We start from the raw sequence: 48189 nt of genomic DNA on the forward strand, positions 1-48189 counted from the left end.
GTGACCGCCTGGGCGGGGTTCGGCTTCCTGATGGGGGCCGGGCTCGCCATGGCGGTGGTCTCGCCATGGCCGCGGGGCCGCGCCGCCGCGCTGGGCCGCGTCCACGCCGGGGCGCGGCGGCTGGCCGAAACCGAGCGGCGGCGGTTGATGCGGTTCTTCGGCGCCGACCTGGCCGGTGACTACTCCGGCGCGCGGGCGCTGCGCTACCTGGGGGCCCGCGGCGCGGTGGGGATCTTGGGGCACGGCGTGCTGCTGTTGCTGGCGCTGGGGCTGACCTCGGTCATCACCATGCTGCTCGCCTGGGCGACGGGGTTTCCGTGGGCCCTGATCGAAGACGGTGGGAGGGTGACCTCGGCGACCATCTTGTTCGCAGCCGTACCGGGGGTGCTGTTGTTCTACCTCAACCTGGCCGGCATCGCCGGCATCGCCGCCCTGGAGCGCCGGGTGGCCGCCCGCTACCTGGGGCCCTCCACCACCGAGCTGCTGCGCCAGCGCATCACCGAGCTGGCCACCAGCAGGGCGGGCATCGTGCAGGCGGTCGACCAGGAGCGCCGCCGCATCGAGCGCGACCTGCACGACGGCGTGCAGCAGCGGCTGGTCGCGCTCGGCATGCTGCTGGGCCGGGCGCGCCGCCAGGGCGACAGCGAGCTGCTGACCCAGGCGCACGAGGAGTCCCAGGAGGCGCTGCGCGACCTGCGGGAGGTCGCCTGGCGGGTCTACCCGGCCGGGCTGGACGCGGTGGGGCTGCGCGACGCGCTGGCCGCCGTCGCCGAGCGCTCGGCCGTACCGGTGTCCATCGACTACGCCCCGCCGGCCGCGCTGCCCGCGGCGGTGGAGACCGCGGTCTACTTCGTGGTGTGCGAGGCGGTGACCAACGCGGCCAAGCACGCGCGGGCCCGGCGCATCGCCGTGCGGGTCGCCCCCCGCGGTCCGGCCGTCGAGGTCACCGTCCACGACGACGGCGTGGGCGGGGCCGACCCCTACGGCGGCGGGCTTTCCGGCCTGTCGCGCCGGGTGGCCGCGCTGGACGGCACGTTCGCCGTGCGCAGCCCGCTCGGCGGCCCCACCGTGATCACCGCGGGGCTGCCATGCGAGTGATCCTGGCCGAAGATTCCACGCTGCTGCGCGAGGGGCTGGTGCGGCTGCTGGCCGAGGAGGGCCACGACGTCACGGCCGCGGTCGGCGACGCGGTGGCGCTGCTGGCCGCCGTCGAGCGCGACCCCGCCGACATCGTGGTCGTCGATGTGCGGATGCCGCCCACCCACACCGACGAGGGTCTGCGCGCGGCCCTGGAGATCCGCCGCCGGTGGCCCAAGACGTCGGTGCTGGTGCTGTCGCAGTACGTCGAAAAGCGTTACGCCTCGGAGCTGCTGTCGGCCGAGGGCGGCGGCGTGGGCTACCTGCTGAAGGATCGGGTCATGCAGGTGGGGGAGTTCTTGTCGGCGCTGGAACGCGTCGCCGCCGGCGGGGCGGCCTTCGACCCTGAGGTGGTCCGCCAGCTGCTGGCCCGCACCACCCGTACCGACCCGCTGGCCAGGCTGACCGCCCGCGAACGCGAGGTGCTGTCCCTGATGGCCGAAGGCTACGCCAACCCCGCCGTCGCCGAGCGGCTGCACGTCTCACAGAGCGCGGTGGAGAAACACGTCAACGCCATCTTCGACAAACTGGACATCCACCCCTCTAGCGGCTTCAACCGCCGCGTCCTCGCCGTCCTGCGCTTCCTCGAGTCCTGACCTTGACCTCAGTGGGTCAGCGCCAGCGCGCACACCACCACGTCGAAGCCCGCCGGCTCGGCCGGCAGGGCATGCAGGTCGGCCTGGTGGAAGACGACGTCCGGCAGCTTGGCCCGGGCCAGGGCGAGCATTTCCGCCGAGGAGTCCACGCCGACCACCTCATGCCCCAGCCCGGCCGGGAACGCGGTGTGCCTGCCGGTGCCGCACGCCACGTCCAAGGCGCGCCCCGCCGCCGGCAGCGCGGTGAGGATGCGCCGCACCAGCGGTTCCTCCACCGCGATGAGCGGGTTGTCCTCGGCGTCGTACCGCTCGGCCCACTGGGCGTACCCCTCCGTGGTCGTGGCGTGGCCGACGACGGTCCCCGCATCTGGCGCCAGATCACGGTCGGCGAGCAGATCGCGGATCTCGGCGATCCGCCGCGCCACGAACTCCCCGTCCCCGAGGTCACCGGCCTGTGCCCGCAGCAGTGCCACGCCTTCGAGCGCCAGCAGCCAGGCCAGCGGATGCGCATAGGTGGGCATGCCGGGCATGCTAGCCCGCGACGGGCGCTGACGGCGGGCTCATCGGCCGGGGCGCTCCCGAGGGGTCAGCGGCCCTCCAGGGCGTCCTGCATGACGCGCAGTTTGCTCTGGGCCTCGGCGAGTTCGGCCGCGGGGTCGGAGTCGGCCATGATGCCGCACCCGGCGAACAGCCGCACGTGGGAGCCCTCGATCGAGCCGCAGCGCAGCGCGATGCCCCATTCGCCGTCGCCGCGGGCGTCGATCCAGCCCACCGGGCCGGAGTAGCGGCCGCGGTCCATGCCCTCAAGGCGGCCGATCAGCTCCACGGCGCGGCCGGTGGGGGTGCCGCCCACCGCGGCCGTGGGGTGCATGGCGGCCACCACGTCGAGCACCGAGGCGCTTTCGGACAGCCGGCCGCTGACCGGGCTGGCCAGGTGCTGGACGTTGGAGAGCTTGAGCAGCTCCGGCGCGGCGGGCACGGTCAGGTCCTTGCACAGGGGCGCCAGTGCGTCGCGTACCGAATCGACCGCGCAGGCGTGTTCGTGGCGGTCCTTGCCGGAGGACAGCAGGGCCGTGCCCCGGGCGGCGTCCTCCGCGGGGGTGGCGGCGCGGGCCGTGGTACCGGCCAGTACCAGCGACTCGACGGCCTCCCCCGTGCGGCGGACCAGCAGCTCGGGCGTGGCACCGACCAGCCCGGCGCAGGAGAAGGTGTAGCAGGCCGGGTAGCGGCGGGTCAGCCGGGACAGCAGCGCGCGAAGGTCGATCGGGCGTTCGGCGACGGCGTCGAGGTCGCGGGCGAGCACGACCTTCTTCAGGTCGCCCCGCCGGATGCGTTCCACCGCCAGGGAGACGGCGTGCTGCCATTGGGGCGCGCTCAGGCTGCCGTCGCCGTAACGGACCGGGCCCGTTGGGGCGGTGGCCGGCTGCGGCGCGGCGGGCGCGAGCGTCGCGGGCACCCGGCCGATGGTGGTGAGCCAGGCCCGCCCGCCGCGGCGGGCCAGTACCGCCGCCGGTACGGCCAGCACCGAGCCGGGCGATGCCGGATCGAAGGTGAAGGACCCGAAGGCGACGGGCCCCGAGCCGGGCACCCGCACCTGGTCATCGATGTCGGCCTCGCCCAGGGTCTGGGCCAGCCAGTCGCGGGCCCAGGCGAACCGGCCTGGACCGGGCGGAACGGTGACGCGGGCGGCCTCGCCCCACGCGACCATGCCCTCGCCGTGCCGGACCCAGGCGTAGGAGGCCGGGCCTCGCAGATGAGCCAGCAGGTCGCCGGGATCGGCGACGGCGACGGTGCGAACCATTAAAGGACGGGTCAACCCGAGCGCGACACTCACTCCACCCACTTTAGGCGGGAACTTGAACGTGTTCGACGGCACCCCTGTTTTCCGTGGATGGCGGGCGTGTCCACGCAGCGTCGCGCCGAGACGCCGGCGAGTGCCGGAAACTCGCCTGTGACGCTACGTGACTGATCCGCTTCGCAGTGGTACACCCGAGTGGGGAAAATGCGATCGTAGTGCGGAGGTGTCATGGTGCGCATGCCGGTGGCCGTGCTGGCCGGCGCGGTCCTGCTCTGCCCGGCCATCGGGTTCGGCGGCCCGGCGCGGGCCGAGGCCGGGCGGGCCGGTGTGTGGCGGCCGGGTTCGGTCGTCGCGCTCGGCGATTCCATCAGCGCCGGCTTCAACGCCTGCGGGTGGTTCACCTCGTGCGTGTCACGGTCCTGGTCGGCCGGCGACCACGCCGCGGTGGACAGCCACTATCTGCGGCTGCGCCGCGACCATGCGGGCATCGCCGGGCACAACGTCAATCTGGCGGTGCCGGGCACGGTCAGCGCCGAACTGGCCGCGCAGGCCCGCCAGGCCGTCCGGCGCGGCGCCGACTATGTGACGATCCTGGTCGGCGCGCAGGACGCGTGCGTGCGGACCGAGCGGCAGATGACCCCGGTGGCCGACTTCGCCGCCAACATCGAGACCGCCCTCGGCGTGCTGCGCGACGGGCTGCCGCAGGCGCGGGTGTTCATCGCCAGTATCCCCGACGTGCAGCGGCTGTGGCGGGTCGGCAAGGACAACGCGTTCGCCCGCACGTTCTGGTCGGTGGGCAGGCTGTGCCAGTCGATGCTGGCCCGGCCCACATCCATGGCCAAGTCCGACCGCGAACGCCGAGACCGCGTCCGCGCCCGCGTGATGGCCTTCAACGAGACCCTGGCCCGCGCCTGCGACGCCTACGGCCCGGCCTGCCGCCACGACGGGGGAGCGGTCTTCTCTTATCCCTTCACGCTTTCCCATGTCAGCAAATGGGACTATTTCCATCCCAATACCGAGGGCCAGCGAATAATCGCCGAGCGCACCGCCTCTGTACTGCGCGGATGGGACCTGCCGGCCCCGCTGCCCGCTGAGCGAGCACGTTGATCACAGGCCCGTTGGAAACAAAAGGGAAACATCTCGTCACTCCGCCAGTCGTATGGCCGGTAGCCCGGCCTCGCGCGCCATCACCTTGAACCCTCTGCTCAGCGAGTCCGGGGACAGCGGCTTCCCCTCCTCGTCGGCGAAGACGAACCCACGATCCTCGAACGGTGAGGCCGAGGCGAGACGACGGCGTCGCTGTTCCGCCCGCCATGTGATCAGCATCCGCTCGGTCTCGGGGTCACGGCTCAGCCACCGCGCGCCGGCCGGGCGGTCTGGTCGGTGGCCGCGATGTCGATATCAAGGGCGAGTTTCTGCGGACGTCATCGACGCTGGGGAGGGGGCGCCGCGTTTTAGTGTGAATATCAAGTCGGCGATCTTACGGCGCATCGTCGAGTCGTCGCGGGCGAGCTTGATGAGGTCTTTGACGTGGTCGAAGGCTTCTTCGGCCTTCTTCTGGGTGTCGAAGGCTGCTCGGCGCAACCGGCGGTTGCCCTTGTTGGTCGTGTCGATGCGGGTGACGAATCCGTGGCTGCCGTGGCGTCGTTTGCTGAGCTGGGGGCAGGAATAGTCGAGCGGCTTTCCGGTGGTGGCGTCTTTGCAGCCGCAGCGATTGAAGAGGGAGGCTTTCATATGGGTCCTTGGGGGTGTGGCTTCCGGCCGGTACGGCGGCGGGTGCTTTGGGCGTTGTGGTGTGGTGTGGTGTGAACGTTCGGCTGCTTCCGGTTTGGTGTATTTGCGCGATCAGGGGCGGCGGGTCTCGCACACGGATTCGATCCACGACGGCACCCTAACGCAGCGGTTGTTCGCGGGCGTTGGGTGCGCTTAATATTGCTGTGCTGCGAAGCATAAAGATCATTGTGGCCGAGCAACGACGCCGGGCACCCTCCCGCCGCAAAGGGCATCCGGTCATGGCCAAAATCACGCCGATATCAGGCAAATCATCCAGATTGGAAGAGGGAGCGCGGCCCCGGCCGTCCGCCGACGATCGGCTCCTCGTCATGGACGAGATCGCCGCCCGCACCCGCCTCTCCCACGGCTCCCTCCGCTACCGCCGCTGGAAGAGGGACGCCACATCCCCACCCCTCTGGCGGAACGGCCGGGGCCTGGTCGCCTGGGCCAGCGAACGCGACGAATGGCTCGCCGCCGAACGCGCCCGCGACGAAGCCCACCACAATCCGCCTGACCCCATCCCCGCATGAACACTGACGGCGCCCCGCCGGTCCCTCGCCACCCAGGACCGGCGGGGCGCCGCCGTATCTACAGGCACACCTCCACATCCACCGGATGCAGATCCACATCCACCTCCAGCAGATGGCACTCCCGCCTGGGCCGCGGACCGGCGCTCGGCTCCGCATCAGGCGGCGCGCCCGTTGGCCGGGCGGTCGGCGGACGCTCACGCGGGGCCGGCCGCGACGCCGACGGCCTCGGGGGCCGCTGGGAGGCCGACGGCGCCGCAGAAGGCGGCGCGTTCGGCTTGGGGTGGGACGGCCGCGGCCCCTCGCCGCTCGGCGCATCGTCCGGCTCTGCCTTCGGGTCGGCTTGCCTGCTCGTCGGCGATGGCCGCGGTCGGGGCGTGGGCCCACGGGAGGCGCCCGGCTTCGACGGCGACGCTAGCGCGGCCATGGCGGACGGCACTGTGTGGGTCGCACGCCGCGCCGGTGTCCTGGACTCCTGTGACGGCTGAGCGGTCAACGGCGGCCCGGTGCGCATGGCCGCCGGTGGTGGCCCGGGCGGCTGAGCGGTGTCGGGTCGCGTCCAGCTCGCCAGCGCGAGGGCGAAAGGGCGTGGCACAGCCTCAGGGGGACGGAGCGGAGTGCGATCGAGGCGTCAAGGGCCTGCTCCAGGGCGCTGATCTCGGATCGTGATCGCCGTGTCTCGGCCGGGTCGCTCAGGGAGATCGGGCGAGTTGAAGCTCGTCGAGGCGTCGGCGTGTGGACGTGACAAGGTCGTGGATGTTGGGGGCATCGCGGGGCAAATGGGCACCCCCGTTGCGGTGCTGATCGGTGGCCTGTTTACGACCTGTTCACCTTTGTCCCATCGGTGCCGGGAAACACCCGATATTGCAAGCTGTGATGTAACGGTGACTCTAGGTGCTTTGCGGGCGCTGGGTGGCCTTTTGAGAGGTCTGCGCCTGAGCGGGTCAGCGGTAGCCGTCGGCGCTCTGCCGCAGAGCGCGATACATCTGCACCAGCGCCAGGCGCTGCTCTTCGGTGAGCCCCGGGTCGGGGGTGTCCCACAGGTATTGCAGGACCGGGTCGGTGTAGCGGGGCGGGTCGGTTTCGGCGGGCGGGAGGGGGCCATGGTGCGCGCGGACGGGCAGTTCGTCGGGGGCGGCCACGCCGGCGGCGACGAGCATCTCCCCGAGCGGCAGGCCGAGGGCCTGGCCGAGGCGGCGTAGCGGCTCGATCTCCAGGCCGCGCTCCTCGTTGAGGACCCGGCTGATCACTGAGGGGTGGATGCCGGCTTCCCGGGCGATGCGGGATTGGCCGCCGCGGGCGAGGTCATAGCCGCGGCGGGTCAGTTCGTCGCGCAGCCAGACCCCGAGGGGTCCGGGGCCGGACGGTGCGTTGCCCACGGGCAACAAGGATACGCGGATGGCGTTGCCCGCTGGCAACCGCCGATGGCGGCCACTTTGTGACGATTCGAGATTTTGCACGTCACTGCCCGTGCTCTTCAGCAAAGTTTCTCGCTGGACGGTGTTGCCGCGCGGCACAGACTAAGAGCTTGATCGACTTTCTGTTCAAGGTCGAAGTCGAGGACGAAAGCGACGACGAGGAAACCGACGACGCGGTACCGGCCGCATGAGCCGGGCCACCCGAAGCGCCCGCGCCCGCCCCCTACACCGCCGCCCTGCGCGAGGTCCTGCAGTGGGACCAGATCCGCCAGGGCCAACACGACGGCGTCGCGGTGCTACGCCGCGCCCGGGCCGAGGCGCGCCGGCTCATCACCTGGGCCCGCGACAAGGCCGACGCCCTGCCGTACGGACGCGGCCTCACGCCGGTATGGGCCACTACGGCCCATACCCCCAGCCCCCTGGCGCGCGCCGAGGATCCCAAGCGCCGCCGCGACGCGCTCTGCGAGTACCACGCCATCACCGATGGCCACGCGGAGCTGACCTCCGCGCCCTGGTACCCCGCCATCGCCGGGGACGTACTGCACATCCACTACGAGGCCAGCGGGCAGATGTCGGCCTTCGGTGAGACGTACGTCATCGAACACTCCGACAAGGAAGACGGCCTGGTCCTGCGCCTGCTCGCCCACACCTCCCAGGATCCGGATGCCGTGGGGTTCTACGCCCCCGGCATGGTCGGCGACCCGCTGATGGAGCCCTGGATGGAGTCCGGCCCCGCGTCGCTGACGCTCGTCCGCGACGGACGCGTCATTCACCCAGGGCGGTGAGAGCCATGCCTGAGTGGATGGGGCGCGCCGCCTGCCGCGACACCGACCCCGAGCTGTTCTTCCCGATCGGCACCACCGGCCCCGCAGCAGCACAGATCGACGACGCCAAGACCATCTGCCGCTCCTGCCCCGTCGCCGAGCCGTGCCGCGACCACGCCCACGCCATCGGCACCCGCGACGGCATCTGGGGCGGCCTCACCGAAACCGAACGCGCCAACCTGCGCCGCAGACTCCAGAGAGCGAGACACCGCGCATGACCCGCATCGACCTGCCCACCAGCGACCTGCACCAGCTCCTCTCCCCGGTCCTCCCGCACGCCTCCACCGACGAGCTCAGCCCCGAGCTGGGCGTCGCCCGCCTGGAAGCCCGCAACGGAACCATCCACGCCGTCGCCACCGACCGCCGCACGCTGGCCGCCACCCGCCTGCTCGGCGGTGACGCCGTGCAGGACTTCGCCCTCACCGTCACCCGCGAGGACGCCGCCGGGCTGCTCAAGCTGTTCCCGCACTCCAAGGACTACGACCCCGAGCTGCGCCTGGTCGTCGACGAGGTGCCCGTCACCACCGACGACGGCACCACCTACGCCCTCGGCATCCGCATCGACAGCGAAGACGGCAAACGCAACCTCCGCCGTGGCCCGATCCGCGACCTGGCCAAGTACGTCACCATGCCGGTCCCCCCGGACATGCAGCGCCGTACCTACTGGCGTCTGCTCGCCAGAGGCGACCGCTGGTCGTTGATCCTGCTCACCCAGGGGCGCGAGGGGGAGCCGCCCGAGCCTCACCCGTATCTACCGCAGCCGCGCCTGAATCCGGAGTGGCTGATCAAGATGGGGGACGGCCTGCGCCCGGATGACCTGCTCCACGACCGCATCCGCCGTCACCTCTGGGCGCACGCCCAGCACGAACCCAGCATCGAGGTCCGCGACGCCGCCTCGCGCGCCACCACCGCCGCCATCGGTCCTGGACGAACTCGGCATCGACATCACCAGCCTCACCACCGCCAAGAGGCCCGAAGAACAGGACGACGACGCCCTGTGGCACGACATGGTCGAGATCCTCAACAAAGCCGGGCTCGACCTTGACGACGCCGACATCACAGCCCGCCGCCTCCTCGCTTCACGCTGGTGCCGCAACTGCGGACCGAGCTGGAGGTGCGCACTCCCGCCGAGCGCGAGCCCGGACGCGTCTGGCAGGCGGGCCCGGCTCTGAACGCTGTGGCGCCCGCGGCCGCGGCCAGGCCGACCAGGGTCGGCTATGCCCGGTGCAGCACGGCGCAGCAGGAACTGGACAGCCAGCTCGGCGTCCTGAAGGAGGCGGGCTGCGAACCGGTCTTCGCCGAGAAGATCAGCACCCGCGTCGAGCTTCGGCCGGAGTTCATCCGCGCGATGGACTACGCCCGCACCATCAAGCAGGCCGTCCTGCACCAGCGCGTGATCTTCATGGTGCACGAGATGAAGCGCCTGGGCCGGGGCGCCGCCGAACTGCTCGCCATCGCCGAGGAACTGCGCCGCCACGACATCGAGCTGGAACTGCCGAGTGGGCCGCTGCAGGGCATCTACAGCCCCTCAGGGCCCGGGGCGGCGTTGTTCGCCTTCTTCGCCGGGATGGCCGAGTCCGAACGGGAGTACATCCGGGAGAAGTCCCTCGAAGGCCAAGCATCGGCCCGCGAACGGGGCCGGCACGGCGGCCGTCCGAAGGTGTTCGACGACGACATGATCGCCTACGCCCGGTCGCTGCGCGCCCGGGGCGTGGCGGTGCCGGACATCGCCCGCAAGCTGGTCATCCCCGCGGGTAAGAACAAGGGCCGGCACCCCTCGGTGGCCAGCGTCTACCGCATCCTGGCCGGGAGCGAGACGGTCCTGGCGGCCTCGGGTTGAGGCGGGCTCGCGGGTAAGGCGATGGCTTACCCGGTCAGCAGACCCGTACGGGGCTGGTCTACCTGCTGTAGGCGTCCTTGCGGGGCAGTGGCCCGACGTCGGTGTGGCGACCGGGACGGAGGGCGGCGTGGCGTTGTCCGGGGCCGGGGCCGATGCTTCGCTGGGCGAGGGCGTCGGCGATCGCACCGGTGGTGAAGGCGTAGACGGCCTTGTGCAGGACATCGATGACGAGTTCCTTGCGGGACCAGGTGGAAGGCGGGGCGCCGACGCCGGTGGCGTTTTCGAGGATCTGGTCGTTGGTCAGGCGCACGACGGTGAACTTCGCCGAGGCGACCGGTCCGCGCAGTCCGGCATGGGCCATGACCGAGCGCAGCACGCCGAGGAGGGCGGCTTGGCCGAAGTGCATGGCCCAGTTCACCGGCACAGGCTGCTCGCCGGGACGTTCAGGCAGGCCGGTCAGCCGCTGCAGGACGCGTGCGGGTACATGGGAGTCGGGCCGTTTGGTGATGGCCTGTTCGAGTTTCTCGCCCAGGGTCATCATGATGCCTCCGGCAGTGCCAGCGATCAGTCCCTGCCACAGCGCTTGCTTCATCATGCCGTGGCGGGTACCCGGCGGTGGCATCTTTATCCCTGGTCCGCCGGCCTGTCGCCCCTTCCACGACGCGGCCCACATGTCCTCTCCGACCTACCGCGCATCTACCGAGTTCTACCGCGGGTCTACGGCGCCGTCCGGTGGTCCGTTACCGGTTGTCGAGAGCCTGAACCATGCAGGCCTCCTGAGCTTTGTGCTGCGGGTGTCGGCAGGTGCCCGTGGGTGTCACGCCGGACCGAGCGTGGGCGCCAGGGCCACCCCCCGATGGCCTGTCCAGCGGTGGCTGGTCTGGCGGCATGGCGACGGTGGAGTCGAGCATGGGCGCGGCCGGTCGCGGTGTACCACTGGTACGCCAGCACGGCGGCCAGGGCGAGTTCGACCAGATCGCCGCCGTAGTACATGAGTTGCGCCCCGGCCTGCAGGTCGGCGACGGCGAAGCCGGTGCCCGGCGGCGGAGCGGTGTACAGCGTCTTGGCCAAGATGGCGTGGGCGGCGCCGGCAACCAGCAGCGTCGATCCGCGCAGCCACAGGCTCCAGCGGCGTCGGACAGGGTCGAGCTGGCAGATCGCGGCGGTGAACAGCACTCCGGCGGCCACCACGTGCAGGTGCACGAGCGCGTGCAGCAGGGGCTGGTGGTGGGTGGCGGCCAGCAGCGGCGTGCGGTACAGCGCCCAGAGTCCGCCCATGTCCAGCACCGCCGCGACCGGCGCGAACATCAGCACGGTGGCCGCGCGTGAGTGCGCCACCGTCAGGAGGACGCGCCGCGGCCGCGACGGGCGCAGCACCCGCAGCGCCAGGGTGAGGGGACGGGCGCACACCAGCAGCAGCGGCGCGATCATCCCGGCCAGCAGGTGCTGAGCCATATGCGCGGTGAACGCCCCACCCGGCGGCGGCGCGATCACCGCAGCCGCCAGCGCGGCGCCGCCGATGGCGAAGTAGGCGTCACGCCGGTGGGGCCAGGCGTCCCCGCGACGGCGCAGCCGACCGGCGGCGGCCAGGTAGACCAGCGCTGCCGCCACCGCGGCCCCCACGGCCAGGACCGGCAGCAGTACCGGTAGCAGGGCCGGCAGTTGGTCGGCGCCGCCGCCGGCAGGCCCGGGGCCATGCTCGTGCGGCGGGTGCGTCATCGGCCACCGCCGCCCGGACGCGGTGCCGCCGGACCGGCCGGACCCTCACCTGCGCCACCGGATGCGTCATCGGGTGTGTCATCGGTTGCGCCGCGCGCACCGGCGGAGCCGCCGGTGGCACGGGCCGCCCGCACGGCCAGCACGACGCCGCCGGCCAGCAGCACCAGTCCGGCGCCGTTCCACACCAGGTCGTAGGGCAGCAGATCCGGGACACCGTTACGGATCTGGTGCAAGCGCAGCAGCTTATGATCGACCACGCCGTCGAACAGCTGGAAGCCGCCCAATCCCAGTAGCAACCCCGCCCAGGCGTGCGGCGCCGACAACGCTCGGCGGCGGCGCAGATCCGCCCACATCACGAACCCCGTCACCAGCGCCAGCAATTCGGCGGTATGCAACAGCCCGTCGCTCAGCAGCCCGACCGCCAGGGTGGAGCGATCGAAGAAGTGATGCCAGCCCAGCAGCTGATGGAAAACGATCTCATCGACGGCCGCCATCACCGCCACCCCGATCAACGCCGCAGCGGCAAGCGATCGGCCACGCTCCGCCACGTGCAGCCCGGTCGACCGCTGCGCCGCCTGACTCATGATCGGAATTTCCCTTCGTCAAAACAGCTTCCGGAGCAGAATCCGAATTTCTACCCGCCGCACACGCGATCACACGCTCCGCCGCCCCCGGCCATGACACCCGGTCACGGCAGCGCCGCTCTGGCCTGACCGCCTGATGCCGCCTCACCGGCCACCGCTGCCTCGGCGACGAGCCCGGCAACCACCATCTCCTCTACGTCCTGAGCATCGCGCCGGCGCCCACCGTACCGAGCCCCACGCACCGCGGGGTCCACCACTGCCTGACCCTCACCCAGCTCACCTCCGCGCGGCAGCCTGATCAGGCGCTGGGAAGCGATACTCAGGCGCTGTCGTGGGCGCCGTCGTGGAAGGGACGCAAACCCCCGGCCACATCAGCGCGGGAGAAGGCGTAGCGGCTCAGAAAGTTGATGTGGTCGTACTGCATCGGCGACAGCCGCGCGCACATCTCGTCCGTGACCGGGAAGCCCTGCTCACGCGGGCGCTTGACCGCAGCATCCAGATACAGGCTGTTCCACCAGATGACCGCGTTCAACGCCAGGCCCAGACTGCCCAGCTGATCCTCCAGACCTTCGCGGTAGCGCTGGCGCAGCTGGCCCCGGTTGCCGAAGGCGATCTTCCGGGCCAGGCGGTGGCATACGCGCCCTCCAGCGCGCCGGCGAGCTCGGCCAGATGCCCGGCCGGTTCGACCTCCAGCTCCAGCGAGGTGAGGACATGCGGTCGCGCCTGCCGCCACGCATCCCCGTCAGCGGTCTCGCCCGTGCTGGCCAACCTGTTCCTGCACTACGCCTTCGACATGTGGATGGCGCGGAGGTTTCCGTCCGTGTCGTTCGAGCGCTATGTCGACGATGTGGTGGTGCATTGCCGCAGCGAAGACCAGGCCCGCATGCTGGCCATGGCGATCGGCGAGCGGATGGAGCAGGTCGGGCTGCGGTTACACCCGGACAAGACCCGGATCGTCTACTGCAAGGACGGCCGACGCAAGAGCTCTTTCGAGCACACCGCGTTCGACTTCCCGGGGTTGACCTTCCGGGCACGAGGGGTGCGCGGCAGGAACGGGGCGGTGTTCACCGGTTTCGGCCCGGCGGTCAGCAAGACCGCCATGAAGAAGATGAGCGAACAGGTGCGGTCCTGGCGGCTGCACCGCCGCACCACCGCCTCCGAGCGGGACCTGGCACGGTGGATCAACCCCATCGTGTCAGGCTGGATGAACTACTACGGCCGGTTCTACCGGTCGGAGCTTCATCCACTGCTGCGGCGCATCAACGCCTACCTGGTGCGCTGGATGAGGAAGAAGTACAAGCGGCTAAGGACCTTCAAGAAGGCCCTCGCGGCCTGGGACCGGACCATCCGCCAATACCCGCGCTTCTTCGCGCACTGGCGGTGGGTATCCGGGTTCTGACGGTGAGGTTGAGAAGAGCCCGGTGACGGGAGACCGTCACGTCGGGATCTGTGGGAGCCCGGAGGTGAGACTCCTCCGGGCGACCCGACCTCTATGTCATCAGGTCAACGCGAGACTTGCGATCGTGCTGTGACCAGCAGGCCTCACTCCGGGGATGAAAAAGGCTCAAGGATGCCCGGAGGCCCACTGCCGTCCGGTGAATGAGCACATTCCGGACCATCTTCTGAATCCGAGGTTTCTTCACTCACCCTCCCGCCTGCCCCCGATCCGGCTAGAGTGCCCCGTCGCTACATCCGTAGTCGGACAACTACCAACCGTCGGAATATGGGCTGAATGTGGATATAGCTCAACCAAGACCGCAGCCGCGAGCCGTCCTACGCCCTGTCGTTCGCCTGAGGCAGCACAGCGAAGCGGCCCTACCCCGGGAGGGATGGGGCCGCTCGCCGCCGCAGGGGGAAATCGACTGCGGAGCCGACGTCAGCAGAGCCAGATCCCCGACACGATGAAGGGATAGCTGTTGTGGGTGTACTCGGAGACCTGTCCGGCGGACACGCAGGGGCCTGCTTCGTACCAGGAGCCCATGCCGGAATTGGGGTTGGGATGGGTGACGTAGATGAGAACGCCGTACCGGGCGTAGCCGCTGCAGACCGCCCAGGCGGTGTTGGTGCCCTGGTACCTGCCGACCGAGCAGCCCGGGTCGGAGGCACTTGCCGGAGAGGCCGCGCCGAAGATCGCGGTGACGGCGAGGAGAGCTGTGGCGGACAGGGCCGCGGCGTGCTTTCTGAGGTGCATTGCTGACCTCCAGCATGTTGGCTGGTGCGTGGACGGTGCCCCGAGGGTGGCACACTTTTAAGAAAGCTTCCTTTTAGAAGATAGATGAAGGCCGCACGCCGTCAAGGTCGACAACCGCCCCGCACCCCAGCCCTGAGAGGGTGCGAGCCTCCATCGGCCGGTCCCGTGCCGCAGCCCAGCAGATGGTGGAGCGCGGGCCGGGCACGCCTGCAGACCGGGCATGACGAGAGCCGTCGCTCCTGCGCGCGGAGCGGGGACTTCTGTGTGCCCGGCCGGGGCTACCCTCTATGCGGGGGCCAGTAGGGGTGGGCCCGGCGCCCAGCCGTGGTGCGGCGCCAGGCCCTCTCGGTGGGGGGACAGGGTCCGCTTACGGTCTGCGGTACCGGCCGGCACTGCCGCCACGGGGCGGGGGCTGATCAACCCATCCCTTCGCGTCCCCCGATCGGGAGTTCTGGGGGAAGGCTACCGATGCCGCTTGCCGCCGCACGGCGACACGCCCACGATGGTGCGATATGGGCATCCCCCACTGGCTCACCGCCGTCCCCCGCGCCCTGCTGCGCCACCTGCGCCTGGTGCGCACTCACCCGCTCGCCCTGCACCTGGCGCTGGTCGAGCAGCAGGGGATCTTGGAGAGCCTGCGGGCGGGGTAGGAGATGACGTACCTAGGTGACAGGATTGTGCAGCCGCACCTTAAAACCTGTGTGCGGCAGGGGGGCAGTACAGGTGCCGCCGGGCCTACGCTGGCGTAGGCGGGCCTCCTACCCGGCCAGCCGCGAGCAGTCCCGGTAGGAGGCCCGTCACCCGTTACCGGGTGAGATCGTGATCGTCGACCGAGATTTAGATCAGCCAGCCGATCCAGATCACGATGCGGGCGGCCACCCGGAGGATCCGGGTCTTCCGCCGAGGTCGATCACGGTTGGGTTCCATGACGGCTTCCTCTTCTTGTGCCTGCCGGGCCATCCGGCAGATCTGACCGGACGGCCGGTGAGGTGTCGGCGGTGCTGGAGCGGGTCGCCGACGCCTCGTATGCGTACTGGGAGGTCGCTGAGCAAGGCGGGGACGCCGGTGCGGCCGTCGGGCATGACCTGGCGGTGATGGCCGAGCTGGCGGAGGTGGAGGCCGCGGCGCTGCTCGCTTCGGCCGGCCGCCGTGAGGCGGGCACCCGGGCGGCGGTCACGCGGGCGGTTGACGGCGCGATCACAGGGGAGATGGCCCGGTGCCCGGAGCAGGCGGCATGGTGGGCCCAGGTGCGGGTCCGGCATCTGCACGTCGTGTACGGGCGCGAGGGCGGGGCGGCGGCGCGGGTCACGGCGGACCTTGGCGTGCCGGTCGAGGAGGTGCGGCAGATCCTGGCGGGACCTGGGAGGCGGGCGGCGGAGCTGCGGCGGGTGGCCGCCGAGGCGGGCACCCGCACTGGCGCGGAGGATGCCCGGGAGGCCGCCCGCTAACGATCTTGAGATGTTAACGGAATGCAAACCTCACCTGGCCTGCTCACCCGCCGACGCCGGCCCCCGCACCAACCGAAAGACCCGCCCGACGGCCTCATCCAGCACCTCCGGCCGCGCCTTCGGGCTCCCTATCTGGCCGCCCGAAAGTCGGGGTCGGCCAGCATCGTTGCCGAGCTACATCCACGACGGTGAAATCACCGGCGATATCTTCCAGGCAGACGAATACGCCGCCCACTGGGCGGATCTGCCGGACGACAACAGGATGTTGCCGGAAGAAGAGCTGGAGCAGTATCTCACCATCATGGGAAGGGTCACCGGGCGGTTTCTCGACCGTGGATGGTTTTCGTCGGAAGGGCTGCTCTGCACGATTTCCTGACGCGCGTGGGGATGTCACCATGCTGCAAACGGCGGACCCTAATGCGGCCAACGCCCCCAGCATAGCCAAATCGCCCCATGGGCGTTGAATCATTTTCCCCCGATACCGAGGGCCGGCGAATGATCGCCGACTGCTCCGCGCCGGTCCTGCGGAACTCGGACCTGCTCTTTCCCGCTTCGCAGGAAACCGCCCGCTGACGATCGCGGATAAAGCCGGGCCGGGTTCCTGTTGCGGACAGGCCGCTGGCATTAAGGGCCTGACGGTGGGAATACCGGCGATGGACCGGGGTGGGCGGGCGATATAGAACGAGGGTGCTCCGGTTCGACACCGGACGGCCTCGGCCCGGTGTACGCCCGGACGGCGCACCCGGCACCCCCAGGGAGGACCAGTGAAACGCAGTCGATTAGCGGCCTGTCTGCTCGCCCTGCTCATGTCGCTGTTTTCTGCACAGGCAGTGCACAGCACCTCGGCCTCGGCCGGCGCATCCGGGAACTGCTACCCGATCTTCTGGGGAAACAAGATGGTGGACTGCGTCCCGATCCCGGTCGTGGTGGACGGCTGGTGCCGCGGTCCATGCCCGCCGCCGCCGCCGTGTCTGAGCTGCCCGTGGGAGTTGGCGATCGACTTCCGCACCTACCCGGTACTGCCGCAGAGCCAGGAGTTCCAGTACGTCGCTGATCTGACCCTGGGGTTCCACGCGTTGCACGCGGCGTCGCAGGCCGGCGACAGCACGAGCCGGAGCCGGCTTCGCGCAGAGGCGCTGGGCCACTTCCAGCGCGGCGCGCGGACGCTGGGCAGGAGCCAGGTGACGGTGGAGCAGGTCGGGCTGTTGGATCGGGCGGCCGGCGCCCTCGGACCACAGCCCGTTCCCTGGCTGGTGGCCGCCGCCAACGACATCATCGCCGGCATGAACCACCTCCGGGACGGCGGCTCAGGCCCGGGGTTGCCGTCGGGATCGACCCAGTTGGCGGTGCAGAAGTTCGACGATGCGCACTGGAAGTTCGAGATCCTGCCCGCCGCCGGTGACTGAGACGTGCGATGGACCGCGGTGAGGTCGATCCCGGTACGGGAGGCCGGGCGTCGCGATGCCGCGGTCCATCGTCGCACGGGCGGCACCCCGCTGAGCAAGGTCAGCCGATGAGGGCGTCGGCCAGGGCGTGCCATTGCGCGTGCGGGACGGTCTTCGGGTCCGTCGGCTGCACGGCGAGGACGACCTGGTCGGCGCCCGCCTCCAGGTGGCGGCGCAGGCGCGCGGCGACGGCCTCGATGTCGCCCCAGGCGACCAGCTCGTCGAGCAGGCGGTCGCTGGGCCCGGCGATGTCGGCGTCGGTGAAGCCCATCCGGCGCAGATTCTGCGGATAGCCGCCGACCTTGGCCAGGAAGCGGATGGACTCGCGGACGGTGTCCCTGGCCCGTCGCGGATCGCTTTCGAGGACGACGTACTCCATCACGGCCAAGATCGCCTCATCGCCCAGGATCCGCCGGGCCTGCGCGGTGTACTCAGGCGTGACCAGCAGGGGCAGCGCGCCGGCCGCGCGGTCGCGGGACAGCTCCAGCATCCGCGGGCCCAGCGCCGACAGCACGCGGGCGCCGGCCGGGACCGGCGGGTCGGCGGCGTCCAGGCGGTCGAGGTAGGCGTTCATGTCGCGCAGCGGGCGGGGACCGTGCATCCCGCCCAGCCCGGTGATCAGCCGCCCCGGATCGGTGGACTCCAGGTCGCGGCGCAACGCCACCACCTCCTCGGCGGCGTACACCTGGGCGGGGATGATCGCGCTGCCGACGCGGACGGTCTCGGTGGCCCGGATGACGTCCCGCAGCGGGTCCAGGGTGGCGAGCTGGCCGCCGGCGATCCAGATCGTGGCGTAGCCGAGCCGCTCCAGCAGGGCGGCGTCGTCGAGGTGGCCGCCATCAGTGCGCACGTCCAGGGTCACGCCGATGGGCCCCAGGTCGCCCCGGCCGAGCTGTGTCATCTGTCTGCCCCTTTCGTGGCGGAAGTCTTCCCCCGATGACTGCGATGTTAATTTCTCGACCTCACTTGAGGTCAACCGGCCGCCACCCCGCCACCTTCCGCGCCTCGCGGGAGGTGTCAAACTGACGTAGATATGACATCATCATGACGTCAAGATGGTGTCGAGCGCACCGTCGAGCACACCTCTGCTCCCGAAAAAGGTGATCGAAATGCTGGAGTACATCCCCGTGGCCCGGCTCGCCCTCGCCCGGGACCCGGACCGCCCCTTCGACCCGTCCGGGGAACTGGCCCGGCTGCACAAGGAGCGTCCGCTGGAGCGGTCGGCCTTCAGCGACGGCCATCCCCTGTGGGTGGTGACCGACCGCGCGTGGGTACGCGCGATCTTGGCCGACCCCCGCTTCAGCGTCCGCTACGACCTGCTGCACCAGCCTGGCGGCGGCACCATGCCGCCGGCCCGGCCCGGCGACATGACCGGCCTGGACGCGCCCGAGCACACCCGCTACCGGCGGCTTTTGACCGGCGAGTTCACCGTAAGGCGGATGCGCAGGCTCACCGCCCGCATCGAGGCCGTCACCGAGGAGCGGCTGGCCGAAATGGAACGCCTCGGACCGCCGGCCGACCTGGTGGAGGTCTTCGCCCGGCCCATCCCCGCGCTGATGATCTGCGAGCTGCTCGGCGTCCCCTACGCCGAGCGGGAGCGGTTCGAGGGCGACGCGATCCTGCTGACCGGCGGCGACGCCGACATCGAGACGGCCAACACGGCGGGCGCCGCCCTGTACGCGTACCTGAGCGAGCTGGTGGCCGCCAAGCGGGCGAACCCCACCGACGACCTGCTCAGCGGCCTGACCACGAGCGACCTCAGCGATGACGAGCTCACCATGATGGGGCTGGTACTGCTCGGCGCCGGCCTCGACACCACCGCCAACATGCTCTCGCTCGGCACGTTCGCGCTGCTGCAGAACCCCGCCCAGCTCGCCGCGCTGCGCGAGAACCCCGCCATCGCCGACAGCGCCGTGGAAGAACTGCTGCGCTACCTCAGCGTGGTCCCCTTCCTGACCCGTACCGCGCTGGAGGACGTGGAGATCGACGGCCAGGTGATCAAGGCGGGGGAGAGCGCCCTGCTCATCATCTCCACGGCCAACCGCGACCCTGGGCACTTCCCCGACCCCGACGTCCTGGACCTTCGCCGCCCGGCCGGCGGGCACAACGCCTTCGGCCACGGCATCCACCAGTGCCTGGGCCAGCAGCTGGCCCGCGTGGTGATGCAGGTCGCCTACCCCGCGCTGGTCGCCCGCTTCCCGCGGCTGCGGCTGGCGGTGCCCCCGCAGGAGGTGCCGCTGCGCGAGAACGCGGTGATCCTCGGCGTGCAGAAGCTCCCGGTCGAGTGGTGATCACGGCACGGCCGGCGAGCCCGCGCGGGTCGCCGGCACCGTTCAGCCGCCGCCCCGCGGCGCGTACATGATCACCGCCATCCCGGCCAGGCAGATCAGCGCGCCGACGACGTCCCACCGGTCGGGGCGGTACCCGTCGAAGACCATGCCCCAGGCGATCGACCCGCCCACGAAGACCCCGCCGTAGGCGGCGAGGATGCGCCCGAAGTGAATATCGTGCTGGAAGGTGGCCACCACACCGTACAGCCCGAGGGCGATGACGCCCGCGCCGATCCAGATCCACCCGCGGTGTTCGCGCACCCCCTGCCAGACCAGCCAGGCGCCGCCGATCTCCAGCAGGGCGGCGAGCACGAACAGCGCGACGGAACGAGCGATCAGCACGGTGCAGACATGCCTTTCTGATGAGGTGCGGGACTCAGGCGGGCGGGCCGAACAGCTCGGCGAGCAGGCCCGCGCCGTCCGCGGGGGCGCGCACCTCCAGGCGCAGGAGCGGGCCGTCCAGGTGGAGCCGGAAGTCGAAGAACGGGCAGCACAGCTGCTCGGCGACCGCGAGCCCGGCCACCGCCGCGGCCCGCTCGGCCGCGAGCGTCACCCGCAGCCCGCCGGGGATCGCCTCCCGCCCGGCGCCGTCGAGGAGTGCCCGCCACCGCGTGAGGCGTTCGCCGGGCTCGTCGCCGGTCAGTGAGCAGGCCACCGGCGGCGGCGCGTCCCCCATCGGCAAGGCCGTGCCCATGGCGGGCGGGGTGAGGAAGGCGCACCGCGAACCGCATCGGGCCTCGCGGTCGGGCAACGCGTCCAGATGCGCGAGCGCGGTACGCAAGAAGCCGGTGAAGGCGGCCAGCTCCCCGGCGCGGGCCTCGGCGGCCGCCAGCCGCTCCCGGATGCGCGGCCGCAGGTCGGCCTTGACCTGGGCGCATGATCCGGCCTCCCACACCGTGAGCAGCTCGGCGATCTCCTCCAGCGGTAGTCCCAGGTGCTTGGCCTCGCCGATGAACGCCAGCCGGTCCACCGCCTCCGGGCCGTAGGCGCGGTACCCGGCCGGAGTGCGCCCGGCGGGCAGCAGCCCGGCCTGCTCGTAGAAGCGCAGGGTCGTGGCCGGGACACCGGTACGCGCCGCGAGCTGGGATATCCGCATGGATGTCATACCACCGACGGTAGACCTTCCACCCGGCTCGAAGGTCAAGCCCTGAAGGTTCCCGGCCGGGGATGTCGTATCGGCGGTCCCGCCGATCGTCTTCCGAGATAGGAGCACAACCGGGACAAGGAGCCGGAAATGAACCCACGACTGAACACGATCGCCATGATCGTGTCCGATATGGATGCCTCGATGGCCTTCTATGCCCGGCTCGGGCTGGAGTTCGCGATCGACCCACGTTCGCCGGAGCACGCCGGATGCGACCTGCCGGGCGGGCTGCATGTGATGCTGGACACCGAGAAGTTTCGCACGCCCTTCCTGCCGGGCTGGAGTGCGCCGGGCGGCGGGCCGCGTACGCTGCTGTGCTTTGAGTTCGACACCCCGGCCGGGGTGGACGCCAAGTACGCCGAGCTGGTCGCCGCGGGCCATCGCGGGATCGCCGAGCCGTTCGACGCGTTCTGGGGGATGCGCTACGCGACGGTGGCCGACCCCGACGGGAGCGGCGTGGACCTGTACGCCGCGCTCCCGGCACGCTGACCCGCGAGAGGAGAACGACGTGAAGTACGTGCTGATGTTCGTCGAGACCGAACGGTTCGCCCGGGAACTACAGGCGATGGGCGAGCTGGAGCGGCAGGCCGCCTACGCGGCGGTGGGCCGCTGGTTCGCCGACAACGCCGACAAGATCACCCGTCACACGCATCTGGCCCCCGTGCACACCGCCACCACCATGCGGCTGGACCAGCCGGAGCCGATGGTCACCGACGGGCCCTACCTGGAGGGCAAGGAGGTGGTCAGCGGGTTCGCCGAGGTCGAGGTGGCGGACCTGGACGAGGCGTTGCGGCTGGCCCGCACCTGGCCGGCCTGCCCGATCGTGGAGATCCGCCCCGCCTCATGAGCGGACCCGTGCCCCGGGAGGTGCTGGCCGGTGTGGTCCGCGAGCACGCGGGCCGGCTGGCGGCGTCCCTGGTGTCGCTGCTGGGCGACTTCTCCGCCGCCGAGGACCTGGTGCAGGACGCGGTGGAGACCGCGCTGCGGCGCTGGCCGGTGGAGGGCGTACCGGACCGGCCCGACGCGTGGCTGTTCACCGTGGCCCGCCGGCGCGGCCTGGACGTACTGCGCCGCGAGTCCAACCACCGGGCCAAACTCGCCCGGCTCACCTGGCCGGGCCCCGCACCGCCGGATGACCGGCTACGGCTGATCTTCACCTGCTGCCACCCCGCGCTGTCGCGCGGCGCGCAGATCGCCCTCACCTTGCGGGTGGTGTGCGGGCTGTCGGTGGCGCAGATCGCCGCGGCGTTCATCGTGCCCGAGACCACGGTCGCCCAGCGCATCACGCGGGCCAAGCGGAAGATCGGCGAGGCCGGCATCCCCTACCGCGTCCCGGCCGGCGAGGAGCTGCCCTCCCGGCTGGGCGAGGTGCTGGCGGTCATCTACCTGCTGTTCAACGAGGGGTACCTGTCCAACACGGCCGAACGGGCCCAGGCGCGCGACCTGGTCGCGGACGCCGAGTGGCTGGCCGCGCTGCTGGCCGGCCTCATGCCCAAGGAGCCGGAGGCGGCCGGGCTGCTGGCACTGATCCGGCTGCACCGGGCCCGCGGCGCGGCCCGCTTCGACGCCCGGGGCCGGCTGGTGCTGCTGGCCGACCAGGACCGCGGCCTGTGGGACCGGCAGGCCATCGCCGCGGCCACGGCGCTGCTCACCTGCGCCGCCCACACCCACCGCAGGCCGGGGCCCTACCAGCTCCAGGCGGCGATCGTGGCCTGCCATGCCGAGGCGGCGACCTTCGCCGACACCGACTGGGCGCAGATCCTGGTGCTGTACGACATGCTGCTGCACCTGGCGCCCTCACCGGTCACCCGGCTGCACCGGGCCGTCGCCGTACGCTACGCGCAAGGCCCGGCGGCGGCGCTGGCCGAGCTGAACGCCCTCGGTGACGCTTTGGAGCGCTACCCGCTGTTCCACGCCACCCGGGCCGAACTGCTGCGCGACCTGGAGCGCCACGAGGAGGCGCACCGGGCCGATCGGCGGGCGCTGGAGCTGACCGCCAACCCGGCCCAGCAGGCACTGCTGGAAGAACGCCTGCTCGGCTGGGATTGAGCCGCGGCCCTGCGGCGGCTCAGGAGTCGGCGACCTGCCAGGGGGCCTGGGCGCGCGTCGGCCGGCTCTCGGCCTCGACCCGCACCGCGTAGGCGGCGGACGCGGGCGGCAGGGTGCCGGTCTGGACGGGCCCGAGGTAGGTGTGACCGGTCAGATGGCACCAGGCGGGCAGGTCGATCGGGGCGGCCGGATCACTCGCGATCAGGTGGACGACGCGGCCCGGTTCCAGATCGGCCACCAGGCGGCGCAGCTCGATCAGCAACAGCACGCAGCGGCGGTCACCGCCGTCCAGCACGACCGGATCGCCGGGCACGGCCGGGTGTGCGCCGCTCATGCGGCCACCGGCGCGCCGGTGCGCGACCGATCGCCCGCGAGGGCGAACGTGTCGTCCAGTTTCGCCTTGCTCACCGGCCCTCCTGGTCCATCAGTTCATGAAATAGCGTACTAGTGTGCGCTACGAAGCCCGGCCGGGCCCGCCGTGGACGACCATCAGCGGGCAGGGCGACTCGTGCAGCAGCGCCTGGCTGACCGATCCGATGACCATGCCCGCGAAGGTACCGTGCCCGCGCGAGCCCACCACCAGGAGATCCGCCCCGGTGGCGGCCTGGCGCAGGGCGCGCACCGGGTGGTCGTGGACGACCTCTTCGATCACGGTGATGCCCGGGTGGCGTTCGCGGTGGCGGTCCAGGGCCAGCGGGTCCCGGCCGGCGGGGGTGCGGGGATCACCGGCCCAGGGCGGGTTGCGGGCATGGACGGCCCGTACGGTCGCGCCGCGCAGCTCCGCCTCGGCGAAGGCGGCGTCCAGCACGGGCTCCGCGGCCGGGGAGCCGTCGACGCCGGCGACCACCTCGCCCCTGGGCAGGGCGGGAAGTTCGCGGACCACGACGACGTCGCAGGCGGCCTGACCGGCCACGCCATAGGCGACCGAACCGACCAGGAACCCGCGGACCGCGCCGAGTCCGTGGCTGCCGATGACCACCAGTGCGGCATCCCCGGATGCGGTGGTCAGCGCGGTGCGGGGATCGCCGGGCAGCAGCGACGTGCTCAGGTCGATCGCGGGGCGTTCGCGGCGGGCACGGTCGGCGGCGGCGGCCAGCACGCTGTGGCCGCCTTCGCGCATCCAGGCGGCGACCTCGGCGTAGCGGCCGGTGGTGGTGTCGCACGCCCATTGCGGGATGGCGTGGACGATCTTCAGCGGTGCCGCGCGCAGGGCGGCCTCCCTGGCCGCCCAGCCGGCGGCTTCGAGCCCTGCGTGTGAGCCGTCCACTCCGGTGATGATCATAATGTCTCCTCCAAAGCCCTCCGATCACAGATCTGCCCAGCTCAGGGCCCTATCGACGCCCGGGCTCGCACCGGCCTACGCCGATGCCAGCCCGGTGGTAGATCACCGGGCCGCCGGAGCCGCGCGGCCATGGGGAATGCTAAGATTTCACCTCCGTTTCATGGGCTTCGGAGTGGATCGCCGGAGGCCAGGGCAGCATTTTCTGAGCGGTTTCAGGGGGACCGCCCACCGGCTTTACCTCACTACGGGAATTTCCATGGAAATGCCTGTCATCAACGCATGCGAAGTAGAAGAGTGCGCCTACAACACCGAGGGCGCCTGTCACGCGCTGGCCATCACCGTGGGCGACGTCCGGCATGCCCACTGCGACACCTTCTTCAGAACTCCGGCCAAGGGAGGCGATCCCCTGGGCATCGGTCAGGTCGGCGCGTGCAAGATGGCCGGCTGCCGGCACAACAGCCAGTTCGAATGCCATGCTCCGGGGATCAGCGTCGGTTACGTGGAGAGCGCCGCCAACTGCCTCACCTATTCACCGGCCTGAACCCCCTTTCCCGGCCGCCGTCCTCCGGGTCCCCGCCTGCCCGGTACACGTATCACCGGGATAACACAGCGCGCCATGGGAAAACACGATCCATTTCGCTACGTTATGCGCCCTTGACAGTACCTCTCGTCACAGATCATGGTGGAGTCGTTCGTCCAGCGGCCCTTCGGCCCGGTGTACGCCACCCTTGCATCCGGCTTGCACCGTGCCATTTTCCCCATTTTGTGAACGGAGGTCATCTCGGTACGCGCGCCGCCGGTCGATCACGCAGCGTTGTTAATGTACCACAGGAAGTATCGACCATCTTGTGTGGCAGAAAGGATTTTTCCGTGGCGTTATCACAGAACCCCGTTCCCGGCGGTGGTGGGCAGCACATCGCGCTGGTCAACGGCAGCTTCGAGCAGCCCGTGCTCAATAGTGACATGGCTTTCCTGCCCGACGCCGCACAGAACCAGCCGAACTCGGTGCCCGGCTGGCGCACGACCGCCAGCGACCACGTCATCGAGGTCTGGCGGGACGGCTTCAACGGGGTCCCCGCCGCCGACGGGAGACAGTTCGCCGAACTCAACGCCCACCAGGTCTCCACGCTCTACCAGGACCTGCCCACCACCCCGGGCACCACGCTGTACTGGAGGTTGTCGCACCGCGGCCGGCTCGGCGCCGACACCATGGCCCTGGACATCGGGCACCCGGAGGACCCGGTGGAACAGGCCCGGATGACCGACGGGAACGATGCCTGGGGGCACTACTCCGGCAAGTACACCGTTCCGGATGGGCAGACCGTCACCCGCTTCGCGTTCCGCTCGGTCTCCGCCGCCGGCGGCAACAACAGCATCGGCAACTTCCTGGACGGCATCGTGTTCGGGACGGCACCGTCCGTGGTTCTCACCAAGAGCGCCGTGCCCGGCGGCGAGCTGGAGGTCGGCGACACCATCACCTACCGGGTCACCGCCAGGAACGAGGGCGGCTCCCCGGCCAGCCGTCTGGTGCTCACCGACACCGTTCCTGAGGGCACCAGCTATGTCCCCGGCAGCCTGCGGATCATCGACGGCCCCAACGAGGGAGGCAAGAGCGACCGGGTCGGCGACGACCAGGCGTACGTCGACGAGGCCACCGGCCGGGTCACCTTCAACCTCGGCGTGGGGGCCACCGATTCGGCGGGAGGCACCCTCGCCTCCACCCAGGAGGCCCCCGAGGGCACCACGGTGGAGTTCCGGGTACGGATCGAGCGCGCGGCGGCCGGGCGCACGATCGAGAACCAGGCCGTCGCCACCTACGACAACGCGCTCGGCGACGAGGTCGAACACCTGACCTCCACCTCCAACCCCACGGCCACCAAGATCGCGCCCCTGGCCGAACTCAGGCTGGTCAAGGCCGCCGACCGGGTCAAGGTCACCGTCGGCGAGACCGTCACCTTCCACGTTGCCGTCACCAACACCGGCCCATCCGACGCCACCGGCGTCACCGTCACCGACCCGCTGCCCGAGGGGCTGGCGCTGATCTCGGCGACCGCCACCGCGGGCGGCTACGACGCCGCGAGCGGCACCTGGACCGTCGGCGCCCTCTCCGTGGGCCAGAGCGCCACACTCACGCTGCTGGCCAAGGTCACCGAGCCGGGACCGATCCGCAACGCCGCCACCGCGACCGCGAACGAGGCCGGTCCGACCGGCGACGCGGCCGACGAGGTGACGATCTGCGCCGTCCCCGCGGCGCCCTGCCCGCCGCCCGGCGCGAACGGCTGCCACAGCCGTCCCTGCTGAACGAGGAACCCCGCTCCACCCGCGGGCGGTGCCAAAAGCCGCGGGTGGAGCGTTCCCACCTCAGGTGGGCAGGCGGGCGAGCGCGGCGGCGCTCGGACCGCCCGGCTGCGCGGTGTAGAGCACCAGCCGCAGATCGGTGCCCGGCACCAGCAGGGTCTGGCAGTCCAGGTCGAGTTCGCCCAGCTCGGGGTGGCGCAGGCGTTTGCGCAGCGTCGCTACGGGCCGTACGTCGTGCTCGCGCCAGCTCGCCGCGAACTGCGGGCTGTGCGCGGCGTACTCGTTGACCAGCTCGCCGAGCACGCGTTCGGCCGGGTAGCGGGCGCCCGCCGCGCGCAACTGGGCGGCGGCCCGCTGGTGGAACTGCTGCGCGGCAACGGAGTGCCGGTCCGCGTGGCCGCCCGTACCCCGCCCGTCGGCGACCCCGGCGCGGTCCGGTTCGACTGGCACGACACGGCCACCCACCAGGCCGCGCTGCGCGGGATGGACCGGGTGTATCTGGTGCGCACCGGCCGGCCGATCCGGGTGGTCGACGTCGACGCCGAGGCGGTGGCGGGCGACTACCGGGCCGCCGGGGTGCCGGCCGGGTTCGCCGCCGCCCTGGCCGCCGTGGACGCCGATCTCAGGTCCGGCCGGGAGGACATGGTCAGCACGGCGGTGCTGGACCTGACCGGCCGCCCGCCCCGGCCCTTCGCCGAGTTCGCCGACGACCACGCGGGCGAATGGGCGGCCGGCGTCAGGGACGCGTGAAACCCGGGATCGGGTCCAGGCCGGTGAGGCCGGCGGTGAGGTCCCACAGACGCGCCGCGAGCGCGGTGTCGGCCAGGTGGCCGCGGACCGGTTCGAGGACCGGCCGGCCGCGGAACCCGAACACGCGGGGCCCGTACAGCTCGCCGCCGCGCACGTCCGGGTCCAGGACGGCCCGGACGGCGGGCCACGCCCGAAGAGCATCTGGGCGAGCTTGGATCGCACGTAGGCGCGTTTGGGCCGGTAGTCGCGCGTGCTCTGCGGATCGGCCAGGTCCAGGCTTTCGGACTTCGCGGTGAAGCTGCCGGTGGTCACCACGCGGCTCGCGGGCGCGGCCGCCAGCAACGGGGCGAGGTGGGAGACCAGCGCGAAGTGCCCCAGGTGGTTGGTGGCGAACATCAGCTCGTGGCCGGCCGCGGTCTCGCGCCGGGGCCGCCGGTCCAGCAGTACTCCGGCGTTGCAGACGACCGCGTCCAGCCGATCCAGCCGATCCAGCCCGTCCAGCCCCAGCGTGCCGGCGCAGGCCTCGACCGAGGAGGGGGCGGCGAGATCCAGGCGGACGTGGCGGACGTCCGCGCCGGGGAGGCGGGCGCGGATCGCGACCCGCGCGGCCTCGGCTTTTGCCGACGACGGGACGCCGCGAGCGCAAGAAGGCACAGACCCGCCGGGCGCTCTCGGAGGCCGCGCTGCGGCTGTTCGGCGAGCGCGGCTACGACGGCGTCACCGTCGCGCAGATCGCCGACGAGGCCGACGTCTCCATCGCCACCCTGTTCGCGCACGTGCCGGACGGCGAGAAAGCGCTGATCTTCGACGACGGCGACGAACGCGGTGCATGGCTGGTGGCCGCGGTCCGCGAGCGCCCCCCGGGCATGCCGGTGCTGGCGGCCCTGCGCCGCTGCCTGGCGGCCCGGGGCCCTTCGCCGCAGACCTGCCGCCCGACCTGCGGCGCAAACGCGACCTGATCGTCAGCACGCCCGCCCTGCGGGACTACTCGCGCAAGCTGTGGATCGCCGCCGAGAGCTGCCGCGTCCCCGGCGACCTGACCGTGCGCGCCCTCGCCCGCTACATCCTGGAGATCCCCGAGATCGCGGGCGCCGAGCCCGATCCGCCGGCCGCGCTGCACGCCATCTTCGACCTCCTGCAATCCGGCTGGGCCGATTGACCCGGAGGCGGCCGGGCCGGCTGCCGATCCGCGCTGACGAATATTGACGTTTTCTTGACGCCATGATCACGCGGGACGCCCCTGCGGGCTCAGTAGCGTGCATTCGTCTTACTTGTGCCAGTAGCGGAGGTGACCCGGTGGCCGACGCGCTTCCGGAGCGAAGGATGCGGCGGTGGCTGCTGAAGGGTCTCAAGCGTCCCGAAGGGCTGACCAGCGCACCACCTGAGGAGGAGGCTCCCGAACATCAGCACTCCTGGTGGCAGGTCATGTGCCTGACGGGCGTGGACTACTTCTCCACGCTGGGCTACCAGCCGGGCATCGCCGCGCTGGCCGCGGGCGCGCTCAGCCCCATCGCCACGCTGGTCTTGGTGGCGCTGACCCTCTTCGGCGCGCTGCCGACCTACCGGGCCGTGGCCGGGCAGAGCCCGCACGGGCTCGGATCGCTGTCGATGCTGGAGCGGCTGCTGCCCGGCTGGCGCGGCAAGCTGCTGGTGTTGTTCCTGCTCGGGTTCGTGGCCACCGCCTTCATCGTCACCATCACCCTGTCGGCGGCCGATGCCTCCGCGCACATCCTGCACAACCCGTTCGTGCCGCATTTCCTGGCCGGATGGCAGGTCCCGATCACCCTGGTGCTGATCGCGGCCCTCGGCGGGGTGTTCCTGGCGGGGTTCAGCGAGGCGATCTCCGTGGCCGTCGTCCTGGTCGCCGTCTACCTGCTGTTCAACCTGATCGTGGTGGGCACGGCGGTGGCGCACGTGCTGGCCGCGCCGGAACGGGTGGCAGGCTGGCAGAACACGCTGAGCACCGACTACACCAGCCCGATCGCCATGGTCGCGGTCGCGCTGTACGTGATGCCGAAACTCGCCCTGGGCCTTTCCGGCTTCGAGACCGGGGTGGCGGTCATGCCGCTGGTCAAAGGCGACCTCACCGAGCGGGTCAAGGGCGCGCGCAAGTTGCTGACCACGGCCGCGCTCATCATGAGCGTCTTCCTGATCACCTCCAGCCTCGCCACCACCGTGCTCATCCCACCCGCCGAGTTCGCCGAGGGCGGGTCGGCCAACGGCCGCGCGCTGGCCTACCTCGCCCACCTCTACCTGGGCGACTGGTTCGGCACCGCCTACGACCTGTCCACCATCGCCATCTTGTGGTTCGCCGGAGCCTCGGCGCTGGCCGGCCTGCTCAACATCGTGCCGCGCTACCTGCCCCGGTACGGCATGGCCCCCGACTGGACCCGCGCCTCGCGCCCCATGGTCCTGGTCTTCACCGCCATCGCCTTCGGCATCACCGTGTTCTTCGGCGCGGAGGTGGAGACCCAGGGCGGCGCCTACGCCACCGGCGTGCTGGCCCTCATCCTGTCGGCCGCCGTCGCGGTCACCCTGTCGGCCCTGGTCCGGCGCCGCACCCGGGCCGCCGTCCTGTTCGGGCTGATCACCCTGGTCTTCGCCTACGCCGCCGTCGCCAACATCATCGAACGCCCCGACGGGCTGGTCATCGCCCTGCTGTTCGTCCTGGCCATCGTGGCCGTCTCGCTCATCTCCCGCGCCACCCGCTCCACCGAACTGCGCGTCACCCGCATCAGCCTGGACGACGCGGCCCGCCGCTTCATCAACGAGTCGGCCGAGATCTACCTGATCGCCAACGAACCCCACGGCCGCGACGCCAAGGAGTACATCGACAAGGCCCGCGAGGCGTGGGAGCTGCACCGGCTGCGCACCGCAGAAGGGCTCCTGTTCCTGGAGGTCACCGTTCCCGACGCCTCGGAGTTCGCGGGCGAGCTGCGGGTCACCGGCGAGGAACGCCACGGCTTTCGCATCCTGCGCATGCACAGCACCACGGTCGCCAACTCCATCGCCGCCCTGCTGCTCCACCTGCGCGACCTGACCGGCAAGACCCCGCACGTCTACTTCCATTGGGCCGCCGAAGGCAACCCGATCGGTTCCCTGCTGCGCTACCTCGTCTTCGGCGGCGGCGACATCCCGCCGCTGACCCGTGAGGTCCTGCGCCAGGCCGAACCCGACGCGACCTGCCGCCCCATCGTCCACGTCGGCTGAGCGGGCGGGCTGCGAACCAGATGGCCTCTTCGGTCGTCCAACGGGGCATGAACATGCACATGATCGCCCATCCTGCCCTTGCCGCGCTGGTGGCGGCGGGCCTTGCCACGGCCCTGGCCGCGGGCCCCGCGCACGCACAGGCCGTGCGCCCGGTGTTCGGGCCGACCGGCTTCGCGGGAGTGAAACTCGGGGTGAGCGCCAAGGCCGCCAAGGCCGGCGGCAAGATCACCTACAAGCAGGGCGGCGCGCCCGGTTGCAGCGGCTGGGACCTGAAGTCCTATCCCACCGGCCGCGACGCCGTCGGCCTGTACATATCCAAGAAGCGCGGCGTCGCGGTGATCTTCGCGCCCAAGGGCGTCAAGACCAAGGAGGGCATCGGCCTGGGGTCCACCTACAAGCAGATCAAGAAGGCCTACCCCAAGGTGAAGAGGGCGGCCGGCGGCTTCCCGTACGTCACGGTCCCGGGCAACCCGAAGGCCTACTACTCGTTCCTGATCGGCAAGGGGAAGGTCTACGAGATGGCGCTGGGCCTGCACACCCAGGACTGCGTCAACTGACCCGCCCGCCACCGGGGAGGGTCAGACGGTCTCCAAGGCGGTGGTGATCTCCACGCAGCCGCCGATGGTCCGGGCGATGGGGCAGTGCCGGGTGTGCCGGTCGTGGGCGCGTTCCACCTCGGCGCGGTCCACGCCCTCGGCCAGGCGCAGCCGGTAGCGCACGTGGACGGCGGCGATCCGCAGGACCCCGCCGTCCTTGACGATGACCCCCTCGGCGTCGGAGGTCAGCGCGCCGTCGGTGGTCGGCTGGCCGAGCCGCGCCAGCATGCCCGACAGCGTGCCGGTCAGGCATCCGGCGGTGGCACCGACCAGGTAGTCCAGTGTGGTGGCGTGCGGCTCGATGGTGTCGAGCGGCACCTTGTAGTGCTCGGCCACCCCGCCGTGCATGCCCATCGGCACCTGCCCGTCCAACGGCACGGTGACCAGCTTGGTACGCCCGGGCGCGGCCTGCACGCTCACCCGGGAGATCTCGGCCACGGCACTGCTGTCGATCATGATGCTGCTCCTTGTCGTAGGCGGGGGTGGCGGTCAGCCGGCGGCGTTGGACGCCTGGGCGGTCAGCGCGCCGAAGTCGACGGGGGTGCCGTCCAGCGGGACGACGGCCGCCACGTAGCAGTCGGGGCGCACGAGGTAGACGACGTCCTGCTCATCGGCGTAGATGTCCCACATCTCATCCGACAGCACGGTGAGCACGCCGGTCCCGCTGGTGGCGGGGGCCAGGATGGAGCGGCGGACCCAGGCGGGGGCCGCGATGGCGTCGAGTTCGGTGCTCAGGCCGGAGACCAGGCCGTTGCGGCCGGGCACGGCCAGCAGGGTCACCTCACCCGCCATCGCGGCGCGCAGCGTGGTGGTACGGCTGCCGTCGACGCAGCGCAGGTCGGGCAGCGGCGCACCGGGCCGCACCCGGGGAGCGGGCAGCAGGGCCTGGGCGGTCAGCGCCGAGTCGTGGTAGGGGAACGGCTCGTACAGCTTGCCGCAGTCCACCCGGTGCGCCTGGCCGGGGTCCGCGAGGGCCGCCGCGAGGGCGGCGTCGCGCACCTGGCGGCCGGACTCGTCGTCGGGGGTCATGAACTTCATGGACGCCCCGGTCACCGCCAGGTTGTGATCGGCCGCGGCGGCCCGCTCGGCCTCGTAGCTGTCCAGCAGCGCGGGGCCGGCCTTGCCGTTGAGCACGAACCCGAGCTTCCAGGCCAGGTTCTCCGCGTCCTCCATGCCGCTGTTCATGCCGCGGGCGCCGAACGGCGAGACGACGTGGGCGGCGTCGCCGACCAGGAACACGCGGCCACTGCGGAACGCCGAGGCCCGGCACTGCTGGAAGGTGTAGGTGTTGCTGCGGACCACGCGCACCGGGTGGTCGCCGATCACGGTGGCGATCCGCGCCGCCACCCGCCCGGGCTCGGTGAGCGTCTCGGCGTCGGCGTCCAGCGGGATCTGCCAGTCCAGCCGCCACAGCTTGCGGGTCACCCCGTGCATGAGCACGATCCCCTCGGGGTGGAAGGGCGGGTTGAACCACAGCCGCCGCTCCCGCTCGAAGGGCAGGTCGGCCTCGAAGTCGGCGACCAGGAAGCGGCCCTTGGTCTGCCAGCCGTCGAAGGTGATGCCCAGGCGGCGCCGTACGCCGCTGCCGATGCCGTCGGCCGCGACGAGGTAGGCGCCGGTGTAGGTCTCCGGCCCGTCGGGGCCCGCCGCGGTGACCCGCACGCCGGAGTCGTCCTGCTCCAGGCCGCCCACGGCGCGCCCCAGCCGGATGTCCACCAGGCCGGTCGCGAGAGCCGCGTCGTAGAGCATCTCCTCGATGCGGAACTGCGGGAAGTTCACGAACGGCGGGTAGATCTCCTCGCCGTGCGGGGGGAACCTGAGCTGGAGTATCTCCTGGTCACCGTAGTATGTGCGACCAAGCGACCAGCTCGCTCCATCATTGACGATCTCATCCGCCAGGCCGAGGCGGTCGTACAGCGCGAGGATGTCGCGCTGCACGGTGACGGCCCGCGATTGGCGGCAGCTCGGCTGTTCACGGCGTTCCAGCAACACCGAGCGCACGTTCTGCCGGGCGAGCAGGAGTGCGGTGGCCATGCCAACGGGGCCCGCGCCCACGATGACCACGTGGGGGGAAGAACCTGAGTTGTCCGGCAGAACCATCGCCACCTCCGACTTGACCGATATTCGGTTATTGTGACCGGCTATTGCACATAGCGTGCCTTGTTCGCGGCCGGACTTCAAGGGGTGCGGCGCGACTCATGTTGGCGTAGGACCGCGCAGTGCGCGATAATCGCTCACGGGCCCCGATTTTCGACAGACTGTAATCCCGTCGTTTCTCCTGGGAGTGAGCCGTGACCGAGGAACCAGCCCGACCTGGCGAGATCGCGCAGACGCTCGATCGGGGGCTGCGCCTGTTGGAGATCCTCGCCGAGGCGGACCCGGACCAGGGCCTGTCGCCGACCGAGGCCGCCGCCCGGCTCGGTGTCCACCGTTCCATCGCCGCCCGGCTGCTGGCGACCCTGCTGCGCCGCGGCTTCGTCCGGCGCACCCGTGAGGGACGGTACCTGCTGGGCATGGGCCTGTTCACGCTGGCGCGCCAGGTGTCGCAGAATCTCATGGTCGTGGCGGGGCCGTTGCTCACCGAGATCGCCGAACGGCTCGACGCCACCGCGGTCATGCACGTGGCCGACGGGGACGGCGCCGTCACGCTGGCCTCGGTCGAGCCCAAGCGGGCCAGCTTCCACATCGGCCTGCGCACCGGCTCGCGCCACCCGCTGGGCACCGCCGCCACCGGCATCGCCATCCTGGCCGGCCGCCCGGCCGAGGCCGGTGAGCGCGACAAGGTCACCCAGGGACGCAAGCAGGGGTACGTGGTCACCACCGGCGAACTGGTCCCCAACTTCACCGGCATCGCCGCCCCGATCGTGGTCAACGGCTGGTGTGACGCCAGCGTCGGCGTGGTCATCCCCAAAGAGCGCAAGCACGACGAGAAGGTGCTGGCCGGCGAGGTGATCGCGCTGGCCAGGAACATCGCGATCGGCCTGACCTGAGCCCGCGCCCGCGCCGAGCGCGGGCATCACGGCCCCGGAGCCCCGAGCGGGCACCGGGGCCTTTTCGCGTCTCCGGGCGATTGACAACCGTCCTTCCTATACGCGAGGATCGCCGATATACGAACTCTATCACCGATAATCGAACACGTACAAAACTCGATCTTGGATTGAGGTGGGCATGGTCTACTACAGGCGTCTGGGAGAGGTGCCGCGTAAGCGGCACTCCCAGTTCCGCGGCGCCGACGGCGCCCTCTACCACGAGGAGATGCAGGGCGAGGAAGGGTTCACCTGGACCCAGTCGTTCCTGTACCACCGCAAGATCCCGACCGCCATCACCGCGGCCGAAAGCCACGCCGACGGCGGCGGGCCGCTGAGCCCCAACGACCCGCTGCTGCCCCGGCACCTGCGCACCCACGCGTACAAACCGGGCGGGGACCCGATTTTGGACCGGCGGGTCCTGATGGGCAACTCCGAGGTGACGATCTCCTACGTCGCCGCCGACACCGACAGCCCCCTGTACCGCAACGCGGTCGGCGACGAACTGGTCTACGTCGAGTCCGGCTCGGCGGTGCTGGAGTCCTCCTACGGCCGGATGCCGGTCGGCGACGGCGACTACGTGGTCATCCCCACCTCCACGACGCACCGCTGGCGGCTGCTCGGCGATGAGCTGCGGCTGTTCGTGGTGACCGCGTCCGGAGGCGGGCACATCAGGCCGCCCAAGCGGTTCATGTCGCCGTTCGGGCAGTTCCTGGACGGCTCGCCGTTCAACGAGCGCGACATCCGCGGCCCGGAGGAGCTGACCTCCGCCGAGGGGCCGGCCGAGGTCTACGTCAGGCACCGGCGCGGCGTCACCCGCTACAGCTACGCCTTCCACCCCTTCGACGTGGTCGGCTGGGACGGCTACAACTACCCCTACGCGCTGTCCATCCGCGACTTCACCCCCTCCACCGGCGCGCTGCACCTGCCGCCGCCGACCTACATCACCTTCGAAGGACCGGGCTTCGTCATCTGCTCCTTCGTGCCGCGCATGTTCGACTACCACCCCGACGCGGTGAAGGTCCCCTACAACCACGCCAACGTCGACTCCGATGAGGTGCTGTTCTACTGCGGCGGCGATTTCATGAGCCGCGCGGGCACGGGCATCGGCATGGGGTCCATCTCCCTGCACCCCGCCGGCTACATCCACGGCCCGCAGCCGGGCAGCGCGGAAAAGAGCCTGAAGGTGGCCAGGACCGAGGAGTACGCGGTCATGGTGGACACCTTCCGGCCGCTCGACCTCGGGCCCGACCTGAGCGAGGCGGAAGACCCCGGCTACGCGTGGTCATGGGCCCGCGGCGCCGGCGTCGACATCGGCGGGTGACCGCCCGCCCGGTCTCGCCCAAGGGCCCCGCGACCACGGTCGCGGGGCCCTTCGCCGTCCGGAGCGCGAGCGGCCTCCGGAGCCTCAGGCGGCCGGTGTGCGGTCGGCGGCCACGGGACGGCGCGGCGTCAGCGCCTTGCGCGCCCGGGTGGCCAGCGCCGCCAGGCCCTTGGGCTCGTAGAACAGGATGAGCACGATCATCCCGCCGTAGAGGATCTGCGCGACGTAGGCGGGCCCGAAGTTGGACACCGCGCCGCCCATGCCCGGGATCGCATCGCTGTAGCGCTGCAGCAGCAACGGCAGCGAGGACACGAACGCCGCTCCGGCGATCGCCCCGGCGACCGACGCCTGCCCGCCGATCACCACCATCGCCAGGTACTCCAGCGACAGGAACAGGTCCCAGTACTCGGGCACCACCCGCTCGAACAGCAGCGCCAGCAACACCCCGGCCAGGCCCGCGTACACGCTCGACAGCGTGAAGGCGACCGATCGGTACCGGGCCACCCGCACGCCCAGCGCCGCCGCGTGCACCTCGCCGTCGCGGATCGCCGCGAACGCCCTGCCCACCCGGCTGCGCAGCACCAGCACGGCGAACACCGTGGTCAGCGCCAAGATGAGCAGCGTGACGTACCACCCGCGCTCGGCCTGGCGCAGCGGCACCCCGAACAACGACAACTCCGGCTCGACGCCGAACACCTGGAAGGAGCCGATGCTCAGCTCCGGCACGTTGCGCCCGTTGTAGCCGCCGGTCAGCGGCTCGGCGGTGAACAGCACGTGCTGGCCGATGAAGACCAGCGCCAGTGAGGCGACACCCAGATAGATGCCCTTCAACCGGCCGGCCAGCGGGCTGAAGGCCAGCCCCGCCAGCCCGGCGAGCGCCACCGCGACCACCGCTGCGGCCAGGCTGGGCAACCCGAGGCCCCAGGATTCCTCCGTCGCCGGGGAACTGAGCCAGATGTACCCATAGGCGCCCACGGCCAGGAAGAACGAGTGCGCCAGGGAGAGCTGGCCCACCCGCCCGACCAGGATCATCAGCCCGACCGCGCCGATGGCGGCGGCGAAGGCGAAGGACCCGAGGTTGAGCCAGAACCGGTCGGCGTACAGGGGGATCGCCAGCAGGACCACACCCGCCACGACCGCCACGGGCACCCGCCAGCGGACACCCGCACGCGCCTGCTTGGAAGAGGTCAACGCCGCCTTAAACACGGACCGCCTCCCGTATCCCGAACAGCCCGGCGGGCCTGGCCAGCAATACCACCAGCATCAGCACGTACGGCGCGGCCTCCTCGAAGCCCTGGCCGAGGAAGGCCAGGTGCTCGCCGTACCCGCGGACCAGGACCTCGCTCAGCCCGACCAGCAGCCCGCCGGCGATGGCGCCGGTGGTGGAGTCCAGCCCGCCGATGATCGCCGCGGGCAGCGCGCGCAGCGCCACGGCCTCGACCGAGGTGTCCAGCCCCGGGCTCGGATAGGCCACGATGAACAGGCCCGCGCACACCGCCAGCGCCCCGGCCACGGCCCACGCCGTCGCCGACACCCGGCCGAGCCGGATGCCCATCAGCGAGGCCGTCTCGGGGTCCTCGGCCGTGGCCCGCATCGCCACGCCGAAATCGCTGCGGTGCAGCCACAGCTGGAACAGCACCAGCAGCAGCGCGCTGACGACCAGCGCGGCGATCCGCGCCTCGGCCACACCGATGCCCAGGAACCGCACCACCTCGTTGCCCCACGGGTCGCCCGTGGTGAGGATCTGCGAGCCGATCCGCCGGTCGACCTCGGTCAGCAGCACCACGTCCACGCCGATGGTCATGATGCTCGCCGCGACCACCGCCTGCGTCCTGCGGAACCTGGCGACCAGCACCCGGTCGACCAGCACGGCCAGGACCGCGGCGGCGGCCACGCCCAGCGGAAGCGCCACCCAGAACGACAGCCCGTGCAGGCTGTAGGCGCTGGCCGTCACGTACGTGCCGAACATCAGCAGGCTGGGCTGGGCGAAGTTGACCACGCTGGACGATTTGTAGATGACGACGATGCCCAGGGCGACGAGCGCGTAGACGGCACCGAGTGACGCGCCCTCCACCAGCATCGAGAGAAGTTGTGCCATGAAACCGGCTCCTAGGATGGCGGCTGGGACTCGGAACGTGCCTTTTGCGCGGCGCCGGCCCGGCCGAGGTAGGCGGCGATGACCGCTTCGTCGGAGGTCACCCGGCCGGGCGGTCCGGTGGTCACGACCTGGCCGAAGTCCAGCACGGTGACCTGCTCGGAGATGCCCATCACCAGTCCCATGTCGTGTTCGACCAAAAGGACGGTGATCTGCCGTTCGGCGGCGATCCGGCGGATGGTGTCGCGGACCTCGACCTTCTCGTGGGTGTGCATGCCGGCCGCCGGCTCGTCGAGCAGCAGCAGCCGCGGCTCGGTGGCCAGGGCGCGCGCGATGTCCACCCGCTTGGCCTCGCCGTAGGGGAGTTCGGCGGCGGGCAGCGCGAGCAGGTGGTCCACGCCGAGGAACTCGGCGACCTCGCGTACCTTGGCCCTGGCCTCCCGCTCGGAGCGGCGGGCGTACGGCAGGCGCAGCCCGGCGGCGAACACCCCGCCCCTGCCCAGCCGGTGCCGGCCGAGCAGCAGGTTCTCCTCCACGGTCAGCCCGGCGAACATGGACGCGTTCTGGAACGCCCGGCCGACGCCCAGAGCCGTCACCCGGTGCGGCGCGAGCCCGATCAGCTCGCTGCCGTCCACCCGCACGCTGCCCTCGGCGGGCTTGTAGATCCCGGACAGCACGTTGAAAAGGGATGACTTGCCCGCGCCGTTGGGGCCGATGACCGCGTGGATCGTGCCGGGCTCGGCGGTGAAGGTGACCCCGGAAAGCGCCGTCACCCCGGCGAACCGGACCGTGACGTCGCTGACCTGCAAGCGGGCGCCGGGCGCGGTCATGGCATGCCTCCTCGTACGTCGCCGGGGATGGTGGCGGCGATCTCCTCGTCGGGTTCCCCGCCCAGATACAGGCGGCGCACCCGGTCATCGCCGCGCAGGCGCTCGGCCGCACCCTCGATCGCCACCTCGCCCACCGAAAGGACATAGGCGTGGTCGGCCAGCTCCAGGGCGACCGCCGCGTTCTGCTCGACGACGAGCATCGCCGTTCCCTGGCCGTGAATCTCGCGCAGCAGGTCCACGATCCGGTCGATGATCTTCGGGGCGAGGCCCAGCGACGGCTCGTCCAGCAGCAGCAGCCGGGGCTCGGCCATCAGAGCGCGCCCGATGGCCAGCATCTGCTGCTCGCCGCCGGACAGCAGGCCCGCGGCCTGGCTGCGGCGCTCGCCGAGCACGGGGAACAGGTCGTACACCCGTTCCAGGTCGCCGGGCCGTTTGCCCTTCGGGTTGCCGTACCGGCCCGCGCGGAGGTTCTCCTGGACGGTCAGATGGGCGAAGACCCGGCGTCCCTCGGGGACCTGCACGATGCCGGACTTGACCCGGCGCTCGGCGCCCACGCCGTCGATGCGCTCCCCGGCGAACCTGATCTCGCCGCCGGTCATCCGCCCGGCCTGGCGGGTCAGCACCCCGGAGATCGCGCGCAGCAGCGTGGACTTGCCGGCGCCGTTGCTGCCGAGCACCGCCACGATGCCGCCCTGCGGGACGTCCACGCTGACGTCTCGCAGGGCGGTCACCGCGTCGCCGTAGCGCACCCCGAGGCCGCGCACCGACAGCAGCGGCTCGTCAGTACCCCGTCCGGTCATCGTGCCTGGTACTTCGCCGTGTCCGGGCCGGTGTAGCCGCTCTTGACCAGCTCAAGGCCGCCCTCGGCGCCCTTGGACGGCTTCAGGATGAAGGTCTCGGTGGACGGCGAGACGCCCGGCTTGGAGAAGTCCAGCGGCACGGTGGTCTGCTGGGTGTCGTAGGAGCCCTTCTGCCGGAACGCCTTGGACAGGCCCTCCCTGCTGAGGTCCTTGTTCTCGCACGCCTGGGTGATGGCCTGGTCCATCACGCTGGCCGCCGCGTAGCCGAGGGTCACCCACAGGCTGGGGGTGATCGACTTCTCGCCGGACTTGGCGTAAAGGTTCCTGACCTGCTCCGGACCGGCGCCCTCACCGGCGAACGGCGCGGCCGAGCCGACCACGAGCATGTTCTTCTCCATGGCCGTGCCCGCGCCGGTGGTCAGCGACTCGGGGGAGAAGCCCGGGGCGGCGGCCACGATCGGCACGTCCAGGCCCTCCACGTCGGCGACGGCCGCCGCGGAGGAGACCTGGCGTCCGGACGCGCTCACGAACAGCGCCTTGACGCCCGCGTCGGCCATCTGCTTGACCTGCCCGGCAAGGTCGCTGACCGTCGGGTCGATCTGCTGGCCGACCACGGAGATGCCGTTGGCCTCGGCGGCGAAGGTGGCCCCCGCCAGGCCGGGCTCTCCGTAGTCGCCCTTGAGGTAGATGTAACCGATCTTGTCGCCCTTGGCCAGCTTCTTCTCCTCGATCAGGTAGCCGACCGCGTTCACCATCTCGATGTCGTAGGTGGTGCCGGGGATGATGATGGACTCGCTGTCCTTGACGCTGGGGGACCAGCCCATGGACACCGCGAGCACCTTGTCCTGCTCCAGCTTGGGCAGCACGGCCAGGGTGGTCGGCGAGCCGACGGTGATCTGCAGGGCCAGGACCTGCTGGGACATGTCCGAGTACAGCGACACCGCCTTCTGCGGGTCATAGCCGTGGTCGCGGGTCACCAGGTTGACCTTGCGGCCGTCGCAGACGCCGCCCGCGGCGTTCTTGGCGTCCCAGTAGAGCTTCACTCCCAGGTTCTGCTGCTTGTCGATCGCGGCGAACGGCCCGGTGATGTCGGTGAGCAGGCCCAGGTTGATGGTGGAGCCGTCCACACCGGGCCCCGTGGGCATGCCACCGGAGTCCTTAGCACTGGTCTCGGCCTTGGTGGAGCAGGCGGCCACGGTGGTGATTGCGAGGGTGGCCGCGCTCAGCGCGGCGGCCATACGGAGCGTGCGGGATGGCATGCGTCCCCTTTCGTACCGGTACGGGTCGGCGTCCCGTCGGAGACGCGTGGCCGCGGGGCAGTAGAGATCACGAGGTGGTCGTGGGGAGAGAGCAACCTGCAACCGATATTCGGTCACACTGTGCGACTATCGTGCTGTGGCCCATCTGGCGTGTCAAGAGGATGGCCAAATGGCAACAGGAATGATGCGGGGGCGGCGAAACGGCCGTTTCGCCGCCCCCAGGGGGGGTGGGGAAGGAAGGTCAGTCGGCGGCGGCGCGGATCTCGCGCACGGCTCGCAGGGCTTCGCCGGGTTCCATCCGGGTCCGGTAGTTCATCGTCACGTGCCGGGCCCGCACGATGCCGGTGGAGTCCAGCACGAACGTCGCGGGCACCGGCAGGCTCCACCGGCCGTCGGGCTGCTGGCGGGCGAGTGCGGCGGCGGTGGCGTCCAGCAGATGCGGTTTGATCTTCTCGGGCAGCTCGAACTTCACCCGGTAGGCCGCCATCACCTCCTGCTCGGCGTCGGACAGCACGTCATAGGCCAGGTCGTGCTTTTCCTGCATGGACAGCGCGTCATCCGGCAACTGGGGGCTCACCGCCATCAGCCGCGCCCCCGCCTCCTGGAACTCGTGCAGAACCGCCTGGTAGGCGGCCAGTTCAAGGTTGCAGTACGGGCACCACGAGCCGCGATAGAAGATCACGACGACCGGCCCCTCCGCGAGCCGGTCCGAAAGCCGTATTTTGGATCCCAACGCGTTGGGCAGCACGAAGTCGGGGGCCTTCTCTCCGATCTCCAGCCCCGGGACTAGGCCGGCGGCCTCGATCTCGGCGAACGCCTCGTTGATGGCCTGCTTGGCCTCCTCGGGCCGCTGTACCGACGCGGCCTTGGCGGCGAGGATCTCGTTGAGCGATTGCACGGCATCATCTCCTTAACCGTTATCCGGTTGCCATGTTCGTAGTTCGAGCGCTTGTGTTAGGCGCATCCTCGGAAGCCACCCGGGCCACTGTCAAGACGCCAGGGGGTGCGCTAGGGTGAACGTTACCGATATATGGTGAGCTTAACCGTTAATCGAACGCAGGTGAGGTGGTCGGAACATGGCTGAGCGGGAGCTGCTCACCGTCCCCATCGGGACGGCGGCCGCGGCCTCGGAGGTCTACTCCGGGGTGGCGCGGATGGCCGGGGTCTTGTGGTGCTCGCGGGTACGCGCGCACCCCGGACGGCGCGCCGACACCGCCGTGGTGGTGGTCCACCCCTCCTCCAACTTCCTCGGCCACTACGCGCTCGGCGCATGGGCCGAGCGCGGCGTGGACGCGGTGGCCATGACGACCCGCTACCTCGGCAACGACTCGGTGCTGCTGCTGGAGAACTGCGTGCTCGACATCGCCTCCGTCATCACCCACCTGCGCGCCGAGGGATACGAAAAGGTCGTCCTGGTCGGCAACTCCGGCGGCGGCGGCCTGGTCGCCCTCTACCAGGAGCAGGCCCGCCACCCCAGCATCACCGCCGCCCCCTACGGCGGCGGCCCCGACCTCACCAAGGCCCACCTGCCGCCGGCCGACGCCCTGGTCATGCTGATGGCCCACCCCGGCCGGGCCAACCTGCTGGTCGAATGGCTCGACCCCGCGGTACGCGACGAGGACGACCCCTTCGACCGCGACCCCGAGCTGGACATGTTCGCCGCGCACAACGGCCCCCCGTACGCGGAGGAATGGCTGGTCCGCTACCGCGCCGCGCAGCGGGCGCGCAACGAGCGGATCACCGACTCGGTGATCGCCAAGCTGTACGAGCTGGCCGAGCGCGGCGACGGCAAGGTCACCGACCTGCCCATCAGAATTCACGCCACCTGCGCCGACCCGCGCAACGTGGACCTGTCCATCGACCCGTCCGACCGCGCGCCCGGCACCCTGTGGGGCGAGCCGTACGAGGCGAATCTGCGGCCCACCACCCTCGGCCACCTGACCAGCCTGCGCTCCTGGCTGTCACAGTGGTCCATCCGCACCTCGCACGGCGACGGCCCGGCCCGGCTCGCGTCCGTGGACGTCCCCGTGTACGTCATCTACGGCACCGCCGACCAGGCGTGCTTCCCCTCCCATGCCCGCCAGTTGCACGACGCGGTCCCGCACGACAACAAACTGCTCACCGCGGTGGAGGGCGGCCGTCACTACCTCAACGGCCAGCCCGAACTCACCGCCGTCATGGCCGACGCCCTGATCGGCTGGATCGGGAAGGTCCTGTGAGCCGCCCGACGATCACCGGCCTGAGCACGTCCTGGGTGCGCGTCCCGCTCGGCGCGGGGCGCGGCGGCTCCGGTGCCACCCAGGTCGACCTGCTGCACGTCACCCTCACCGACGACGAAGGCGCCACCGGCACCGGCTTCACCTACGCCCTGACCGGGGGTGCCGAGGCGCTGTATGCCCTGCTCACCGGCCTGATCAAGGAGAAGGCCGAGGGCACCGAGCTGGACGCCTGGCCGCGCCGCTGGCACGAGATCGCCGCCGCGACCCGCAGGCTGGGCAAGGGCGTGGCGCTGCCCGCGCTGTCGGCCGCCGACATCGCCGTATGGGACCTGCGCGCCCGCCGCGCCGGGCTGCCCCTCTACCGGTTCATCGGCGCGCACACCGACACCGTTCCGGTGTACGGCAGCGGCCGCTCCACCCACGCGATGTCGGTGGAGGAGCTGATCGAAGGCTCGCGCACGTACGTCGCCGAGGGCTACGACGCGGTGAAGCTGCGGGTGGGCGCCCGGCGCGCGGAGGAGGACGTCGCCCGGGTACGGGCCGTGCGCGAGGCCCTGGGCGACGACCTGCGGATCATGGTGGACTGCAACGAGCGGCTGGACCTGCCCACCGCCGTGTGGCTCGGCCGCCGCCTGGACGACCTGGGCGTCTACTGGATGGAAGAGCCGCTGCCCGCCGATGACCTGGCAGGGCACGCCCAGCTCGCCACCCGCCAGGGCGTCCCCATCGCGGTCGGCGAGCACCTGCACGGCCGTCACGAGTTCGCGCACTACCTGCGCGAGGGCGCCGCGTCCGTGCTTCAGCCCGACGTGCCGCTGTGCGGCGGCGTCACCGAGTGGCTGCGGATCAGCGCGGTGGCCGAGGTGTTCGGCGCCGTGCTCACCCCGCACTTCCTGCCGGAACTGCACGTCAACCTGGCGGCGGCCGTCCCCAACTGCGCCTACATCGAGCACTTCCCGCTGATCGACGAGGTGCTCGCCGAGACGCTGCCGATCAGCGGAGGCGTGGCGGCCCCGCCGGACCGCCCCGGCCACGGCATGCTGTGGGACACCGCCGCGCTGGACCGCCTGCGGCACGCCTGAGCAACCACCACAAAGACGAGGAGCACACAGTGTCCAAGCCATTCGCCTCCACCGCCGACACCGAGGAAAAGCCCGAGATCCTGGAGGTCCTGGCCGACGGCGTGTACGCCCTGACCACGGGCGGCGACCCCAACGTGGGCGCCATCGAAGGAGAGGACTTCCTGGTCTGCTTCGAGGCCCGCGCCACCCCGGTGATGGCCAGGCGCTGGCTTGAGCAGTTGCGCGAGCACACCGACAAGCCGGTCAGGTACCTGGTCCTTTCGCACTACCACGCGGTACGCGTGCTCGGCGCCGCCGGATTCGACGCGCAGGAGATCATCACGCACACCGAGACCCGGCGGCTCATCACCGAGCGCGGCAAGGAGGACTGGGACGTCGAGTTCGGCCGGATGCCGCGGCTGTTCGCCGGCCACGAGACCATCCCCGGCCTCACCTGGCCCACCGTCACCTTCGACGACCACCTGTCGATCGAACTGGGCGGCGACCGCGGCACCGTCGAACTGGCCTGGGGCGGCAACGGGCACACCTCCGGCGACATCTACGCCTACGTGCCCAAGTCCAAGGTCCTGTTCGCCGGTGACCTGGTGGAGAACGGCTCGGCCGTCTACACCGGCGACGCCTACCACCAGGAGTGGATGACCACCACGCTCGACCGGGTCAAGGCGCTCGACGTGGACATCCTCGTCGGCGGCCGCGGCGAGATCGCCCACGGCCGCGCCGCCTCCCAGCGCGCCATCGAGCTGACCCGGGAGTTCCTCAGCACGCTGATGGGCGCGGTGCAGAAGATCAAGACGCGCGGCGGCACGGTCGAGCAGGCATATGTAGCGGCCCGCGAGGCCCTGCTGCCCGTCTACGGCGGCATGCCGGTGTTCGAGCACGCCATGGTCTTCGACACCTGGCGCGCCTGGGAAGAACTCGATGGAAGCGGCCCGGGCATCTGGACCCCGCAGCGCGACCGCGAGGTCTGGGACCGACTGACCGGCTGAAGACGGCGCGGGCCGCTCAGGGCGTCTGGCGGGGCAGGCCGGGCGGGTTGATCTCCGACTTGGGGATCGCCTCGTTGGCCAGCCCCCAGCGGTCGAGCACCTGCGCGTACTTCCCGTTCTCGATGACGGTCGCCAGCGCCTCCTGCAGCGGCCCGACCAGCCCGTTGCCCTTCTTGGTCATGGCCGCGATGAGCCCCTGCAGGTCCGGCCCGGCCCCGGAGAACGTGCCCACCAGCCGGGAGTCGCCGCTGACGGCGATGTTGTAGGCGAGCGTCGGGTTGGGCCCGAAGTACGCCTGGACCCGGCCGGACTTCAGCGCCAGCAGCACATCGCCGTACTTCTCGTAGTAAAGGATCTCCGCGGGCTTGCGGCCGGCGGCCGTGTTCTGCCGGTCCCAGTCCAGCAGCACCTTCTCCTGGTTGGTGCCGGCGCCGACCGAGACGCGCAGCCCGGCGATGTCGGCGGGCTCGGCGATCTTCTTGATCGGGCTGTTCGCGGCGACCTGCCAGGCGAGCTGGTCGATCCGGTAGGTGGCGAAGTCGTAGATGTCCTTGCGCTCCTCGGTGACGGTGACGTTGTTGAACACCGCCTCGTACTTGCCGGACTTGGCCGCCAGGAACAGGTCCTCCCAGGAGGTGTTCTCCGGAGCCAGCTCCAGGCCGAGCACGTCGGCCACGAGCTGGGCGATGTCGGTCTCCACCCCGATCACCGTGGTGTCGTCGGTGGCCGGGAACACCAGGGGCGGGGTGCCCTCGCCGTTGCAGCCCGATGTCCTCGGGCACCTTGGCCGCGATGGCGGCGACCTTCTCGGCGCGGATATCTCGGCGGCGTAGGCGGCCTGGTGCAGGGCCAGCCCGAGCGCCGCCGCGGTCAGAGGCGTGATCAGGTCCATGGTGCCGAAGTCGAAGAACTCCGGCCCGAACGGCACGCCGACCGACAGCCGGGGGTACAGCAGTGCCAGGTTGTACCAGAACAGCAGTTGCAAGATGAGCGGCACCGACCGGAACAGCCACACGTCACAGCCGCACGATGTCCCACTCCCAGGTGGGATTGGTGATGAGGGCGCTGGCGACCATCGCCAGCGCCACGAGCGGTTCGGCGGTGGTGTTCACCAACGACGGGTTCATGCTGACCAACGCCCGCGTGGTGGGCAGGTCCCGGGCGGGGACCATCGCCTTCGCCGACGGCGCCTCGGGCGACTTCGAGGTGGTCGGGACCGACCCGCTGTCGGACCTGGCCGTGGTGCGGGCCGAAGGCGCCACGCCCGAGCCCGCGGTGCTCGGCGACAGCGACGGCCTGGTCGTCGGGCAGTGGGTGGTGGCGGTCGGCAATCCGCTCGGGCTGACCGGCTCGGTGACCGCGGGCGTGGTGTCGGCGCTCGGCCGGTCGCTGCCCGCGCGCAGCGGCTCGGCCGTACGCCTGATCGAGGACGTCATCCAGACCGACGCGGCGCTCAACCCCGGCGACTCCGGCGGCGCGCTGGCCGACGCCGAGGGCAAGGTGGTCGGGATCAACACCGCGGTGGCCGGCGTCGGGCTGGGGCTGGCCGTGCCGGTGAACACCATAACGCGTTCGATCATCGCCACGCTGATGCGCGACGGCCGGGTCCGCCGCGCCTACCTCGGGCTGGTCGCCTCGCCCGCGCCGCTGCCCGACCACCTGCACCGCCGTACCGGACGGAGTACGGCGCTGCGGGTGATGGAGGTGGTGCCGGGCAGCCCGGCCGCACGGGCCGGACCGCGCGCGGGCGACCTGGTGCTGAACGCCGGAGGGCAGGCGGTCGATGACGCGCAGAGCCTGCAACGGCTGATGTTCGCCGAGACCATCGGCCGCCCGTTGCCGATCACCGTGCTGCGCAACGGCGCCCTGGTGGACGTGATCGCCGAGCCGGTGGAACTGGGGCCGCTGTCACAGCTCTGAGGCGGCGGGCCCGGCCGGCAGCCGCGGCCGGGACCGGCCCGCGCCGGACACCGGCTCGGGCCGGGGCTGCTCGGCCGCCGCCGCGCCGGGCTCGTGACCGAGGTCCGGGGAGGCGGCGGCCCTGCGCTTGTCGAGCAGCTTGACCAGCAGTTCCTCCCACTGCTCGCCGATCACCGAGCCGTCGTACTTCTGCACCGTCGCCAGAGCGGCCCGGCCGAGGCGGTGGCGCAGTTCCTCGTCCTCGATCACCTCGCACAGCCGCTCGGCCAGGGTCTCGGGAGTGCGCGGCTTGACCATCAGCGCGTCGTGCCGGTCGGTCAGCATCTCGCGCGGCCCGTGCGGGGAGTCGAAGCTGACGATGGCCAGGCCCTTGCTCATCGCCTCCAGGATCGTCAGGGAGAAGCCCTCGTGCCGGGAGGTCATCGCGAAGATCGACGCCTCCTGCAGCGCCGGGCCGACGTCGGAGACCGGACCCATCAGGAACGCGCTGTCGCTCAGCCCGCGATCACGGATGTCGGCGGCGAGGTTGTCCTGCTGGTTGCCCGCGCCGTAGATGCTCAACGTCCAGTCCGGATGGGCGGCGGCGACCTGCTCCCAGGCGGCCAGCAGCTTGTGGAAGCCCTTGACCCTGGTCAGCCGGCCCAGCGCCACGACGGTCTTGCTCGTGAGGGTGGACGGCCCGCCGGACAGCGGCGGCAGCGAGTTGGGGATGCGGGTCAGCACCCGCGGCTTGCGGCGCAGCGCCGTACGGTAGTCGGAAAGGTCGGCCTTGGTCAGGGCGACCAGCGCGTCCAGCCGGGGGTAACGCCGTTTGAGCAGCGCCTGCACGGGCTCGGCGTGGCTGCTCAGGCCGACGTGCTCCTGCCCGATGGTGATGGCCCCCGGGTGGGTGAAGCGGGCGGTGACGAGGTTGAGGCCCGGGCGGGTGGCGATCACGACGCCGGACGTCTGCCTGCGCAGGTAGCGGACCAGGAGCAGGTCGGTCCACAAGGTGAAGCGGTGGGCGGCGGCCTCCTCCTTCGGGATCAGCCTGCTCGGCCTGCTCGACAGCAGGCGGCGCAGCGGCCCCCCCGGGCCATCGCCCAGGCGATCGTCGAGGTAGCTGATCCGGACCCCTTCCGGAATGGCGAAGAAAGGCTCCTCCGCCTCGCGCAGAACGCTGACGATCTCGACGTCGTGCGTGGCCGCGAGCTGCCCCGCCAGGTTGATGACCGTCCTGATGGTCCCGCCCATGCCGTTGGCGTGTAGCAGCAAAATCCGGATGTCGCGAATCTGCGGCGGCGGGGCCTTTCGCGCCCGGCGCCTGTCGGCCGCCTCCAGCAGACGTACCGCCCCCCGCGCAATAGCTTTGCGCACAGCCGGAAACCCCCTCTTCTCATGGACCACCGCGTCCCCCTTCCGGTACACGGCGGGCTGAAACATCAGCCGGGGTGATTTCCGTATCACCACCGTCCTGCCGAAAACCGAAATGCCGGACTAGAACGAGAACCCCCCGAACCGTCCTGCGATTCATTAGACGCTTTGCGGTAGGGAAAACGTTGCTTTGCCGTCACAGAACCTCGCTAGGTGATCGGGCCGGGACGCACGGAGATCACATGCGGGCATGACGGGGCCCGGAGGCGGGTGTGAAGCGGGCGGCCGCCCTCGGCTTGGGAAGCCGAGGGCGGCCCGGGGTGGTCGGGGGTGGTC

The 48189-nt window shown here is 71.0% G+C and carries 56 protein-coding genes and 1 pseudogene; 29 read left to right on the forward strand and 28 right to left on the reverse strand.

Annotated elements, in window-relative coordinates; translation table 11 throughout:
- Both C1I98_RS02855 and C1I98_RS02860 read left to right on the forward strand, forming a co-directional pair.
- Window positions 1-1098 (forward strand): sensor histidine kinase (locus tag C1I98_RS02855; RefSeq protein ID WP_199536682.1); only part of this gene is annotated, 1098 nt, incomplete at its 5' end.
- Complete coding sequence (locus C1I98_RS02860; protein ID WP_111165486.1) at window positions 1089-1733, forward strand: response regulator; 645 nt, start codon at window positions 1089-1091, stop codon at window positions 1731-1733. The genes C1I98_RS02855 and C1I98_RS02860, both read left to right, overlap by 10 nt.
- Before the next feature lie 8 nt (window positions 1734-1741).
- On the opposite strand, the gene C1I98_RS02865 is transcribed toward C1I98_RS02860, so the two are convergent.
- Window positions 1742-2254 (reverse strand): class I SAM-dependent DNA methyltransferase, encoded by a 513-nt coding sequence (locus tag C1I98_RS02865; RefSeq protein ID WP_158557885.1) that lies wholly within the window; start codon window positions 2252-2254, stop codon window positions 1742-1744.
- 65 nt (window positions 2255-2319) lie between these two features.
- Window positions 2320-3534 (reverse strand): isochorismate synthase, encoded by a 1215-nt coding sequence (locus tag C1I98_RS02870; RefSeq protein ID WP_111165488.1) that lies wholly within the window; start codon window positions 3532-3534, stop codon window positions 2320-2322.
- A 225-nt stretch (window positions 3535-3759) separates the two neighbouring features.
- On the opposite strand from C1I98_RS02870, the gene C1I98_RS02875 reads away from it, so the two are divergent.
- Complete coding sequence (locus tag C1I98_RS02875) at window positions 3760-4638, forward strand: SGNH/GDSL hydrolase family protein (RefSeq protein WP_111165489.1); 879 nt, start codon at window positions 3760-3762, stop codon at window positions 4636-4638.
- A gap of 36 nt (window positions 4639-4674) precedes the next feature.
- Here the strand turns inward: C1I98_RS02875 and C1I98_RS02880 are convergent, their stop codons facing one another.
- Entirely contained in the window at window positions 4675-4857 is a 183-nt protein-coding gene (locus C1I98_RS02880) for a hypothetical protein (RefSeq protein ID WP_111165490.1), read from the reverse strand.
- Window positions 4858-4932: 75 nt separating this feature from the next.
- Complete coding sequence (locus C1I98_RS02885) at window positions 4933-5265, reverse strand: hypothetical protein (RefSeq protein ID WP_111165491.1); 333 nt, start codon at window positions 5263-5265, stop codon at window positions 4933-4935.
- Between the two features lie 368 nt (window positions 5266-5633).
- Between C1I98_RS02885 and C1I98_RS02890 the strand changes: the two genes are divergently transcribed.
- Window positions 5634-5834 carry a hypothetical protein gene (locus C1I98_RS02890; RefSeq protein ID WP_111165492.1) on the forward strand — a complete coding sequence of 67 codons (201 nt, stop codon included), beginning with the start codon at window positions 5634-5636 and terminating at the stop codon, window positions 5832-5834.
- A 941-nt stretch (window positions 5835-6775) separates the two neighbouring features.
- On the opposite strand, the gene C1I98_RS02895 is transcribed toward C1I98_RS02890, so the two are convergent.
- A complete protein-coding gene (locus C1I98_RS02895) occupies window positions 6776-7210 on the reverse strand; it encodes a helix-turn-helix domain-containing protein (RefSeq protein ID WP_111165493.1) in 435 nt (144 codons plus the stop codon).
- Window positions 7211-7542: 332 nt separating this feature from the next.
- Between C1I98_RS02895 and C1I98_RS02900 the strand changes: the two genes are divergently transcribed.
- Genes C1I98_RS02900 through C1I98_RS02915 form a run of 4 tightly spaced genes read left to right on the forward strand, consistent with a single transcriptional unit; the run spans window position 7543 to window position 9913 of the window.
- Window positions 7543-8034, forward strand: a complete 492-nt coding sequence (locus C1I98_RS02900; RefSeq protein WP_111165494.1) for a hypothetical protein — start codon at window positions 7543-7545, stop codon at window positions 8032-8034.
- Window positions 8035-8039: 5 nt separating this feature from the next.
- Complete coding sequence (locus C1I98_RS02905) at window positions 8040-8291, forward strand: WhiB family transcriptional regulator (RefSeq protein ID WP_111165495.1); 252 nt, start codon at window positions 8040-8042, stop codon at window positions 8289-8291.
- Entirely contained in the window at window positions 8288-9118 is an 831-nt protein-coding gene (locus C1I98_RS02910) for a hypothetical protein (RefSeq protein WP_111165496.1), read from the forward strand. The genes C1I98_RS02905 and C1I98_RS02910 overlap by 4 nt, the downstream gene beginning before the upstream one ends.
- Window positions 9119-9160: 42 nt before the next feature.
- Window positions 9161-9913: a recombinase family protein gene (locus C1I98_RS02915; RefSeq protein ID WP_199536683.1), complete on the forward strand. Its 753-nt coding sequence runs from the start codon at window positions 9161-9163 to the stop codon at window positions 9911-9913.
- Between the two features lie 58 nt (window positions 9914-9971).
- On the opposite strand, the gene C1I98_RS02920 is transcribed toward C1I98_RS02915, so the two are convergent.
- The 4 genes from C1I98_RS02920 to C1I98_RS02935 form a co-directional block, all read right to left on the reverse strand.
- Window positions 9972-10454 carry a hypothetical protein gene (locus C1I98_RS02920; protein ID WP_199536684.1) on the reverse strand — a complete coding sequence of 161 codons (483 nt, stop codon included), beginning with the start codon at window positions 10452-10454 and terminating at the stop codon, window positions 9972-9974.
- Between the two features lie 176 nt (window positions 10455-10630).
- Window positions 10631-11632 carry a cytochrome c oxidase assembly protein gene (locus tag C1I98_RS02925; protein WP_111165499.1) on the reverse strand — a complete coding sequence of 334 codons (1002 nt, stop codon included), beginning with the start codon at window positions 11630-11632 and terminating at the stop codon, window positions 10631-10633.
- Complete coding sequence (locus tag C1I98_RS02930) at window positions 11629-12216, reverse strand: DUF2243 domain-containing protein (protein ID WP_111165500.1); 588 nt, start codon at window positions 12214-12216, stop codon at window positions 11629-11631. Before C1I98_RS02930 ends, C1I98_RS02925 begins: the two co-directional genes overlap by 4 nt.
- A gap of 319 nt (window positions 12217-12535) precedes the next feature.
- Window positions 12536-12949, reverse strand: coding sequence for a Tn3 family transposase (locus C1I98_RS02935; RefSeq protein WP_111165529.1), 414 nt, complete (start codon window positions 12947-12949; stop codon window positions 12536-12538).
- A gap of 24 nt (window positions 12950-12973) precedes the next feature.
- On the opposite strand from C1I98_RS02935, the gene C1I98_RS02940 reads away from it, so the two are divergent.
- A complete protein-coding gene (locus tag C1I98_RS02940; RefSeq protein WP_199536685.1) occupies window positions 12974-13615 on the forward strand; it encodes a group II intron maturase-specific domain-containing protein in 642 nt (213 codons plus the stop codon).
- Between the two features lie 477 nt (window positions 13616-14092).
- Here the strand turns inward: C1I98_RS02940 and C1I98_RS02945 are convergent, their stop codons facing one another.
- The gene (locus tag C1I98_RS02945) at window positions 14093-14407 is read right to left on the reverse strand and encodes a hypothetical protein (protein ID WP_111165501.1); all 315 of its coding nucleotides are present in this window, start codon (window positions 14405-14407) and stop codon (window positions 14093-14095) included.
- Between the two features lie 512 nt (window positions 14408-14919).
- On the opposite strand from C1I98_RS02945, the gene C1I98_RS41115 reads away from it, so the two are divergent.
- From C1I98_RS41115 to C1I98_RS02960, 4 genes are all read left to right on the forward strand, one after another.
- Window positions 14920-15057: a hypothetical protein gene (locus tag C1I98_RS41115; protein WP_158557886.1), complete on the forward strand. Its 138-nt coding sequence runs from the start codon at window positions 14920-14922 to the stop codon at window positions 15055-15057.
- Window positions 15058-15405: 348 nt separating this feature from the next.
- Window positions 15406-15855, forward strand: a complete 450-nt coding sequence (locus C1I98_RS02950; protein ID WP_146607258.1) for a hypothetical protein — start codon at window positions 15406-15408, stop codon at window positions 15853-15855.
- Between the two features lie 166 nt (window positions 15856-16021).
- Window positions 16022-16231 (forward strand): hypothetical protein, encoded by a 210-nt coding sequence (locus tag C1I98_RS02955; protein ID WP_111165503.1) that lies wholly within the window; start codon window positions 16022-16024, stop codon window positions 16229-16231.
- 388 nt (window positions 16232-16619) lie between these two features.
- On the forward strand, window positions 16620-17261 hold the full coding sequence (locus tag C1I98_RS02960) for a hypothetical protein (RefSeq protein WP_146607259.1): 642 nt from the start codon (window positions 16620-16622) through the stop codon (window positions 17259-17261).
- Window positions 17262-17361: 100 nt separating this feature from the next.
- On the opposite strand, the gene C1I98_RS02965 is transcribed toward C1I98_RS02960, so the two are convergent.
- The gene (locus tag C1I98_RS02965) at window positions 17362-18201 is read right to left on the reverse strand and encodes a TIGR03620 family F420-dependent LLM class oxidoreductase (protein ID WP_111165505.1); all 840 of its coding nucleotides are present in this window, start codon (window positions 18199-18201) and stop codon (window positions 17362-17364) included.
- A gap of 208 nt (window positions 18202-18409) precedes the next feature.
- Here C1I98_RS02965 and C1I98_RS02970 point away from each other — a divergent pair, with 208 nt between their 5' ends.
- Entirely contained in the window at window positions 18410-19591 is a 1182-nt protein-coding gene (locus C1I98_RS02970) for a cytochrome P450 (RefSeq protein ID WP_111165506.1), read from the forward strand.
- A gap of 42 nt (window positions 19592-19633) precedes the next feature.
- Here the strand turns inward: C1I98_RS02970 and C1I98_RS02975 are convergent, their stop codons facing one another.
- Both C1I98_RS02975 and C1I98_RS02980 read right to left on the reverse strand, forming a co-directional pair.
- Window positions 19634-19972, reverse strand: a complete 339-nt coding sequence (locus C1I98_RS02975) for a YnfA family protein (protein ID WP_111165507.1) — start codon at window positions 19970-19972, stop codon at window positions 19634-19636.
- Window positions 19973-20006: 34 nt separating this feature from the next.
- Window positions 20007-20735 (reverse strand): MerR family transcriptional regulator, encoded by a 729-nt coding sequence (locus C1I98_RS02980; RefSeq protein ID WP_111165508.1) that lies wholly within the window; start codon window positions 20733-20735, stop codon window positions 20007-20009.
- Between the two features lie 129 nt (window positions 20736-20864).
- Here C1I98_RS02980 and C1I98_RS02985 point away from each other — a divergent pair, with 129 nt between their 5' ends.
- The 3 genes from C1I98_RS02985 to C1I98_RS02995 are packed head-to-tail and all read left to right on the forward strand — an operon-like array spanning window position 20865 to window position 22823.
- A complete protein-coding gene (locus tag C1I98_RS02985; protein WP_111165509.1) occupies window positions 20865-21263 on the forward strand; it encodes a VOC family protein in 399 nt (132 codons plus the stop codon).
- Between the two features lie 19 nt (window positions 21264-21282).
- The gene (locus C1I98_RS02990; protein ID WP_233507083.1) at window positions 21283-21621 is read left to right on the forward strand and encodes a YciI family protein; all 339 of its coding nucleotides are present in this window, start codon (window positions 21283-21285) and stop codon (window positions 21619-21621) included.
- Window positions 21618-22823, forward strand: coding sequence for an RNA polymerase sigma factor (locus C1I98_RS02995; RefSeq protein ID WP_111165510.1), 1206 nt, complete (start codon window positions 21618-21620; stop codon window positions 22821-22823). The genes C1I98_RS02990 and C1I98_RS02995 overlap by 4 nt, the downstream gene beginning before the upstream one ends.
- Window positions 22824-22842: 19 nt before the next feature.
- Here the strand turns inward: C1I98_RS02995 and C1I98_RS03000 are convergent, their stop codons facing one another.
- Both C1I98_RS03000 and C1I98_RS03005 read right to left on the reverse strand, forming a co-directional pair.
- Complete coding sequence (locus C1I98_RS03000) at window positions 22843-23157, reverse strand: sulfurtransferase TusA family protein (RefSeq protein WP_111165511.1); 315 nt, start codon at window positions 23155-23157, stop codon at window positions 22843-22845.
- A gap of 120 nt (window positions 23158-23277) precedes the next feature.
- Entirely contained in the window at window positions 23278-24105 is an 828-nt protein-coding gene (locus C1I98_RS03005; protein WP_111165512.1) for a universal stress protein, read from the reverse strand.
- A 160-nt stretch (window positions 24106-24265) separates the two neighbouring features.
- On the opposite strand from C1I98_RS03005, the gene C1I98_RS03010 reads away from it, so the two are divergent.
- Together C1I98_RS03010 and C1I98_RS03015 are read left to right on the forward strand one after the other, a co-directional pair.
- On the forward strand, window positions 24266-24646 hold the full coding sequence (locus C1I98_RS03010) for a DUF1540 domain-containing protein (RefSeq protein WP_233507085.1): 381 nt from the start codon (window positions 24266-24268) through the stop codon (window positions 24644-24646).
- A gap of 329 nt (window positions 24647-24975) precedes the next feature.
- A complete protein-coding gene (locus C1I98_RS03015; protein WP_199536686.1) occupies window positions 24976-26406 on the forward strand; it encodes a CLIPPER-2 domain-containing protein in 1431 nt (476 codons plus the stop codon).
- 60 nt (window positions 26407-26466) lie between these two features.
- Here C1I98_RS03015 and C1I98_RS43520 read toward each other — a convergent pair whose 3' ends face one another.
- Entirely contained in the window at window positions 26467-26742 is a 276-nt protein-coding gene (locus C1I98_RS43520; protein WP_233507087.1) for an MmyB family transcriptional regulator, read from the reverse strand.
- Between C1I98_RS43520 and C1I98_RS43525 the strand changes: the two genes are divergently transcribed.
- Window positions 26671-27153, forward strand: coding sequence for a Rossmann-fold NAD(P)-binding domain-containing protein (locus C1I98_RS43525; RefSeq protein WP_233507088.1), 483 nt, complete (start codon window positions 26671-26673; stop codon window positions 27151-27153). The two genes, C1I98_RS43520 and C1I98_RS43525, sit on opposite strands and share 72 nt — an antisense overlap.
- Here the strand turns inward: C1I98_RS43525 and C1I98_RS43530 are convergent.
- Together C1I98_RS43530 and C1I98_RS45505 are read right to left on the reverse strand one after the other, a co-directional pair.
- Window positions 27140-27307, reverse strand: coding sequence for a hypothetical protein (locus C1I98_RS43530; protein ID WP_233507089.1), 168 nt, complete (start codon window positions 27305-27307; stop codon window positions 27140-27142). The genes C1I98_RS43525 and C1I98_RS43530 overlap by 14 nt on opposite strands.
- Before the next feature lie 188 nt (window positions 27308-27495).
- Window positions 27496-27807, reverse strand: a pseudogene (locus tag C1I98_RS45505) (hypothetical protein); the annotation flags it as partial.
- Here C1I98_RS45505 and C1I98_RS43535 point away from each other — a divergent pair.
- The 3 genes from C1I98_RS43535 to C1I98_RS03045 all read left to right on the forward strand — a co-directional run bounded on the left by C1I98_RS43535 (window position 27771) and on the right by C1I98_RS03045 (window position 30920).
- Window positions 27771-28112, forward strand: coding sequence for a TetR/AcrR family transcriptional regulator (locus C1I98_RS43535; RefSeq protein WP_233507090.1), 342 nt, complete (start codon window positions 27771-27773; stop codon window positions 28110-28112). The pseudogene C1I98_RS45505 and the gene C1I98_RS43535 sit on opposite strands and share 37 nt — an antisense overlap.
- A 337-nt stretch (window positions 28113-28449) precedes the next feature.
- Entirely contained in the window at window positions 28450-30363 is a 1914-nt protein-coding gene (locus C1I98_RS03040; protein ID WP_233507092.1) for an APC family permease, read from the forward strand.
- 59 nt (window positions 30364-30422) lie between these two features.
- Window positions 30423-30920: a hypothetical protein gene (locus C1I98_RS03045; RefSeq protein WP_233507093.1), complete on the forward strand. Its 498-nt coding sequence runs from the start codon at window positions 30423-30425 to the stop codon at window positions 30918-30920.
- A gap of 21 nt (window positions 30921-30941) precedes the next feature.
- Here C1I98_RS03045 and C1I98_RS03050 read toward each other — a convergent pair whose 3' ends face one another.
- Together C1I98_RS03050 and C1I98_RS03055 are read right to left on the reverse strand one after the other, a co-directional pair.
- Window positions 30942-31415, reverse strand: a complete 474-nt coding sequence (locus C1I98_RS03050; RefSeq protein WP_111165515.1) for an OsmC family protein — start codon at window positions 31413-31415, stop codon at window positions 30942-30944.
- 33 nt (window positions 31416-31448) lie between these two features.
- The gene (locus tag C1I98_RS03055; RefSeq protein WP_146607260.1) at window positions 31449-33059 is read right to left on the reverse strand and encodes an FAD-dependent monooxygenase; all 1611 of its coding nucleotides are present in this window, start codon (window positions 33057-33059) and stop codon (window positions 31449-31451) included.
- 191 nt (window positions 33060-33250) lie between these two features.
- On the opposite strand from C1I98_RS03055, the gene C1I98_RS03060 reads away from it, so the two are divergent.
- Window positions 33251-33949, forward strand: a complete 699-nt coding sequence (locus C1I98_RS03060; protein WP_111165517.1) for an IclR family transcriptional regulator — start codon at window positions 33251-33253, stop codon at window positions 33947-33949.
- A gap of 178 nt (window positions 33950-34127) precedes the next feature.
- A complete protein-coding gene (locus C1I98_RS03065) occupies window positions 34128-35309 on the forward strand; it encodes a homogentisate 1,2-dioxygenase (protein ID WP_111165534.1) in 1182 nt (393 codons plus the stop codon).
- Window positions 35310-35393: 84 nt separating this feature from the next.
- Here the strand turns inward: C1I98_RS03065 and C1I98_RS03070 are convergent, their stop codons facing one another.
- From C1I98_RS03070 to C1I98_RS03095, 6 genes are all read right to left on the reverse strand, one after another.
- Entirely contained in the window at window positions 35394-36500 is a 1107-nt protein-coding gene (locus tag C1I98_RS03070; protein ID WP_158557889.1) for a branched-chain amino acid ABC transporter permease, read from the reverse strand.
- 7 nt (window positions 36501-36507) lie between these two features.
- Entirely contained in the window at window positions 36508-37407 is a 900-nt protein-coding gene (locus C1I98_RS03075; RefSeq protein ID WP_111165519.1) for a branched-chain amino acid ABC transporter permease, read from the reverse strand.
- A gap of 11 nt (window positions 37408-37418) precedes the next feature.
- A complete protein-coding gene (locus tag C1I98_RS03080; RefSeq protein WP_111165520.1) occupies window positions 37419-38234 on the reverse strand; it encodes an ABC transporter ATP-binding protein in 816 nt (271 codons plus the stop codon).
- Window positions 38231-39034 (reverse strand): ABC transporter ATP-binding protein, encoded by an 804-nt coding sequence (locus tag C1I98_RS03085; protein WP_111165521.1) that lies wholly within the window; start codon window positions 39032-39034, stop codon window positions 38231-38233. Before C1I98_RS03085 ends, C1I98_RS03080 begins: the two co-directional genes overlap by 4 nt.
- Window positions 39031-40293 carry an ABC transporter substrate-binding protein gene (locus C1I98_RS03090; protein ID WP_111165522.1) on the reverse strand — a complete coding sequence of 421 codons (1263 nt, stop codon included), beginning with the start codon at window positions 40291-40293 and terminating at the stop codon, window positions 39031-39033. Before C1I98_RS03090 ends, C1I98_RS03085 begins: the two co-directional genes overlap by 4 nt.
- 241 nt (window positions 40294-40534) lie before the next feature.
- Entirely contained in the window at window positions 40535-41191 is a 657-nt protein-coding gene (locus tag C1I98_RS03095; RefSeq protein WP_111165523.1) for a peroxiredoxin-like family protein, read from the reverse strand.
- A gap of 178 nt (window positions 41192-41369) precedes the next feature.
- Here C1I98_RS03095 and C1I98_RS03100 point away from each other — a divergent pair, with 178 nt between their 5' ends.
- Genes C1I98_RS03100 through C1I98_RS03110 form a run of 3 tightly spaced genes read left to right on the forward strand, consistent with a single transcriptional unit; the run spans window position 41370 to window position 44580 of the window.
- Window positions 41370-42512, forward strand: coding sequence for an alpha/beta fold hydrolase (locus tag C1I98_RS03100; RefSeq protein ID WP_111165524.1), 1143 nt, complete (start codon window positions 41370-41372; stop codon window positions 42510-42512).
- Window positions 42509-43594, forward strand: coding sequence for a mandelate racemase/muconate lactonizing enzyme family protein (locus C1I98_RS03105; protein ID WP_158557890.1), 1086 nt, complete (start codon window positions 42509-42511; stop codon window positions 43592-43594). The genes C1I98_RS03100 and C1I98_RS03105 overlap by 4 nt, the downstream gene beginning before the upstream one ends.
- Before the next feature lie 29 nt (window positions 43595-43623).
- The gene (locus C1I98_RS03110) at window positions 43624-44580 is read left to right on the forward strand and encodes an MBL fold metallo-hydrolase (protein WP_111165526.1); all 957 of its coding nucleotides are present in this window, start codon (window positions 43624-43626) and stop codon (window positions 44578-44580) included.
- 16 nt (window positions 44581-44596) lie between these two features.
- On the opposite strand, the gene C1I98_RS03115 is transcribed toward C1I98_RS03110, so the two are convergent.
- On the reverse strand, window positions 44597-45595 hold the full coding sequence (locus C1I98_RS03115) for an ABC transporter substrate-binding protein (protein ID WP_199536688.1): 999 nt from the start codon (window positions 45593-45595) through the stop codon (window positions 44597-44599).
- 41 nt (window positions 45596-45636) lie between these two features.
- On the opposite strand from C1I98_RS03115, the gene C1I98_RS03120 reads away from it, so the two are divergent.
- On the forward strand, window positions 45637-46500 hold the full coding sequence (locus C1I98_RS03120) for a S1C family serine protease (RefSeq protein WP_233507104.1): 864 nt from the start codon (window positions 45637-45639) through the stop codon (window positions 46498-46500).
- Here the strand turns inward: C1I98_RS03120 and C1I98_RS03125 are convergent.
- Window positions 46489-47856: a glycosyltransferase family 4 protein gene (locus C1I98_RS03125; protein ID WP_233507103.1), complete on the reverse strand. Its 1368-nt coding sequence runs from the start codon at window positions 47854-47856 to the stop codon at window positions 46489-46491. The two genes, C1I98_RS03120 and C1I98_RS03125, sit on opposite strands and share 12 nt — an antisense overlap.
- Window positions 47857-48189: the final 333 nt, after the last annotated feature.

The sequence above is a fragment of the Spongiactinospora gelatinilytica genome, from assembly GCF_003236385.1.
Taxonomy (GTDB): Bacteria; Actinomycetota; Actinomycetes; order Streptosporangiales; family Streptosporangiaceae; genus Spongiactinospora; species Spongiactinospora gelatinilytica.

What these genes read in the sequence shown, in the direction of transcription:
- C1I98_RS02860 (WP_111165486.1), top strand. Translation starts at nt 1,089, where the DNA reads ATGCGAGTGATCCTGGCCGAAGATTCCACGCTGCTGCGCGAGGGGCTG.
- C1I98_RS02865 (WP_158557885.1), bottom strand. Translation starts at nt 2,254, where the DNA reads ATGCCCACCTATGCGCATCCGCTGGCCTGGCTGCTGGCGCTCGAAGGC.
- C1I98_RS02870 (WP_111165488.1), bottom strand. Translation starts at nt 3,534, where the DNA reads ATGGTTCGCACCGTCGCCGTCGCCGATCCCGGCGACCTGCTGGCTCAT.
- C1I98_RS02875 (WP_111165489.1), top strand. Translation starts at nt 3,760, where the DNA reads ATGGTGCGCATGCCGGTGGCCGTGCTGGCCGGCGCGGTCCTGCTCTGC.
- C1I98_RS02880 (WP_111165490.1), bottom strand. Translation starts at nt 4,857, where the DNA reads ATGCTGATCACATGGCGGGCGGAACAGCGACGCCGTCGTCTCGCCTCG.
- C1I98_RS02885 (WP_111165491.1), bottom strand. Translation starts at nt 5,265, where the DNA reads ATGAAAGCCTCCCTCTTCAATCGCTGCGGCTGCAAAGACGCCACCACC.
- C1I98_RS02890 (WP_111165492.1), top strand. Translation starts at nt 5,634, where the DNA reads ATGGACGAGATCGCCGCCCGCACCCGCCTCTCCCACGGCTCCCTCCGC.
- C1I98_RS02905 (WP_111165495.1), top strand. Translation starts at nt 8,040, where the DNA reads ATGCCTGAGTGGATGGGGCGCGCCGCCTGCCGCGACACCGACCCCGAG.
- C1I98_RS02910 (WP_111165496.1), top strand. Translation starts at nt 8,288, where the DNA reads ATGACCCGCATCGACCTGCCCACCAGCGACCTGCACCAGCTCCTCTCC.
- C1I98_RS02920 (WP_199536684.1), bottom strand. Translation starts at nt 10,454, where the DNA reads ATGATGACCCTGGGCGAGAAACTCGAACAGGCCATCACCAAACGGCCC.
- C1I98_RS02925 (WP_111165499.1), bottom strand. Translation starts at nt 11,632, where the DNA reads ATGACGCACCCGCCGCACGAGCATGGCCCCGGGCCTGCCGGCGGCGGC.
- C1I98_RS02930 (WP_111165500.1), bottom strand. Translation starts at nt 12,216, where the DNA reads ATGAGTCAGGCGGCGCAGCGGTCGACCGGGCTGCACGTGGCGGAGCGT.
- C1I98_RS02945 (WP_111165501.1), bottom strand. Translation starts at nt 14,407, where the DNA reads ATGCACCTCAGAAAGCACGCCGCGGCCCTGTCCGCCACAGCTCTCCTC.
- C1I98_RS41115 (WP_158557886.1), top strand. Translation starts at nt 14,920, where the DNA reads ATGGGCATCCCCCACTGGCTCACCGCCGTCCCCCGCGCCCTGCTGCGC.
- C1I98_RS02965 (WP_111165505.1), bottom strand. Translation starts at nt 18,201, where the DNA reads ATGACACAGCTCGGCCGGGGCGACCTGGGGCCCATCGGCGTGACCCTG.
- C1I98_RS02970 (WP_111165506.1), top strand. Translation starts at nt 18,410, where the DNA reads ATGCTGGAGTACATCCCCGTGGCCCGGCTCGCCCTCGCCCGGGACCCG.
- C1I98_RS02980 (WP_111165508.1), bottom strand. Translation starts at nt 20,735, where the DNA reads ATGACATCCATGCGGATATCCCAGCTCGCGGCGCGTACCGGTGTCCCG.
- C1I98_RS02985 (WP_111165509.1), top strand. Translation starts at nt 20,865, where the DNA reads ATGAACCCACGACTGAACACGATCGCCATGATCGTGTCCGATATGGAT.
- C1I98_RS02995 (WP_111165510.1), top strand. Translation starts at nt 21,618, where the DNA reads ATGAGCGGACCCGTGCCCCGGGAGGTGCTGGCCGGTGTGGTCCGCGAG.
- C1I98_RS03000 (WP_111165511.1), bottom strand. Translation starts at nt 23,157, where the DNA reads ATGAGCGGCGCACACCCGGCCGTGCCCGGCGATCCGGTCGTGCTGGAC.
- C1I98_RS03005 (WP_111165512.1), bottom strand. Translation starts at nt 24,105, where the DNA reads ATGATCATCACCGGAGTGGACGGCTCACACGCAGGGCTCGAAGCCGCC.
- C1I98_RS03010 (WP_233507085.1), top strand. Translation starts at nt 24,266, where the DNA reads ATGGGCTTCGGAGTGGATCGCCGGAGGCCAGGGCAGCATTTTCTGAGC.
- C1I98_RS03045 (WP_233507093.1), top strand. Translation starts at nt 30,423, where the DNA reads ATGATCGCCCATCCTGCCCTTGCCGCGCTGGTGGCGGCGGGCCTTGCC.
- C1I98_RS03050 (WP_111165515.1), bottom strand. Translation starts at nt 31,415, where the DNA reads ATGATCGACAGCAGTGCCGTGGCCGAGATCTCCCGGGTGAGCGTGCAG.
- C1I98_RS03055 (WP_146607260.1), bottom strand. Translation starts at nt 33,059, where the DNA reads ATGGTTCTGCCGGACAACTCAGGTTCTTCCCCCCACGTGGTCATCGTG.
- C1I98_RS03065 (WP_111165534.1), top strand. Translation starts at nt 34,128, where the DNA reads ATGGTCTACTACAGGCGTCTGGGAGAGGTGCCGCGTAAGCGGCACTCC.
- C1I98_RS03075 (WP_111165519.1), bottom strand. Translation starts at nt 37,407, where the DNA reads ATGGCACAACTTCTCTCGATGCTGGTGGAGGGCGCGTCACTCGGTGCC.
- C1I98_RS03080 (WP_111165520.1), bottom strand. Translation starts at nt 38,234, where the DNA reads ATGACCGCGCCCGGCGCCCGCTTGCAGGTCAGCGACGTCACGGTCCGG.
- C1I98_RS03085 (WP_111165521.1), bottom strand. Translation starts at nt 39,034, where the DNA reads ATGACCGGACGGGGTACTGACGAGCCGCTGCTGTCGGTGCGCGGCCTC.
- C1I98_RS03090 (WP_111165522.1), bottom strand. Translation starts at nt 40,293, where the DNA reads ATGCCATCCCGCACGCTCCGTATGGCCGCCGCGCTGAGCGCGGCCACC.
- C1I98_RS03100 (WP_111165524.1), top strand. Translation starts at nt 41,370, where the DNA reads ATGGCTGAGCGGGAGCTGCTCACCGTCCCCATCGGGACGGCGGCCGCG.
- C1I98_RS03120 (WP_233507104.1), top strand. Translation starts at nt 45,637, where the DNA reads ATGAGGGCGCTGGCGACCATCGCCAGCGCCACGAGCGGTTCGGCGGTG.